Below are 52,892 nucleotides of genomic sequence, written 5' to 3'. Positions count from 1 at the left end.
GAACTGGTCGTACTTCTGTTCCCAATCGATGTAGGCCTGCATCCAGGTGATGGCCTGATCGGGATTGCGGATGTTCATCAATGCCCTGGTCAGGGCGAGGATCTCGCGGCCGGCATCCAGGCGTGGCCGGTAGGTGTGGTGGCGGCGGACGGTCTGGAAGATGTGGAAGTAGCAGCGTTGAATCCGGGTGGTGGGCCAGTGCTCGGTGATTGCTGCGTGCAGGCCGCGGCCGCCGTCGATGACGGCGACGTGCGGGGCGGGGTGGCGTTGCAGGATCTGCTGCCAGGCGACCTTCTTCTCCTGATCGCACCATTGCCAGTCCAGAACGTGACGGCCGTCGAAGGCGATCAGCAGGCACCAGGATTGGAAGTAGGTGCCATCGAGCATCACCACCTGAGCCGGCGTCGTGGGCGGGGCCGGCGGTGGGACCTGGATGTTCCAGCACCACGACCGAGCGCGGCGGAAGGTGCGTGCGCTGACCCCTGCAGGGTGTCGGCCGTGCAGGAGCCAGGTGTGAAAGGCCTCCACCTCGGCTTTGCGGGTGATATCCGGGCGGCTTTGGGTGTTGGAGGCACCGCAGTTCTTGCAGCGCCAGCGGGTGCGGCCAGCGCTGGTGGTTCCGTTCTTGACGAGCTTGCGACCACATACACCGCACCGTGGCGAATTCCGAGGACCTGACACCGAACATGCTCTCAAAGCATGTTCACTCCGCGATCACTCCAGGTCAGAGGGTAGAAATCGGCGATTCTGTACACACATTTTGGCCTTTAACCCTTTTTGTGATTCAGCGCTGTGATTCGAGGAGGAGCGCAGCGACGGAGTCCCGTCGGGGCTACAAAACTAGTAAGGCCTCCGATCGCATAAGCGGTCGGAGGCCTTTCTCGTTATGTGTGTAGATCGTTACCCGGAGCGGGTAACGATCTACACGCGTGTGATGTCAGGTGTAGAACTCGGCGGTGGATCCGGTGAGCGGCATGTCGGGGAGCCCGAGCTTGCCATGGTCCCATGAGCGGATTCGGGTCGGGATGAGGCGGACTGCCACGCGCTTGTTCATCATGGCGTCGACGGCGGGCTTGAGGTCGTCGGTGTAGGGCCCGTTGTAGCGCTCCCAGATGCTGATCCCGACGGCGAGGCAGGTGTCCGGATCGTCGTGGATCTCCGTCGTGCCTTCGATGCTGACGCCGCGCAGCGCGTTGTAGGTGAGTCCGTCCTCGATCAGGATGGTGGCGCGCGGGTCGCGTCGAAGGTTGACGACCTTCTGCGACTTCGCCTTGGTCTCGATCCAGATCTCGCCGTCGATCACGGCGTACCACATGGCAATGAGGTGGATTCCGTCCTTGCCCTGGGTGGCCCAGGTGCCGGTGCGGTGCTGATTGATGAATTCAGTGATCTCGTCGTCGGACATCACGATCTGCGAGCGTTGCTTCGTTCCCATGATCGAACGTTAGCGAAGTCACTGCAGGCGTGCACCGATGGCGTCGGCCGCACGGATGAGTTCGGCGGCGAAACGTTCACCCGGTCGACGTCCCAGTCGACCGATGGGGCCGGAGATGGAGACGGCTGCGACGACGGAGCCGGAGGCGTCGCGCACGGGCGCCGAGGCGCTGGCGACGCCGTCGATCCGCTCGGCGGCGCTCTGTGCCCACCCGCGGCGTCGGATGTCGGCGAGTGAGCGTTCGGTGTACACCGAATCGGGGATCAGTGCGTCGCGGATGTCCGGGGCGGCCCATGCGGCGAGTACTTTCGCCGCAGACCCTGCGGCCATGGTGAACCGGGTGCCGACGGGCACCGTGTCCCGAAGCCCGGTCGGCGGCTCGGACGCCGCGATGCAGACCCGCTCGGAACCCTCCCTGCGGTACAACTGGACCGACTCGCCGGTGGACTCCTGCAGCCGAGGCAGGACGAGCAACGCCGCCTCGCGGACGTCGTCACGGGCCGTCGCGGCGAGGCGAGCCAGCGCTGGTCCCGGCGTCCAACGGCCCGTGTCGTCTCGGGTCAGCAGCTCGTGGACCTCGAGTCCGACGGCGAGGCGGTGCGCGGTGGCGCGAGGCAGTCCGGTGGCTTCGCAGAGTTCGTTGAGGTTGCGTGGCGCGGCTGCGACGGTCGTCAGGACCGCAACAGATTTGTCCAGCACGCCGATTCCGCTATCCTTTCCCATAGGACGATACTAGCTGTCCAAATACTGAGATCAAATGCTGACGGCAGCCCCCGGAGGCGTTTGGAGAGGCAAGTGGCGCATGAATGACACGACCGCCAAGCCGCGGACCCTGGCCGAGAAGGTGTGGGACGACCACGTCGTCGTTCCGGGCGAGGTCGACGCGAGTGGCAACACGAATCCGGATCTGATCTACATCGATCTGCACCTGGTGCACGAGGTCACGAGTCCGCAGGCCTTCGACGGCCTGCGTGTGGCAGGGCGCAAGCTCCGTCGCCCCGACCTCACCATCGCGACCGAGGACCACAACGTCCCCACCGTCGACATCTTCAGCCCGATCGCCGACCAGGTGTCCGCGCTGCAGGTCGAGACACTGCGCCGCAACTGCGAGGAGTTCGGCGTCCGCCTGCACCCGATGGGCGACGCGGAGCAGGGCATCGTGCACGTCGTCGGCCCGCAGCTGGGACTCACCCAGCCCGGCATGACCGTGGTGTGCGGCGACAGCCACACCTCGACCCATGGAGCGTTCGGCGCGCTCGCGATGGGCATCGGCACCTCCGAGGTGGAGCACGTCATGGCCACCCAGACCCTGTCGCTGCGCCCGTTCAAGACGATGGCCATCACGGTCGACGGCGAACTGCCCGACGGCGTCACCAGCAAGGACCTGATCCTGGCCGTCATCGCCGAGATCGGCACCGGCGGCGGACAGGGCCACGTCCTGGAATACCGCGGCCCGGCCGTCGAGAAGTTGTCGATGGAAGCGCGCATGACCATGTGCAACATGTCCATCGAGGCCGGCGCCCGCGCCGGCATGATCGCCCCCGACGACATCACCTTCGAGTACCTCAAGGGCCGCCCGCACGCCCCGCAGGGAGACGACTGGGACGCCGCAGTCGAGTACTGGCGCAGCCTGCGCACCGACGACGACGCCGTGTTCGATCGCGAGGTCCACATCAACGCCTCCGAGCTCACCCCGTTCGTCACCTGGGGGACCAATCCCGGGCAGGGTCTGCCGCTTGGCGCCAGCATCCCGGACCCCGCCGACATCGTCGACGAGACCGAGTCGCTGGCCGCGTCGCGCGCCATCGAGTACATGGGCCTGACGCCCGGCACCCCGCTGCGCGAGGTCAAGGTCGACACCGTCTTCGTCGGTTCGTGCACCAACGGCCGCATCGAGGACCTGCGGGCCGTGGCCGAGGTCCTGAACGGCCGGACGATCGCCGACGGCATGCGAATGCTGGTGGTCCCCGGGTCGATGAAGGTGCGAGCTCAGGCCGATGAAGAAGGCCTCGGCGAGATCTTCACGGCGGCGGGCGCCGAATGGCGCATGGCGGGCTGTTCGATGTGTCTCGGAATGAACCCCGACCAGATCTCGGCGGGCGAGCGGTGCGCGTCGACGTCGAACCGCAACTTCGAGGGCCGTCAGGGCAAGGGCGGTCGGACGCACCTCGTGTCGCCGGCCGTCGCCGCCGCAACCGCCGTGCGCGGATACCTGGCCGCACCGGCCGATCTGGTCTGAGCAGGAGGAACTGACATGGAACCGTTCATCACCCACACCGGCGTCGGCGTCCCGCTGCAGCGCAGCAACGTCGACACCGACCAGATCATCCCGGCCGTCTACCTCAAGCGGGTCACCCGCACCGGCTTCGAGGACGGCCTGTTCGCCGGCTGGCGAGCCGACCCGGACTTCATCCTGAACAACGAACCGTGGTCGAACGGGTCGGTGCTCGTCGCCGGTCCGGACTTCGGCACCGGATCGTCCCGTGAGCACGCCGTCTGGGCACTCATGGACTTCGGCTTCCGCGTTGTCATCTCGTCCCGCTTCGCGGACATCTTCCGTGGCAACTCCGGCAAGGCCGGACTCGTCGCCGCGCAGGTGGAACAGGCCGACGTCGAACTGCTGTGGAAGAGACTCGACGCCGAACCCGGGCTGGAGATCACCGTCAGCCTCGAGGACATGACCGCCACCGCGGGCGACCTCGTGGTTCCGATCCAGGTGGACGACTACACCCGCTGGCGCCTGATGGAGGGCCTCGACGACATCGGCCTGACTCTGCGTCAGACCGACGCGATCGACTCGTACGAAGCGGAGCGACCGTCGTTCAAACCGGTCACCCTGTAGTAGCCGAACTCCCGCTGAACACCCGTCTCGACGTCCGTCAACGCGTCGCGGCGGGTGTTCTGCTGTGAACAGAGCAAACGAAATTTCCTTAAAGTCGCTGTGAGGCAACAGATGACCTCCTACGGTGTGACGTAGCTAATACCAACGGGCTGACACGACCGGTCGGCGTGATCCGCGGAGGTTTGGATGAACAAAGCAGAGCTCGTCGAGGAACTCACCAAGCGCCTCGACGCCGATCGAAAGACTGCGACAGCCGCTGTCGAGCAGCTGATCGACACCATCGTGCGTGCAGTCCACAAGGGGGAGAGCGTCACGATCACCGGCTTCGGCGTCTTCGAGAAGCGCGCCCGAGCGGCGCGAGTAGCACGTAATCCGCGAACCGGGGAGACGGTCAGAGTCGAGGCGACGCAGGTCCCGTCGTTCCGGCCGGGTGCCCAGTTCAAGGCGATCGTCGCAGGCGAGCAGCCCATCACAGACGACCAGCCCGCAGTGAAACGCGCCGCCCCCGAAGCCGAGCCGAAGTCTCCCGCCAAGAAGACCGCTGCGAAGAAGACCGCGGCCAAGAAGACTCCCGCGAAGAAGACCGCTGCGAAGAAGACCGCGGCCAAGAAGACTCCCGCGAAGAAGGCTGCCGCGAAGAAGAGCTGAACTGACTGCAGCGCCCGAGCTCAGGCGATGGGGCTCGGGATGTGGTCGATGGACACGAGAGCGTCGCCACGCAACGTCAGAACCCACACACTGCCCTTGCGGTTGCGCGACGCCGGGACCTCGACCCCGTCGAGTTCGGCCCACCGCTCCAGGACGGGTGGGATCACACCGCCCTGACTGCACACCGCGTGCACCGCGCCGCCGTGCGACGCGATCTTGCGAAGTCGGCCGAATGAGGCGTCCGGGTCGGCGAGGTATGCCTCCTCCGACAACAACGGCTCGCTCACGATGTCGGTGCGCAACGCGTCGGCCAACGGTTCGAACGTCTGGATGCAGCGCAGTCGGTCGGCGGCGTGCAGGCGATGCGCGCCGAACAATCCCAACAGGTCGACCAGAGCCGCCGCCTGGCGGCGTCCCTCCGGTTCAAGTGGACGCTGCCGGTCGTCACCGTGGAAGCGGGACCGCCTGCCGGCCTTGGCGTGTCGGACCACGACGAACGTCCGGAGGTCGACGACGTCCTGTGACCCGAACTCGTGGAGCACCCGACGATCCGCCGAGTAGCTGACGAGGGCGGTCGCCTGCTCCACCCCGACCCACCGCAGTTCGTCGCACTCGTGATTCGGCACGAACTCGCCTCCGGTCGCCGCGACCGCCCAGTAACCGACCTTCTTCTGCGCACCGGAGTGCAGTCGGTACTCCACGGTGCACAGTTGTCGACCCATGCGGATCTCGTAGCCGGTCTCCTCGACGATCTCGCGAGCCGCGGTCGTCACCAGGAGCTCACCCGACTCGGCTTTGCCTTTCGGCAGAGACCAATCGTCGTACCGGGGACGATGCACGATCGCCACCTCGACACCGACCTCGGCGTGCCGCCAGAGAACACCTCCGGCGGCCCAGACGACTCTCCGCGGAGAACTCATCCCGCTGAGTTCTGCTCCATGTGGTGACGCGTGCGCTGGGCCATTCGACGCTGATGGTCGCGGACCTCTTCGCCTGCCGCGGGAAGTGCCTCCCATGCACCTTCGGCGCGGAGCTCCCAACAGCGTGTGCGCGGGTCCATCGCCGAGTCGAAGATGTCCTGCAGATCGGCCACCAGACGCTGATCACGCACCTGCACCATCACCTCGACACGCCGGTCGAGGTTCCGGTGCATCATGTCGGCGCTGCCGATCCAGTACTCGTCCTGTGCACCGAAGTGCAGGATTCGCGAATGCTCCAGGAACTGGCCGAGCACCGAGCGGACGACGATGTTGTCGCTGATCCCCGGCACCCCCGGCTTGAGAGCACAGATGCCGCGAACCATGACGTCGACCGGCACACCCGCCTGCGATGCGCGGTACAGCGCATCGATGACCTTCTCGTCGACGAGCGCGTTCGCCTTGAGCTGCACCCGTGCGCGAGTGTCACCCGCCTGCAGCGCGGCGATCTCGCCGTGGATCCGCTCGACGATGCCTTTGCGGATGCCGGCAGGCGCCACCAGCAGATTGCGGTAGTCCTGCTTGCGCGAGTACCCGGTCAACGTGTTGAACAGGTCCGTGAGGTCCGCTCCGACCTCGGGCGCGGCGGTGAACAGGCCTACGTCTTCGTAGAGGCGCGCAGTCTTGGGGTTGTAGTTGCCGGTGCCGATGTGGCAGTAGCGACGCAGAGTCGAGCCTTCACGGCGGACCACTAGGCAGGTCTTGCAGTGCGTCTTCAGGCCGACCAGGCCGTAGACCACGTGGACGCCCGCCTGCTCCAGCTTGCGGGCCCACTTGATGTTGGCCTGCTCGTCGAAACGCGCCTTGAGCTCAACGAGCGCCACGACCTGCTTGCCCGCGGCGGCGGCGTCGATCAGGGCGTTCACGATCGGGGAGTCGCCCGACGTCCGGTACAGCGTCTGCTTGATGGCCAGGACCTGGGGGTCCGCGGCGGCCTGCTCGATGAACCGCTGAACGCTCGTCGAGAACGAGTCGTACGGGTGGTGCACCAGCACGTCGCCGTCACGCAGCGTGGAGAAGATGCTCTTGGGAGTCTCCCGCTCACCGAACGCAGGATGCGTCTTCGGGACGAACGGACGCTCTTTGAGGTTCGGGCGGTCGATGCCGTAGATCTGCCAGAGGCACGTCAGGTCGAGCAGGCCGGGCAGCGTCATGACGTCGGCCGGATCCACATCGAGTTCACGGAGCAGCATCTCGAGCATGTGCTCGCTCATGTCCTCGCCCACCTCGAGGCGGACGGGCGACCCGAACCGTCGGCGCGCGAGTTCACGCTCCAGGGCTTGGAGGAGATCCTCGTCGCGGTCCTCGTCGACCTCGAAGTCCGCGTTGCGAGTGACGCGGAAGACGTGGTGGTCGACGATCTGCATGCCGGGGAACAGCTCCGACAGGTTCGCGGCGATCAGCTTCTCGAGCGGAAGGAACAGCGCGGGTGCGGGAACGGATTCGTCGGCGGCGCGGTCGGCGTCGGCGGTCAACGGATCGACGCGGATGAAGCGACTCACGTTGTCCGGCACCTTGACACGAGCGAAGTGCTCGCCGCCCTCGGAACCCTCCCGGACGCTGACCGCCAAGTTGAGGCTCAGGCCCGAGATGTACGGGAACGGGTGCGCGGGGTCGACGGCGAGGGGCGTCAGGACCGGGAACAGCTCGTTGTGGAAGTGCTCACGGAGCCTCTTGTGCTGCGCTTCGCTGAGATCGGCCCACTCGACGATGCGGATGTTCTCCGCCGTCAGGGCGGGGATCACCGAGTTCAGGAACACACCCGCGTGGCGAGCGGCGATCTTCTGCGCGCGCGCAGCGATCATCTGCAGCTGCTCGCGCGGCGACCGGCCGTCCGCGGACCGGACCGACAGGCCGGTCTCGTCGCGGCGCTTGAGTCCCGCGACACGGACCATGAAGAACTCGTCGAGGTTCGAGGCGAAGATCGCGAGGAACTTGGCCCGCTCCAGAAGCGGCATCGACACGTCTTCGGCCAGCGCCAGGACGCGTGAATTGAAGTCGAGCCAGCTCAGTTCGCGGTTCAGGTAGCGGTTCTCCGGAAGATCCGCGTCCAGGTCGGGGATCACCGTTTCAGCGGGCAGGGCGGCGGGAAGGTCGTCGGCGAGTGACTTCTCGTCGATGTCGTCGGCAGGGCTCACCGGTTCATTGTGCAGCATGTGTTCGCAGGTTGTCCTGCTGACGGGCATCAGCCCAGGAGCAGCTGCGACGTGGTGCCGCCGAGACCGAGGACTCGTGCGGCGGCGAGGTCGTCCGGGGTGTCGATGTCGGTCCGCAGATCCGGCCAGCGTGAGTGGTCCGGATCGAGCTCCACCGCCGCCGCGGCCCGGTGAGCGGCCGCCGAGCCGACGCCGAACAGTGGTCGGAACGACGGTCCGGCGACCAGCAGGGCGGTTCCCGTTCCCGCCCGGTCGGAGACGAACGCGGCAGGCGCGTCGACCAGCTCGTCCGCCGCCTCGTCGAGAGCTTCCTGCAGCGACCTCGCCCGCATCGCGGGGAGATCGGCCTGCAGATACGCGATCGGCCCGTCGAAGGCGGCGGCGCCGTGTGCGAGCGCCGCGTTCAACGCAGTCCAGCCTGCGGGCCTGCTGGTCGGTTCGTCGACGGTGACCGCACCGAAGTCGGAGGCGATCGTGTGCACGCGGACGTCTGGGCTCACGACGACGATCCGCCGCGGCCCTGCGGCGACGACAGCCGTCAACGTGTCGGTGAGCATTGCGACGACGAGGGCCGGGCGGTCGTCGTGCGCTGGGGGGAGCGGACGGAGGCGGCTCTTCGCGTCGTCGAGAGCTTTGACCGCGAGTACAACAGTGGTCTCGGGTGCTGCGGACGGCCGGACTCCCATGTCGACCATGGTGCTCCATTCGTCTGTTGGCACCACCGGGTGCCCCCGCCGACGCGGTTTCGCCGAAGCCGGTAGCTGCATGGCACTAGTCTGGACGCACTTGCGTCGAGGATCGGATGAGGAGTTCGTGTGCGTGCTGTGGTGATGGGTTCCGGATCGTGGGGAACAGCGGTGGCGAAGGTCCTTGCGGACGCGGGGAACGACGTGGTCATGTGGGCGCGCCGACCTGAACTCGCCGAGCAGATCACCACCGGGCATGAGAACGGCGACTATCTGCCGGGAATCACCCTGCCGGACAATCTGACCGCGGTCAGCTCTCCCGCCGAGGCACTGGCCGGTCGCGAGCTCGTCGTTTGCGCTGTTCCGTCGCAGTCACTGCGCGACAATCTCGCCCAGTGGCTCGATCACATCTCGCCCGACGCGATTCTGCTGTCGTTGGCCAAGGGCGTCGAGGTCAGCTCGGGGAAGCGCATGAGCGAGGTGATCGCGGAGGTCAGCGGCTTCCCGGCCCGTCAGATCGCGGTGCTGTCGGGTCCGAATCTGGCGAAAGAGGTCGCGCTGGAACAGCCGGCGGCGACGGTGATCGCTTGTGTCGACGAGGCGCAGGCGAAGCGCGTGCAGGCGGCATTCGGCACCGGCTACTTCCGCCCCTACACGAACACCGACGTCGTCGGCTGCGAGATCGGCGGAGCGGCGAAGAACGTCATCGCCCTCGCCTGCGGCATCGCGGCGGGCATGGGGTACGGCCAGAACACGATCGCGACGATCATCACCCGCGGCCTCGCCGAGACCATCCGACTCGGCGCGGCCCTCGGAGCGGACATCACCACGCTCGCCGGACTGGCCGGCATCGGCGACCTCGTGGCGACCTGCTCGTCGCCGCTGTCCCGCAACCGCACCTTCGGGGCGCGTCTCGGTGAGGGCGCGACGCTCGACGAGGCGCAGGCGGCCACCAACGGCCAGGTGGCGGAGGGCGTCAAGTCATGCCGATCGGTCCGTGCACTCGGGCAGCAGCACGGCGTCGACATGCCGCTCACCGAAGCCGTGTACGCCGTCTGCAACGAGGGCATGACAGTCCAGGAGATGGCCGTCGCGCTCCTCGGTCGCAGCCCCAAGCCCGAGGTGTACGGCAGTCACGCCTGACCGCTCGACGGCAACCGTCTACCGGTCGATGATTCCGGCAGCCCCGGCGGCACGCAGCCAGTCGGGGAACTCGCCGAGCAGGCGGTCGTAGAGGTCGGCGTCGCTGATGCGATCGAGGTCGTCGATCTGGAAGAACCCTGCGTTGTCCACGACACGGCCGGCGAGGGTGTCGAGTTCGGTCAGTACACCGAAGTTGTTCTTTCCGAGTCCGATGAACTGCCAGAACACCGGCCGGGTGGCCGCGCCGCCGATGAGGTTCCGGATCTGCGGGACCTTCGAATAGAAGCCGCCGTCGGTGAAGAAGAGGACCAACACGGGCTGGCGGTCGGGGAGATCGTCGAGGATCGCCTGCATGATCGGCAGTTCCTCGTTGACTGCGCCGATCCGCTTGTAGTCGATCGGCGTGGTGATCGGTGCGCCGTGGGTGCCGCTGAGGTGGACAAAAGTGTCGATCCACAGATCGGCCGTCGCCACGGTCACGTTCGGCAGCTTCACATACGACTTCGCGTACAGGTAGGCCTCGAGGTCGCCGTCGCTGTCGAGCTGAGTCGCCACCGGAACCATGCGCTCGACCGCACGGTGAACCGTGCCTCGCCGATAGAGCGACGACATCGAGCCCGTCTTGTCGATCACCATGATCACGCGGGCGGTCGCCCCAGCCGCGCCCTTGGTGAGCAGCACCTTGTGTACGGCCTCCTTGCGGAGGTTCAGTTTCTGCCGCTTCTCAAGCGACAGTTTCTCCTCGCCCTTGACCATGCGAATCGTCGGTGCGGGCGCTGTCGCAGGCTCCTCATCGACGGTCACTCCGAGTTCCCGGACGAGAGCTGCGAAACCGGAGGTCCACCCTGCGGATTCGCTGCGGACCTTCCACGCGCCGTCGCGCCGATAGACCTCGACGAGGATCGCGGCCTGCTCGGTGGTCAGTCCTTCGGCGGGCGCGGTCACGACGGCGCCGTCATCGCTCCTGATCGTGGTGCTCAAGCCGGTGGACGACAACGCGGTGTCCGCGGCGACGGCGATCGCGATGCGGGAGACGTCTGCGGGAACCGACGGCAGGTGGACAGACAGCCGCGTGGGCCCGTCGAGTGTGACGGCGCCCTCGGGTGAGCGAGGCTGATTGAAGAACACGAAGTCGGCGTCGGACCGGACCCTGCGATTCGTGTCGAGCTGGAAGGCGAGGATGTCTGCGGACGCGCCGCTGACCTCGATCGTCAAGCGGGTCGCGCCGGACGGGAGGGAGGCGTTCTGTCCGCGCGTGAGCGACTGGGTCATACCGGAGACTCTCTACTTGCCGAAGTCGAGGGGAGCACGGGTGAGAGTCCGCGCGATCAGGTTCGACACATCCGTCAACGGTGCGTTGCCTGCGCCCACGGGGATCCACATCGCGATGTACGGACGGTGGTCGACGCACACGTACACCTGCCCACGATCCTCGATCGTGTCGGTCATGAACCACTGGACCGGGTCGATTACCTGAAGGGAACTGGTCGGTGCCAACTCGGCCGGGCGGGTCACGCCGCAGCGCAGCACGATCGGCTCGGAGTCGGCCTGCGTCCACCGGACTGTCGAGCCGTCGACGGACTTGTCGGTGAAGTCGCCGAGGGTGTCGGGGAGCGCTTTGATGAACGCCGGGCACTGATCAGCGCCTTCGCCCTGCGCGAGGGAGTAGCTCTCGACCGGGATCGGATCGGCGTCCGGACGGTTGGAGGACTTGATGGCGGCGAAGGTGATGAACAGTGCGATCACCGCGACGGGTACGGCGACCAGCGTCGCGATCAACGCGGGGCTCAGTCGTGCGTCCTCGCGGCCGGTCTCGTCGTCAGGGTTAGTCGCCATGAGTCAAGGGTAGGTCCCCGACGATGCGGGGCCGCCCGTCGGGACCCGTAGGATTCACGCCGTGACGACTGTGGGTGAGATCGGGGAGCGTGAACTGATCGCGCGGTTCACCGAGGCGGCGGTCGGACGGACCTCCGGAACTCTGCCGGGCGACGTGGTCATCGGCTCCGGTGACGATGCTGCGGTCTTCCTCTCCCACGGGCCGGTCGTGGTGAGCACCGACACCGCCGTCGTCGGCAGGCACTTCCGGTTCGACTGGTCGACACCGGAGCAGATCGGCGCCCGCGCCGTGGTGCAGAGTGCAGCCGACATCGCTGCGATGGGCGGACGGCTGACCGGGGTGACGGTGTCCATCGCGTGCCCCCCGGAGACCGTTGTCGAGCGTCTGCTCGCGCTCAATGCGGGCATCGTCGAGCAGGCCCATGCCTACGGCGCTCGAGTCCTCGGCGGTGATCTCGTATCGTCTCCGACCGTTGTCATCACGGTCACCTCGATCGGCGTCCTCGACGACGTCGCGCCTGCGACGCTGTCGGGCGCGCGTGCCGGTGATCTGCTGGCGGTGAGCGGGCCCCTCGGGGGAGCGGCGGGTGGGCTCGCCGTGTTGTCCGCCGTGGAACACGGCGCCGATCCTGCCCTCGTCGACACGCACGCCGAGGCAGTGGCCGCCTACCGGTTGCCTCAGCCGGATCTGAGGGCTGGACCTGCGGCGGCACGAGCCGGAGCGACGGCCATGACCGATGTCTCCGACGGCCTCGTCGAGGAACTCGTCACCGTCGCCGCATCGTCCGGTGTGCGGCTCGACGTCGACTCCGACCTGGTCCCGCGGGCCGCGTGGCTCGACGCCGTCAGTGCAGCGCTCGGAGTGGACCCGGTGCGCTGGGCCCTCGGAGGCGGCGAGGACCACGTACTGCTCGCAGCGTTCCCCGCAGGCGACGTCCCGCCGGGCTGGACGCGCATCGGACGAGTCTCCGACGGCGACGGCGCGTACATCGACGGCGAGGTCGTCGGCGCAGTTCGCGGTTGGCAGTCGTTCACCGAGAACTGATCGGATGCTTAGATCGACGCATGGCTGTGTACGCACTCGGCGATCGTGAGCCGACCCTCGGAAAAGACGTCTTCATCCACCCCGACGCGACCGTGATCGGCGCCGTCACGCTCGGCGACGGAGTATCGGTGTGGCCCGGAGCCGTCCTTCGCGGCGACTACGGGACCATCACCATCGGGGCACGCACAAACATTCAGGACGGCACCGTCATCCACTGCACGTTCGTCGACGCCACCGTGATCGGAGCCGGCTGCGTCGTCGGACACAACGCCCACATCGAGGGCGCGGACATCGGCGACAACTGCCTGATCGCGTCGGGGTCGGTCGTCCTCAACGGCTCGACGATCGGGGCGGGCAGCGTCGTCGGCGCCGGTGCGGTGGTGCCCTACGGTTTCACCATGCCGGAGCGGTCGATGGCGCTCGGTGTGCCCGCGAAGATCCGCGAAGGCCACGTGGTCCCGGAGGGGCACGTCGAGGGCAACACCGAACTCTACTTCCAGAACGCGCAGTTCTACCGCGACAACCTCCGGAGGATCGACGGATGACCCGGACACCGCTGATCGAACTGCTCGATCCCGGATGGGCGCACGCACTGGCGCCGGTGGAGGAACAGATCGCCGCGATGGGCGACTTCCTACGCGCCGAGAACGCGGAAGGCCGCCGCTATCTGCCCGCGGGCAAGAACGTGCTGCGCGCCTTCATGCAACCGTTCGACGACGTCCGGGTCCTGATCGTCGGACAGGACCCGTACCCGACGCCTGGCCACGCCGTCGGACTCAGCTTCTCAGTCGCACCGGACGTCCGTCCGATCCCGCGGTCTCTGCAGAACATCTACGCCGAATACTGCGACGACCTGGGCTACCCGCAGCCGTCGAACGGCGATCTCACCCCGTGGGTGGAGGCGGGTGTCCTCCTGTTGAACAGAGTGTTGACCGTCGCCCCCGGCGACGCGGGTTCGCACCGCAAGAAGGGATGGGAGGCCGTCACCGAGTGCGCGATCAAAGCACTCGCTTCTCGTGACGAGCCGCTCGTCGCGATCCTGTGGGGCAACGATGCGCGGAATCTCGCCGAATGGCTTCCCGACGTCCCGACAATCGAATCGGTGCACCCGTCGCCGCTGTCGGCCTCGCGAGGGTTCTTCGGCTCCAAACCGTTCAGTCGGGCGAACGAGGAACTCCTCGACCTCGGCGCGGAACCCGTCGACTGGCGCCTTCCGTGACCTCTCGACTGCGCTCGAGGAGCTGATGGACCGCGCAGGCGGTTCCGATCGTCGAGCGCAGTCGAGACGCGGTCAGCGCGCCGCGCGGAAGTCGGGCGCGCGTTTGGCGAGAAACGCGTCGACACCTTCGACGCCCTCGCCGGTGGTCGACAGTGACGAGATAGAGGCCGCCTCTGCGTCCATCTGATCGGTCAGCGTGCGTGAGGCGGACGCGTGCACAAGGTCACGGATGGCGGCGAAGGACCCGCGGGGTCCCGCAGCGAGCTTCGCGGCGGTCGCGCGGGCGGTGTCGGCCACAGCGTCGTCTTCGACGACTTCGGCGAGGATGCCGAGATCCAATGCGCGCGCAGCGTCGATGATCTGGTCGGTCATGATGATGTGCCGTGCGCGGGCCGCGCCGACGGTGCGGGGAAGGGCCCACGACATGCCGCCGTCCGGTGACAGGCCGATGCCGGGGTAAGCGGGACGGAGGCGGGTGCGTGTCCCGCCGACAGCGACGTCGGCGTGGAGCACCAGACTCATCCCCGCACCGGCGGCCCAGCCGCTCACTGCCGCGACGACAGGCAGTCGGGTCTGGTAGAGGACCTTGATGAACCGGTGCAGGTCGTCCGCGAGGCCGCGGAGGTACTCGGCGCGATCGTCGGCTTCGGCGAACTTCGCGACGTTGCCGCCCGCGCAGAAGTTCTTGCCCGCGCCGGTCAGGAGAATCGCGCCGGCGTCGCGCACGCCGCGTGTCACGTCGAGCAGTGCCTCGGTCCCCGCGAGGACGAGGTCGTGGTCGAGTGCGGTGCCGTTGTCGGCAGTCGAGATCGGCAGTGTCAGAACACCATCGGCGTCGAGGGTGATCATCTCAGAGGAGGGGGAGGTCATCCCCGGAGTCTACGATGCTCGTCGGACACCTCTGCTCGAGGGCGTCCAGACGACAGAATCGCCGCCCGGCGAACCGGACGGCGATCAGGTCTAGCGTGAAGGCGCTGCGACTCAGGCAGTTGCCTTGCCGGCCTTCAGGCACGAGGTGCAGACGTTCTTGCGCACCTTGTTGCCCGAGGCTCCGGCGACACGGATCGACTGGATGTTCGGGTTCCAGCGACGGTTGGTGCGGCGGTGCGAGTGCGAAACCGACTTGCCGAAGCCGGGGCTCTTGGCGCAAACGTCACAAACGGCAGCCATGGCGAACTCCCTTGGTAGAAACAATGGTCGTGGTGATCGGCCCGTCGGGTGCAGCGGGCATAGAGTCCACGCGGTCGACAGGCAACCCGACAACAATAACCGCATCGAGAGGCCATGGCCAAATCGGGCCGTGCCGAATCCCTGTTCGCCCTGCGATCGAGAGGAGTGTCAGGGGTCGACGGTAACGTCAGACACAACTCACGTCGGCCGCGAGTGCCGATGGCGGACATGTCGGGTGTGCGAGAGAGTGCGGGTGGACGAATGACGAAGAGTGGGAACGCGGTCAATCCGCAGTTGATCCGCGACTGGGCGCACGCGTGCGCCGACGGTCTCGCGTCCCTCCGTGGAGAGATCAACGACCTCAACGTGTTCCCGATTCCGGATTCGGACACCGGTAGCAATATGGCGAACACGATGGCGGGCGCCGTCGCGGCACTCGATGAGGCGCCTGCCGATGCCGACCTGTCGACGGTCACCAGGGTGCTCGCCGACGGATGCGTCGCGAATGCGCGCGGCAATTCGGGAGTGATCCTCGCGCAACTCTTCGTCGGACTCGCGGATGCGGCGGACTTGGGGATCGCCGAGGACGACATCGGCTTCAACAAACTGTGCACCAACGGACTGCGTCTGGCGTCACTCTCGGCGCGTCGTGCGGTCAGCGAACCGCGTGAGGGCACCGTCCTCACCCTGCTCAAAGTCGCTGCTGCGACGGCGTCTGCGCATGTGAGTGATTCGCCCGCCGACCTCGTGCGTGCTGTCGCCGAGGACTCGGCCGAAGCTCTGGACCTCACCACCGAGCAGATGCCGGAACTGGCGGAGGCCGGCGTCGTCGACGCCGGCGCCCGCGGGTTCCTGGTGATCGCCGACGCGATGGTCGCGGTGGTGACAGGAGTCGCGAACAAACGTCGCGCGTACCGCGGCTCCACCGCCGGGCCGGGCGGTCTGGTCGATCACGCATGTTCCGCAGACGGCGACACTGATTTCGAGGTGATGTACCTCTTGGAGGGCGCCGACGCGAAGCAGATCGCAGGCCTGCGTGACCGGCTCGGTGAGCTGGGCGACTCGATCGTCATCGTCGGCGACAGCTCCGACGTCGCGGAGCGGTTCTCGGTGCACGTGCACACCGACGAGCCCGGTGCGGCCGTCGAGGCGGGGTTGGCGCTCGGCGAGATTCGCGACATCCGGATCAGCTGTTTCATGCTCGACGCGCTGAACGCGGCGCCGGGTGCGAACGAGCCTCCGCCCCGTTTCCGGCGCGCAGTCGTCGCCCTGGTGAGCGGAGACGGTGCGGAGGAGTTGTTCGCCGCAGCCGGAGCGTCCGTGGTCCGCGCAGACGACGGCGTGCACGCGGCGACCCTCGCCGAAGCGATTCGGTCCACGGACAGCGCACACGTCGTGGTGATGGGCAACGGGATGATGTCGTCGCAAGACCTGGTGACCGTCGGTGCCGAAGCACGGTCCACCCAGCGTTCGGTGGTGTTCCTACCGACGCTGTCGATGGTGCAGTGCCTCTCGGCGTTGGCCGTCCACGATCCGGGTGAGGAACCCGATGTGGACGCCTTCGCGATGGCCGAGGCGGCGGCCGGGACGCGGTGGGGATCGCTGATGATCTCGTCCGGGAAGCTGACCACACTCGCCGGGACATGCGAGGTCGGCGACACGCTCGGGCTCATCGGGTCGGACGTCCTCGTGATCGGCAAACAGCCCGCGGACGCCGCCACCGCCCTTCTTGATCTGATGCTCGCCACCGGTGGCGAGATGGTCAGCGTGTTGGCAGGTGAAGGACTCGACGAAGAGACGCTCGAGGCGATCAACGAGCACGTGCGCAAGCACTACAGCGGCATCGAGCTGGAACTGCATCAGACGGGGCAGACGTCCACTCTTCTGCAGGTCGGCGTCGAATGATGCTGACCCACACGTCGCTGCTGTCCGAGACGACCCTCGAGAAGAAGCTCGTCGGCAAGCTCGAAGGTCTGGAACTGACGACTGTCGGAGAACTGCTGCGGTACGTGCCGCGGCGATACATCCGGCAGGGGCAGGTCTCGACCACCGAGCTGCCCGAACCAGACGAGTGGATCACCGTCATCGGTCGCGTCGAACGCGCGCAGATGATCACGATGAAGCGGAGATACGGCAAGTTCCTCAAGGTCGTCGTCGACGACGGGAACCGTCGGTACGAGGCGAGCTTCTTCAACGCTCGGTACATCCAGCGAGTGCTGCGGGCCGGAGTTCGCGTCGCGCTCGCAGGCAAGGTCAAGTACTTCAACAATCAGATCCAGCTGTCGCATCCGGACTGGCTCGTGCTGCCAGACGACGGAGTCGACGTCCGCGGGACCGGAATGATGGAGGAACTGCTCGACGCCGCCCGACCGTCGGACACCGACTCGGCCGACGACGCGGAGATCTCCACCGGAACCGCCGACGACGTGGAGAACTTCGGCCGCTCGATCATTCCCATGTATCCGGCGACCCGCGAGATCCAGACGTGGGAGATCTGGCGGGCCGTCCGCCAGGTGCTCGCCGACACGGTGCCGTCGGCGGACCCGCTCTCCGAGCAGCAACGCACCGAACGCGGTCTCATCACCAGCGACGAAGCCCTCCGTCACGTCCACCTACCGGAGACGATGGAGTCGATCGAAGCGGCGCGTGAACGCCTCAAGTTCGACGAGGCCCTGGCAGTCCAGACCGCTCTCGCGCAGAAGCGCGCCGACCTCGGCGCCGAACGTTCGATGGCGGCGGTCCATGTGCCCGGGGGGCTCGAAGACCAGCTGTTGGCTCGACTGCCGTTCGAACTGACCGACGGCCAGAAGACCGTGCTCGGGGAGATCGGCGACGACCTCTCCGTGGAGCACCCGATGAACCGTCTCCTGCAGGGTGAAGTCGGCTCCGGCAAGACGCTCGTATCGCTTCTCGCTATGCTGCGAGTGGTCGACAACGGTCACCAGTGCGCGATCCTCGCGCCCACGGAAGTCCTTGCCGCCCAGCACTACCGGACGGTCATGACAATGCTCGGCGACCTCGCACGGGGCGGGGAACTCGGCGCGGCCGACGGCGCGACCCGTGTTGGTCTGCTGACCGGATCGTTGACCACCGCGGCCAAGCGTCGGACCCTGCTCGACGCCGTCACCGGCGACGCGGGCATCGTCATCGGCACTCACGCGCTGTTGGAGGAGAACGTCGAGTTCTTCGACCTCGGTCTGGTGGTCGTCGACGAGCAGCACCGCTTCGGAGTTGAGCAGCGTGACATCCTGCGTTCGAAGGGCAGGGAGGACAAGCGTCCGCACTTCTTGGTGATGACCGCGACGCCGATTCCGCGGACGGTCGCGATGACCACGTTCGGCGACCTCGAGACCTCGGTGATGACGGAGCTTCCGCGCGGCAGGCAGCCGATCACTACAAGCGTCGTTCCGATGACGAACGCCAAATGGGTCGACCGTGCGTGGGCCAGGGCGGGCGAGGAGATCGACGCGGGTCGGCAGGTGTACGTGGTGTGCACCCGGATCGGCGACGAGGAGTCGAAGCCGAAGAAGAAGTCGTCCAGATCCGGTAAGGCGGCCGAGAAGGAGGACGACACCGTCTCGGTGCTCCAGCAGGCGGAGATGCTCGAGACGCGGTGGCTTCCGGGGAGGCGGATCGCCGTCCTGCACGGGCGGATGCACGCCGACGACAAGAACGACGTGATGGACGCCTTCACCCGCGGTGAGATCGATGTTCTCGTCGCGACGACCGTCATCGAAGTGGGCGTCGACGTCCCCAACGCGACCATGATGGCGATCGTCAACGCCGAACGCTTCGGCGTCAGCCAGTTGCACCAGCTGCGCGGACGAGTCGGGCGTGGCGGGCACGCGGGACTGTGCCTGCTGCTGACGGCCGCCCACGAGGTGTCTGCGTCGATGGAGCGACTGCGGGCGGTGGAGAAGTCGAACGACGGATTTGAACTCGCACTCGTCGACCTGCGGCAACGCCGGGAAGGCGATGTTCTCGGGTCCCTGCAGTCCGGCGGCAAGTCGTCGCTCAGCTTCCTCTCGCTGATCGACGACGTGGAAGTGATCGCGGACGCCCGCGCGCTGTCGGAGGCGATCGTCGCCGCCGACCGCGCGCTGGCCGATCACCCTGCGCTCGCCGACCTCGTCGATGCTGTGCTTCTCCCGTCCCGTGCGCAGTATCTGGAGAAGTCCTGACGTTTCTCCGCGTGTCGTGGAACCGCCGCGAGATGCTGTGCGTCTGACCTTGTGAGGGGCGGATCTCGGCGGGGGAGGCACGATGCGATGGGCGGATCGGCATGTTCGTAGTCGCTCGGGCCGGGTCCGCCTCTCGACTCGGCAGTGGATCGGGTTGGCAGTGTTCGCACTGACGTCGGTGACCGTGGCGGTGGGTGTCGGACCTGTTCAGGAGCGACGACCGGTGCCCGCGGCTCAGGTCGCGGCCGCTCGGAAGGCATTCGGAGACCTGACGGTGATCGGCGCGAGGCCGCCCCACGACGCCGGCTACCAGCGGGAGGCGTTCGGGTCGTCGTGGACTGACGATTCCGATGCACCGGGATCTCAGAACGGATGCGACACCCGCAACGACATCCTCACCCGGGACGTCGCGGTGTCCGGCACGGCCACGACCAGCTCCTGCCCGAAGGCGGTTTCGGCGGGTGTGCTGACCAGCCCGTACACCGGGCGGCCGGTGGTGTTCGAGCGTGGCAGAACATCGAGCGCGGTGCAGATAGATCACATCGTCCCGCTGGCGTACGCGTGGGACATGGGCGCAGTGAAGTGGCAGCCGGAACGCCGGACGGCGTTCGCCAACGACCCGTCGAATCTCGTCGCGGTCGACGGCGGCAGCAACCAGGAGAAGTCCGATGCCGAACCAGGTCGCTGGATGCCGCCGCTTCGCTCATTCCACTGCCAGTACGCGGTCCAGTTCGTGCTGGTCCTCGCGAGGTACAGCCTGCCCGTCGACGCGCCGTCGCGCGACGTGCTCTCTCGTGCGCTCGACTCGTGTTGAGACGGGCCTGGGTCAGCTCCCGAGCATGCCCTTCATCTGTTCGATCTCGGCGTTCTGAGACTCGACGATGCTGCGGGCCATTGCGACGGCGTCGGGATTCTGGCCGTCGTCGATCTGCGTCTCCGCCATCGCGACGGCGCCTTCGTGGTGCGCGATCATCTGCGTCAGGTAGAGCTTTGCGGCCTCCGGCCCCGGCGCGTTCTTGAGCTTGGTGATGTCCTCGGGCGAGACCATGCCGTCCATGGAGTGTCCCGACATGTCGGCGGTCTTCGGTGCGCCCCACGCGGTGAGCCATGAGTTCAGCTGAGTGATCTCCGGTCCCTGCGCGGCCTTGATGGTGGTCGCGAGTTCACGGACGTCGGCGGGCACACCGTCCTTGGCGAGCAGGATGTCGCTCATCTCCAGCGCCTGCTCGTGGTGAGGAAGCATCATCTGCGCGAACATGACGTCAGCTGCGTTGTTCGAGCCCTTCGCGGACGCCGACGTGGACTGGGACGTCGCCGACATGTCGTGACCCTCGTGTCCGGACGTCGAGTCGTCCGACGACGAGCAGGCGCCGAGGACTGCGACGGCGGCGACAGCGGCGATGGAAGCGGCGATCAGACGGGGGTTCATGCATGGACCTTTCACTCAGGCTTACGGGGTACTCGTGTCGAGTGTGGCCGTCGCACACCCTGATTCGGCTGTAGGTCGCCTCAAGATCTCCTCAAGGAGTGGGTGCTCGTGACGGGTACGGCCATGATGGACGTCATGAGTGAACCCGCGCGGACCGCGCTGAGGGCGATGGTCGTCGACGACGAGCCGGACCTCGCCGACCTCGTCGCGTCGTATCTGAAACGGGACGGATTCGACGTCACCGTAGTGGGCGACGGCGCCGAGGCAGTCGAGACCGCTCGTGCCGTCGACCCCGATGTCCTCGTCCTCGACCTCGGGCTGCCCGGGCTCGACGGCGTGGAGGTGTGCCGGCGGGTGCGGGAGTTCTCCGACGCCTACGTTGTGATGCTCACCGCGCGGAGCGACGAGGTCGACACCCTCATCGGCCTCTCGGTCGGAGCCGACGACTACATGACCAAACCGTTCAGCCCACGTGAGCTGTCCGCGCGCATTCAAGCGCGGATTCGCAGGCCACGAGCGGGGCTCGGCGGCCCTGCGACCCGCACCGTGCCGCGCGAGGTGAGAGTGTTCGGCGATCTCACGATCGACGTCGCGGCCCGCGAGGTGAGCGTCGCTGATGAGGTGGTGCATCTCACCCGCACCGAGTTCGACGTGCTGGCGGTGCTGTCGGCCGATCCCGGGGTGGTCGTCACCCGCAGTGCGTTGATCGACGCGGTCTGGCGGACCGGATGGAATGGCGCCGATCATCTCGTCGACGTCCACATCGGCCACCTGCGCCGCAAACTGGGCGACGACGCCTCCGACCCCCGGTTCGTGATCACCGTGCGCGGCGTCGGCTACCGCATGGGCGACGGCGCATGAACCGCGCTGGTTTCGGGACACGGCTGTTCCTCGCATCGTCGCTGGTGGTGATCGGATGTGTCGCAACGGCCGCGGTCGTATCGGTGCTCATCGCGCCGGGCCTGTTCCACGAGCACCTCCAACAGGCGGGCATCGAAGAGGACTCCGGACTCGCCGCCCACATCGAGATGGCGTTTCGCGGCACCCTCGTGCCGGCGTGGGGGATCGCCGCGCTGGTCGCGGTGCTCATCGCGCTCGCAGTGAGCTGGTGGCTCGCCCGCCGGGTGGACCGCTCGGTCGGTGCGCTCGCCGAATCCGCCGGTGACATCGCCCGCGGACGATACGACACCAGGGTCGACGACGACGCCGGCCTCGGAAGGGAATTCGCCGATCTCGCGGACGCGGTGAACGAACTCGCCCGCCGTCTCGGCGAGACCGAGTCGACTCGCCGTCGGATGCTTGCCGACCTCGGTCACGAGATGCGCACGCCGATCGCGACGATCAACTCTCACCTCGAGGCGCTCGAAGACGGGGTCCGGACGGCAGATGTCGACACGATCCGGGTGTTGCGTGCCGGTTCACAGCGTCTGGCACGTCTGGCGGAGGACATCAACGCGGTGTCGCGGGTTCAGGAGGGACTCGATCCGATTCGCCCGGAACGCACCACGACGGGCGCACTCGTCACCGCGGCGGTGACCGCGGCGTCGGCGGCGTACCGGGACGCAGGCCTCGACCTGCAGGTCGACACCGATCCCGACATCGTGCTGACAGTGGACCCGGCACGCATCGGTCAAGTCCTCGGCAATCTCCTCGACAATGCGCGTCGGCACACGCCCAGGGGCGGTTCTGTCACTCTCCGCACAGTCCGCGCAGGCGACGGTGTCGTCGTCACCGTCTCCGACAGCGGGGAGGGGATCGATCCCGAGCATCTCCCACACGTCTTCGATCGCTTCTACAGAGCCGACACCGCTCGCTCCAGCCGAGACGGGGGCAGCGGAATCGGCCTGACCATCGTCGCGGCGCTGGTTCAGGCCCACGGTGGCACGGTGTCGGCGGCGAGCGCGGGGCGGGGAACGGGAGCTGTGTTCACAGTGACACTGCCCACGGCGGGACCGTCGGAGGGCAGCGCTAACCTGGACGCATGAGTGCACCCACCATCGAGGACGTGACGGCTGTCGTCACCGACCTCGCGACCGCTGCGAAGCAGGCGTCGCGGAGCCTCGCCACCCTGACCACCGCCCAGAAGGACGCAGTGCTCCTGGCCGCCGCCGATGCGATCGACGCGGCCGCCGAGACCGTCCTGGAGGCCAACGCCTCCGACGTCGCACGTGCCGAAGCAGCAGGCACCGAGGCGTCACTCGTCGATCGCCTGCGGCTCACGCAGGAGCGGATCGCGGGCATCACCGGCGGCCTTCGCCAGGTTGCGGCACTGCCGGACCCGATCGGCCAGGTGACCGCGGGCAAGACTCTTCCGAACGGCCTCGAACTCCGTCAGGTCCGAGTTCCGCTCGGTGTGGTCGGCTTCGTCTACGAAGCGCGCCCCAATGTGACCGTCGACGGTTTCGGCATCTCGTTCAAGGCGGGCAATGCAGTGCTGCTGCGCGGATCGTCGTCGGCCGCCGACTCGAACGCCGCACTCGTCGCGATCCTGCGCGACGTGCTCGCCGAGCACAAGGTGAGTCCGGACGCCGTTGCGCTGCTGCCCAGTGAGACCAGGGACAGCGTGACCGCGCTCATTCGCGCACGTGGCCTGGTCGACGTCGTGATCCCCCGTGGCGGTGCAGGTCTGATCTCGGCGGTCGTCCGCGACGCGACCGTGCCGACCATCGAGACCGGGACCGGCAACTGCCACATCTACGTGCATGCCGACGCCGACGTCGACATCGCCACCCGAATCATCCTGAACGCGAAGACGCGTCGCCCCAGCGTGTGCAACACCGTGGAGACGGTGCTCATCGACGCGGGAGTCGCCGACACGGCGCTCACCCCGATCGTGACCGCACTTCAGGCGCAGGGTGTGGTGATCCACAGCGACGAGCCGGGGTTCGAACCCGCGACCGAGGACGACTGGCATCGCGAGTACCTGTCGCTGGACATCGCGCTCAAGGTGATCGACGGCCTCGACGCCGCGATCGACCACATCGCCGCCTACGGCACCGGGCACACCGAAGCGATCATCACGAGTTCGCTCTCGGCCGCCAACGAGTTCACGGCACGGGTCGACGCCGCAGCGGTGATGGTGAACGCGTCCACCGCGTTCACCGACGGCGAGCAGTTCGGGTTCGGCGCCGAGATCGGCATCTCCACGCAGAAGCTGCACGCCCGCGGCCCGATGGGACTCACCGAACTCACCTCCACCAAGTGGCTTGTGTGGGGCGACGGACAGGTGCGTCCGGCATGACCGCCGACAACGTGACGCCGGTGTTCGCCGACACCGCGGACGTCACCGCACGCTTGCGGGAGACCGGATATCTGGCCGACGCCGCGACGTCGACGACAACCTTCCTCGCCGATCGCCTCGGCAAGCCTCTGCTCGTGGAAGGCCCGGCGGGTGTCGGCAAGACCGAACTCGCGCGCGCCATCGCGCAGGCCACCGGCGCGGACCTGATCCGCCTGCAGTGCTACGAGGGCATCGATGAGGCTCGAGCCCTGTACGAGTGGAATCACGCCAAGCAGATCCTGGCGATCCAGGCGGCGGGCAGCCGGGACTGGGACGCCACCAAGAACGACATCTTCTCCGAAGAGTTCCTGTTGGCCAGGCCGCTGTTGACCGCGATCAGCCGAACTGAGCCGACGGTCCTGCTGATCGACGAGATCGACAAGGCCGACGTCGACATCGAAGGCCTGCTGCTCGAGGTCCTCAGTGACTTCGCGATCACCATCCCCGAGATGGGCACGGTCGCGGCGCAGCGTCGACCGATCGTCCTGCTCACGTCCAATGCGAACCGCGAACTGTCCGAGGCGCTCAAGCGTCGTTGCCTGTACCTGTACATCGACTTCCCCGACGCAGCGCTCGAACGCGAGATCCTCTCGTCTCGTGTCCCTGAGCTCCCGACGAAGGTCGCGACCGAACTCGTCCGGGTGGTCGGAGTGCTTCGTGGGCTCGACATCAAGAAGAAGCCGTCGGTCGCCGAGACCATCGACTGGGGCAACACGCTGCTCGCGATGACAACCGGCGACGAGGCGATCAAGGGTGGCCGACTCGACGAGTCGCTGATCGCGAAGACTCTCGGCGTGGTCCTCAAGCACCGTCCCGACGTGACGACGGCGATTCGCGAACTGAAGCTCGGCTGACATGGTCTCGACCGGGGCTCCGAGCTCCTCGAGCGAGGCTTCCAGCTCCTCGAGCGGAGTCGAGAGGATCGTCGACACCCTCACCGGTTTCGTCGAGGATCTGCGTGGCCGGGGGATCACTGTCGGGCCGTCGAACCTGATCGATGCGGGCCAGGCGATGACTGTCCTCGACCTGCTCGATCGCGAGTCGCTCCGGGAGGGGCTCGCAGCGACGATCCTGTCTGATCCGCTGCACCGGGACACCTTCGACCGATGCTTCGAGTTGTGGTTCCCGCTGGGAAACGCTGCACGCATCGCCAGCACAGTGGTGAAGCGCGATGCGGACGGAAAGGTCGACGTCGATGCGGTCCGCGAACTCGTCACGCAGACCCTCGCCGACCCGGAAGCGATGGCGGACGGCAGGTTCGACCAGCTGGTGGCGCTGATCGTCGCCGAGATGGGGCAATACGAGTCGGCGCAGGGGGAGTCGTACTCGGTGTACCAGGCGATGTCGGTGATCTCGCCGCAGACCCTGATCGCGAGGATCGCCGCGGCGATGGCCGGCGGGCAGGGACGCGACGGCGAGCGGGCGGGCACCGATCCGCTCAACAGGCAGGCCGCCCGCGACGCCACGACCCGCCTCCGTCAGGCCGTGGAGACCGAGACGCAGCGGCGGATGGCCGAGGTCCGCGGACGTGACGCCGTCTCGCAGTACGCGGTGCCCAAGCTGCCCGAGAACATCGACTTCTTCTCCGCGAACCCGCAGGACATGATCAAGATGCGTCGGACGATCGACCCGATCGCTCGGCTGCTCGCTTCGAAGCTGGAGTTCCGTCGTCGGCGCAACAAGCACGCCGCCGTCGACGTGCGGGCGACCCTGCGTGCGTCGATGTCCACCGGCGGTGTGCCGATCGACCTGCGACGCCGCAAGCCGCGCCCCGGCAAACCAGAGCTGATCGTCATCTGCGACGTGTCCGGGTCGGTGTCCGGGTTCAGTCAGTTCACCCTGCAACTCGTGTACGCGCTGCGGCAGCAGTTCTCCAACGTGAGGATCTTCGCGTTCGTCGACACCGTCGACGAGGTCACGGAGTTCTTCGATCGCGGCAACGACGACTCGCAGTTCGGCGAACGGATGACGACGATGCTGACGCAGGCGCAGATCAGCCTGCGTGACGGACACTCCGACTACGGCCACATGCTCAAAGGCTTCGCCGACCACTACCTCGACACTCTGACGCACCGCAGTGCGCTGCTGATCCTCGGCGACGCGCGCAACAACTTCCGGCCGACACACGTCGACTCCCTGGCGAAGATCCGCGACAAGGTCCGCAACGCCTACTGGCTGAACCCGGAACGCAAGGAGCACTGGGATTCGGGGGATTCGGCCGCGTCGACCTACGGCGACGCGATCGACATGTTCGAGTGCCGCAACGTCGATCAGCTCGGCCGTGTGATCGCCGACCTACTACCCGTGTGAGACGCCGGTCGTCACCGCGTAATGTCACAACACATGTCACCGGACTGCGCAGCGCCGCGCCGCATCGGCGTGATGGGCGGAACCTTCGATCCCATCCACAACGGGCACCTCGTGGCGGCGAGCGAAGTGGCTCACCGCTTCAAGCTCGACGAAGTGGTCTTCGTCCCGACTGGCCGCCCGTGGCAGAAGGAAGGCGCCCACGCCGCGGACCCGTCCCGGCATGTCAGCCCTGCCGAACACCGCTACCTGATGACCGTCATCGCGACGGCGTCGAACCCGCAGTTCACGGTGAGTCGGGTCGACATCGAGCGCGACGGCGTGACGTACACGGTCGACACCCTGCGTGACCTGCGGCGTGCGTTCCCCGGCGACGAGCTCTACTTCATCACCGGTGCCGATGCCCTCGAAACGATCCTGAACTGGCATGATTGGGAGGACTTGTTCGAGCTCGCCCACTTCATCGGGGTGTCGCGGCCCGGATACGAACTGAATGCCACCCATCTGACCGAGCACCTGGCGTCCAAGCCCGCGAACGCACTCCAATTGATCGAGATCCCCGCCCTGGCGATCTCGTCGACGGACTGCCGGGCGCGGGCCGTCGCTGATCGCCCCGTCTGGTACCTCGTGCCCGACGGTGTGGTCCAGTACATCAACAAGCACGGTCTGTACCGAAAGGAACCCACGTGAGTGTGTCCGCCGAATCCCTCGAGATGACCACGATCGCCGCGCATGCAGCGGTCGAGCGGCTCGCGACCAACGTCGCCGCGATCGACGTGTCCGAGCACCTCGTGATCACCGACGTGTTCCTGATCTGCTCCGCAGACAACGAACGCCAGGTCAACTCGATCGTCGAAGAGATCGAGGACAAGCTGCGCGAGGCAGGGCATCAGCCGCTGCGTCGGGAGGGCACTCGTGAAGGACGTTGGGCGCTGCTCGACTACGGCGACATCGTCGTGCACGTCCAGCACGACGACGAGCGCGACTTCTACGGCCTCGAGCGTCTGTGGAAGGACTGCCCGCTTCTCGAACTCGAGGGCGTGGAGCCCGCGACGCGTCCGGAGCCGGGCGAGGACGACGACGCCGTCTTGCCCGCGGAATGAGGGGCGAACCGGATCCTGGGGATTCCAGCGTCGAACGGTTGACGCCGGTCGTTCGGCGGCTGATCCTGCTCCGGCACGGTGAGACTCTCTACAACGCGTCCCAGCGCATGCAGGGCCAGCTCGACACCGACCTCTCGGACGTCGGGGTGGGACAGGCACGTGTGGCAGGTCGCGCGATCGCGACACGGTCACCACTGGTGATCCTGTCGTCCGATCTGCGTCGTGCACACGAGACGGCGCAGGCCATCGGCGCGGTGACCGGTCAGGACGTCACCACCGATTCCCGACTCCGCGAGACGCATCTGGGCGACTGGCAGGGCATGACCCACCACGAGGTCGACGAGGCGATGCCCGGCGCGCGCCGGGTGTGGCGTGACGACTCGACGTGGACTCCGCCGAACGGCGAGAGCCGAGTGCAGGTGGCCGAGCGCATGCTGCCGGTGGTCGACGAACTGGTCGCGGGCTTGGATAACTGGGGCACGGGCCAGACTCCGGACGCACCGGTCGTCCTGGTCGCGCACGGCGGCTGCATCGCCGCGCTGACCGCCGGACTGCTGGCACTCCCGGTCGCCAATTGGCCGGTGTTCGGCGGACTCGCCAACACCAGCTGGGTACAACTGTCTGGTCACAGCACCACCGCAGACGACGCGCCCGTGTGGCGTCTCGACGTATGGAACGCGACAGCCGAGTCGGCTGATCTCGGCGTTCAGTAGGAAGGGTCTCATCCGTGGGTTCGATCATGGTTCTGGGCGACTCGCTGTCGTACTACGACGAGACGGGCGGTTTGCCGTCCGACGACCGGAGGATCTGGCCGAACCTGGTCGGAGCCCAGTTGGATCGTCCGGTCGAGCTCTTCGCACGCATCGGCTGGACCAGCCGTGACGTGTGGTGGGCCATCACCCAGGATCCGCGGATCTGGGCCGCGCTGCCGAAAGCCGACGTACTCGTCCTCGCGTTCGGTGGAATGGACTCGCTGCCGTCGCCGATGCCGACGGCCTTGCGCGAGCAGATCCGCTATCTGCGGCCTGCTCGCCTCCGTCAGGTGGTCCGCGACGGCTACTCGTGGTTGCAGCCGCGGCTCTCACCGCTCGGGTGGCCGATGGCGCTGCCTCCGCGCGTCACCGTCGAGTACTTCGAGAAGATCCGCGGGGCCGTCGCACACCTCCGCCCCGACCTCCCGATCGTGGTCTGCCTGCCGTCCACCCACGACAGTCCGTACTACGGTCACGCCCACCCCGGGCGCGTGCCGTTGACGGTCGCCATCACACGGTGGGCGGACGAGCACTCGATCCCCACGGTCACCGGTTTCTACGACGTCACGTCCGCGGCGTACGACGATCCGGACTTCGTCATGAATCCCGACGGGATCCACTGGAGCATCGAAGCGCACGCTCAGATCGCCGACGCCGTCGCGCCGGTTGTCGGGAGCGTCCTTCACGCGAGCGAGTAGTCCGGCAGGTCGATGCCGTCCGCCTTCGCGAACTGTGAGGCGAGGATGTTGCGCATCGGCCACCGGTTCATCGACCAGTAGGTCCAGCGGCTGAGAATCACGGCGATCCGGCTCGACGGCGCATAGCCCGACGCCCCGCCCGGGGGCAGCTGTTGTGCGCGAGCGATGAACGGGCGCATCACTTGCTGATATGCGTCGAGCGCCGCGTCGACGTCGTCGGATCGGGAGATCTCGCCGGCCAACACATACGCCCCGACGAGTGCGAGTGTGGTGCCGAGGCCGGTCAGCGGGGTGGGACAGTATCCGGCGTCGCCGACGAGCACCACCCGGTCGCGGGCGAACGACTCCATCTTGACCTGGGCGAGGTCGGCGTACGCCCAGTCGTCCGCGTCACGCATCTGATTGAGGAGTTGTGGCGCCACCCAGCCGACGTCGGTGAAAGCGGCGTCGAGCATGTCCCATTGCGCGACACGGTCACGAAGCGGAACGGGATCGACGCCGCGGACCGCCAGAGAGGCCTTCACCGTGCCGTCGACGCGCGACGGGCGGCACGAGACCACGCGTCCGCCGACCTCGTTGTGCATGAGGTACCAGCCGTCGAGCGACTGATCGATCGTCGCGGTGAACCACGCGTACCGCAGCCCGATCGGTTCCAGGAACTCCTCATCGGGGCCGAATGCGGCGCGGCGGACGGCCGAGTTGAGGCCATCGGCGCCGACCACAAGATCGAAGCGGCGATCCGAGGCCTTCTCGAACGACACGACGGTGTGATCGCCGTCCGGGGTGATCGCGGTGACGGTGTCGTCCCAGATCCATTCGACGGTGGAGGGGACCGCGTCGGCGATGCTCTCGGCGAGGTCGCCGCGGAGGATCTCGTGAGTCGAGACGATGCCGTTGCCGTCGAACGCCTCGACCGGAAGCTCGCTGACATGCCTGCCGTCGGTGTCGACGGTCGCGATCCCACGTTGATCGAGGAGTTTGGCGTCGGTGACGGCGGTGAGTCCCATTCGATCGATGACGGTCCGACCCGCTCCGCGGAGATCGACAGTCTGTCCACCGGGGCGAAGCGAGGGCGCACGTTCGACGACGGTGACTGTGTGCCCCTGGCGGGCGAGGAGTACTGCCGCGGTGGGGCCGGCGATCGATGCGCCGCTGATGAGGACGTTCAAAGTTCTGTTCATAGTGCGAACGTACGCCGTATGCAGCGCTCTGCGATACGGTGTTTACGTGGCATTTTGATAAAAGTGCACTAGTGCGTTCGTGTGGAGGTGAGGTCGGATGAGCCGTGCTGAGGAGATCGCCGATGTTCTGCGGGAGCGCATCGTCACCGGGCAGTTGGCGCCTGGAGATCCGATTCCGTCGACTCGGGCGATCATGCGCGACCACAACGTGGCGATGGCGACGGCGAGCCGCGTCCTCGCGCTGCTTCAGAACGACGGACTGATCACGTCGACTCCGGGCAGAGGCAGTGAGGTCCGCGCACCGGACAGTTCGGCCCAGTCGATTCTCACCCGAGACGGTGTCGTGGCCGTGGCCGTCTCGATAGCCGATGCGGAAGGCCTCGCAGCGGTGTCGATGAGGCGATTGGCCGCGGCGCTCGAGATTCCGACGATGTCGGTGTACCGGTATGTGCCGAGCCGCGACGATCTCGAGTTCGTGATGCTCGATCGGGTGATGGGCGCGATGGAGCTGCCGCCGGTGACCGGCGACTGGCGGGCCGACCTGCAGGGCGCATGTCGGACGATGTGGCAGACGATGACTCGGCATCCGTGGTTCGCGGGGGCTCTGTCGATGACAAGACCTGCGTCGATGCCCAACGCGATGCCGCTCGCCGAACGAATGCTCGGCAGTCTGTGCGGTGCCGGACTCGACCCGGTTCAGGCGTTCACCGACTACCTGTGCCTCCTCAACCTGATCCGTGGGCTCGGATCGACCCTCGAACCCGAACTGTCCGATCGCGCCGAGACGGGCGTCACCAACGACGAGTGGATGGACACCAGAGTCGCGGACCTGCGACGAATCGCTCCGCCGGATCGGTTTCCGAGAATGGCGGCGATCATGGACGTCGGATACCCGTACGACGTCGAGGTCCTCGTCGAGTCGGGGATCGAACGGTTTCTCGACGGGATCAGCGCGCGCCTCGTGTGATCGCGCTCTGCCGGCACCCGCTAACCTATGGGGGTGCCTGTCGTCATCGTCACCGATTCATCATCGCGGTTGCCCGCGTCACTGATGAGCAAGTATGGGATCTTGCAGGTTCCGCTGCACGTGGCCCTCGACGACGGTACCGAGTACCTGGAGGGAGTCGACGACATCCCCACCGATGTCGTGTCGACGCCGAATGTGACCACCTCCGGTGCGAGTCTCGCAGACTTGCGGAGCGCGTACGAGCGGGCGTTGGAGATCAGTGACGGCGACGGTGTGGTGGCCGTTCACATGTCACGCCGACTGTCGGGCACCTGGAGCGCGGCCCGTCTCGCGTCCGACGCTCTCGACGGTGAAGTCCGCGTGGTCGACTCCCGGTCCGTCGGAGTCTCCCTCGGACTGACGACGATGGCCGCGGTACAGGCGGCACAGGCGGGCGGTGAGCGCGACGACGTGTACGAGGCCGCTGTCCGTGCGGGGGCGACCGCCGAATCGCTCCTCTGTGTCCAGAACCTCGACAATCTGCGTCACAGCGGTCGTCTCAGCGCGACCGGCCACATCCTGGGGTCCGCGTTGTCGATCAAGCCGATCCTCCACATGGCAGACGGTGTCCTCGCGCTTCGGGAGCGTCACCGCACCATGACCAAAGCCATCAGCAAGATGGTCGACACCATCGTCGAATTGGCGGACGGCGAGCCTGTCACGGTCGGTGTGCAGCACTGCCAGAACCCGGCATTGGCATCGGAGGTCCTCGACTCCGTCGTCAGCCGGCTCGACGACGTTCCGTCGACGCTCACCGTCGACCTCGGGCAGGTCCTCGGGACCCACGTGGGCCCCGGCGCCGTGGGCGTCGCACTTGCTCACGGCTTGGACCCCATCACCTTCTGACGAAGCGCCGGTCGAGGCGTTGTGCACAACGCGCGAATCCCGGTGAATCCGTCCACAGGTCGGTCCGAGGACTGTCGCAGGCTGATTCCGCGCCTACGGTGCGTCCATGGGGATGGATCTGCGGGCGGGCAAGAACCGCGAGCCGGGGCCGGATCGGCTGTCACGTCTGATGCGTGCGCCCGAAAGGACGAGGCCGCCAGACGGGGAAGACGAGACACCGGACGCCGACCCCGCGGTGGAACGTTGGGGTGCGACGGCGATGCCCGACTGGCTCGACTCAGGTGCGGGTCGACGCCGGTGGTCGGAGCGACAGTCGGCGTCGTTCGAGATCCTCGACGACGACCTCGACCATGTCGACGAGTCACCACGGAGCCTCAATGACGACGACGATGACGACTGGGACGAGCGGAAGCACCGGTGGACGATGCTTCCTCGGGCCGCGATCGGTCTGGTCGCGGTCGGCCTGATCGGGTGTGCGTTCGCCGGGTACACCCTGCTGCGGGAGAACGAACCCGTCGCGCCGCTCGTCGCGTTCGAGCAGTCGGTCGAACCGAAGGGGTCGCCGTCTGCAGGGCAGGCGTCGACACCGCCGCCTACCGAGATGGTGATCAGCGTGGTCGGAATGGTGTCCAGGCCTGGGTTGGTTCGACTGCGTCCAGGGTCGCGAGTGGCCGACGCCCTCGATCGAGCAGGCGGGGCCAGGGAGGGCGCCGACCTGTTGTCGTTGAACCTCGCGCAGGTCGTGCACGACGGAGACCAGATCCTCGTCGGGCGCAGCGGCGGTGATCAGGTGCGGAGCGCTGTCGTCACATCGGGCGACGAGACGACGACGGCGCCGGGCGGGTCGCTGCCGACGGGTGACGGCCGGCAGGTGGACCTGAACACGGCGACGGAAGCGCAGTTGGACGAGCTGCCGGGGGTCGGACCGGTGACGGCTCAAGCGATCATCGCGTGGCGCTCCACGCACGGCCGGTTCACGTCGGTTGATCAACTCGCCGAGGTCGACGGCATCGGGCCGAGCAGGCTGGCCAAGTTGCGGCCGCTGGTGACTGTCGGCTGATGGCAGATCTGCGGCTCGTCGCACCGGCGGCGGGCTCCTGGGCGACAACTGCCGCAGCCCTCGTCGCACCGGTGCCGGCGTCGGTGGCAGCGGTGCTGATTCTGGTCGCGGCCGCTGTGGCGGTGTGCCGAGTTCGGCGGTGGTCGGGTATCGCGCCGACGGTGGCCGCAGCGTGCGCGGTGTCGGCGGCGGCGGGTGTGATCGTGATCCTGCGCGTCGTCGCGGTCGACTCGTCTCCGATCCTCTCCGCGGTGGGCAAACCCGTGGTGGAGGTGACCGTGGCGGGGGATCCGACAGTCCAGGCAGGGGGCAGGCGAGTCACCGTCCCGGTGCGGATAGAGCGACTGTCCGGACGTTCCATGAGACCTGTTGCTGCGCGGCTGCACGTCGACGCAAGTGCCGCCGACTTGCTGCCGGGTGAGCGGATCGAAGTCCGGGTGCGTGCCAGACCCGCAGCGGTGTCGGGCCGTGACCTGCTCATTGCGGCCGAGCTGAGTGCTGCGGGGGAGATCCGGCGGATCAGGGACGCGCCGTGGTGGCAGCGTGCGGCGGGCGATGTCCGAGTCCGCTTGCGTGAACTCGCTGCGAGAGCTCTCGGCGGTCGTGCGGGCGGCTTGCTGCCGGGCCTGGTTCTCGGCGACACCGGAGGTCTCGATCAGCAGACTCGCGACACGTTCAAAGCCGCTGGGCTGTCGCACCTTCTCGCCGTCTCCGGGTCGAATCTTGTGCTCACGGTCGGTGCGGTGGTGCTGTGCGTTCGCGCGTGCGGGGCGTCGACCCGGACGGTGTTCGCCGTCGGCGCGATCGCGGTGATCGGTTTTGTGGTCCTGGTCCGGCCGACCGACAGCGTCTTGCGTGCCGCGATCATGGGAACAGTCGGGTTGGTGGCCGGCCTGACGTCTCGGCGGTCACAGGCGTTGCCGGCGTTGGGCGCCGCAGTGATCTTGGTGGTGCTGTGGTGGCCGGAGATGGCGCTGGCACCCGGGTTCGCGCTGTCGGTGGCGGCGACCGTCGGTCTCGTGGTGTGGTCCGCGCCGATCCGCTTCGCTCTACTCGACCGTGGCGTCCCGGATTGGTTGGCATCGTTGATCGCGATGACGCTCGCCGCTCAGATTCTGACCACGCCGATCGTCATCGCACTGACCGGGAGGGTCAGCGTGTTCGCTGTGCTCGCGAACGTCCTCGCGGCTCCGGCGGTTCCGCTGATAGGCATCGCGGGCACGGCGGCCGCGGCGATCGGCGCGACGGGACCGCGGTTCGGTCCGGCACAGGTGCCCGCTGAAATGCTGGTCCGGGCCACAGGACCGCCGGTCCGTTGGCTGCTGGCCGTGGGCGATCGTCTCGGCGGGCCGGGCTGGGTGTGTCCGGAGGTTCCCGGGCTGTTGGCGGCGTCGATCCTGGTGGCGGGCGGCGGAGGAGCGTGGGTCTGGTCGGAGGTGCGGAAGGCTCGGACGCGTCGCCCGTTCGACGGCTGAGACGCCGAAGACGACGGTCGCGACCCAGCTGTGCTGGGCCGCGACCGTCGTGTCTCTACTTGTGTGCGAGCAGGTTGTCGCGTCCGTTGTCGGCGACTGTCTCGGCCGGCGTGGTGCTGCAGCAGCTGGAGGCCGCGGGTGCGGACTGAGTTGCGGGGGTGGAGCTGCAGCAGCTGGCAGCGGGGTGTTCTGGTCGGTCATGGTGGTGCCCTTTCGTGAGTGTTCAGTGGGGTGGGAGATCAGCTGTCGGTGACGCTGGTGAAGCCGCGGAGACGGAGGCTGTTGCCGACGACGAAGACGCTGGAGAACGCCATCGCCGCTCCTGCGAGCATTGGGTTGAGCATGCCGAGCGCCGCCACCGGGATGGCCGCGACGTTGTAGGCGAAGGCCCAGAACAGGTTGCTCTTGATGGTTCGGAGAGTCTTGCGAGACAGTCGAATCGCATCGACAGCGTTCCGAAGGTCGCCGCGGACCAGCGTGATGTCGGACGCTTCGATGGCGACGTCAGTGCCCGTTCCCATCGCGAGTCCGAGGTCGGCCTGGGCGAGCGCCGGTGCGTCGTTCACACCGTCGCCGACCATCGCCACGACCTTGCCTTCACGCTGTAGACGCGTGACGACGTCGACCTTGTCCGTCGGGAGCACCTCGGCGATGACCTCGTCGATCCCGACCTCGGCGGCGATTCGCTCGGCGACGGCCTTGTTGTCACCGGTGAGGAGGACGGGAGTCAGTCCGAGAGCCCTCAACCCGGCGACGGCTTCGGCGCTCGTCTCCTTGACAGTGTCCGCGACGACGAGGATCGCTCGAGCCTGCCCGTCCCACCCGACGGCGACGACAGTTTTGCCCTCACCCTCGGCCGCAGCTTTCGCGGCTGCGACTTCGGCGGAGAGATGCTGTGACCAGTCGGCAAGCAACGACTCTCGGCCGACGATCACGGCCCTGCCGTCGACCACTCCTTGCACACCCTTGCCCTCGACGTTGGCGAAGTCCTCGGGGACGTCGAGCATGCCGACTTCGCCTGCTGCGCCTGCCGCGATGGCCTGCGCGATCGGATGCTCCGATGCGTTCTCCACGGCGCCGGCCAGACGCAGGACGTCGGTGCGGGACACACCGGACTCCACGACGACGTCGACGAGCTCCATCTTTCCCGTCGTGACGGTACCGGTCTTGTCCAGGACCACCGTGTCGACGGAGCGGGTGGATTCGAGCACCTCGGGGCCCTTGATGAGGACACCCATTTGGGCGCCGCGGCCGGTCCCGACGAGCAGTGCCGTCGGAGTCGCGAGCCCGAGTGCACACGGGCAGGCGATCACCAGGACCGCAACCGCGGCGGTGAAAGCGGCGGAGATCGGGAACCCGGCGCCGAGCCACGCTCCGAGCGCGACGACAGCGATGACGATCACGATCGGGACGAACACTCCGGAGATCCGGTCCGCCAGGCGTTGGACCTCTGCTTTCCCGGTCTGTGCGTCCTCGACGAGACGCGCCATCTGGGCGAGTTGGGTGTCCGAACCGATTCGCGTGGCACGGACGACGAGACGTCCGCCCGCATTGACAGTCGCGCCGGTGACGGCGTCACCGGTCGTGACCTCGACGGGCACCGACTCTCCGGTGAGCATCGACGCGTCCACCGCGGACGAACCCGACACCACAACACCGTCGGTGGCGATCTTCTCGCCCGGTCGGACGACGAACTCGTCACCCACACGGAGGTCGTCGACGGCGATCTTCACCTCGACACCGTCGCGGAGCACCGCGACCTCTTTCGCACCGAGTTCGAGGAGCGCGCGCAGTGCCGCGCCCGCCTGCCGCTTCGAGCGCTTCTCGAAGTAGCGGCCGGCGAGGATGAACATCGTCACGCCCGCAGCCGCTTCGAGGTAGATGTTCGCCGCTCCGTCCGACGGGGCGACTGTCAACTCGAACGGGTGGGTCATGCCCGGAGTGCCCGCGGTCCCGAAGAACAGGGCGTACAACGACCACAGGAAGGCCGCGGACGTTCCCATCGAGATGAGGGTGTCCATCGTTGCGGTTCCGTGCTTGAGGTTGGCCCACGCAGCCTTGTGGAACGGCCACGCCGCCCACACGATCACCGGCGCCGCCAACGTGAGCGACGCCCACTGCCAGTACTCGAACTGGAACGCCGGAACCATCGCCATCGCGATCACCGGCACGGTCAGCACGATGGACCCGATCAACCGCTGGCGCAGAGAGGTCAGTTCCGGGTCTGCGTCGTCGTCCGCGGACGCCGGAGCGGCCGAGGACTGCGGCGGCTTCGGCAGTGCTGCCGAGTATCCGGTCTTCTCCACTTCAGCGACGAGCAGTGCAGGGTCGTACCCCTCGGGCACGGTGACCTTGGCCTTCTCGGTGGCGTAGTTGACCGTCGCCGACACGCCGTCCAGTTTGTTCAGTTTCCGCTCGATGCGATTCGCACAGGACGCACACGTCATGCCGCCGATCTCGAGTTCGATGTCGGGGCCGATCACGGTTGTCGATTGACTGCTCATCGTGTTTCCTTTCTGCCCTGATCAGCGGGTTGCGTCGAGGACGAACTCTGCGGTGTGGACTGTGCCGTCCACTTGGAAGTCCAGGTAGAGGAGATAGCGTCCGGCGGTGGGTGTTTCGGCGGCGAATCGGATCTCGGGCCCTCCGCGCGCGCCCGGACCGGGTTCGGGGCCGTCGGGATGGACGTGAAGGAACGCCAGGTCACCGTCGCGGAGCGCGACGAGGTGACCGAACGCTCCGAGATACGGTTCGAGGTCCGTGACCGGCCTCCCGCCGCGGGAGACGGTGAGCCGAAGATCGCTCGACGAACCGGCGACCAGTCCGCCGTTGAGGACGACGGTGAACCCGTCGACCTGCGCGGTGGTGCGGACCACGGGGGTGATCGGAGTGAAATCGCCTGCGACCTGCACCGTGCGCGTCAGGGTGACGCCTTCGGCATCGTCTCCGGTCGGTGTGAAGTCCGCGTAGACCCGATAGGAGCCCGCCGCGTTCGGAGTCCACGGCACCGACCATGTTCCCGTCGACGGGTCGAGGACCGGATGCAGGTGTGCGTAGTTCGCGCCGTCGCTTCGCACCACGATCAGGTGCAGATCCTTGTCATGTGTCCTGGTGTACCTGGTCACCGGTGCTCCGTGGTCGTCGAGGATCGCGAAGCGAAGGGTTCCGGCGGCTCCGACGGTCGACGGGGCCTCGACGGGGGAGAGGGTCAGGCCTGCGGCACTCGCTGACACCCCGGCGGGCTGGTGTGTGCCGGGCTGCTCCCCGCCGTGCTCGCCGCCGTGGGAATCGCTGGTCGACCGGTCAGTCCATGCCGTCACGACGCTGTCCGGGACGACGACGCCGGAGATGCCGAAAGCCGCTCCGAACGCCACTGCCAAGCCTGCTGTGTACAACGCGAGCCGGGTGCCCGCCTTCATCGGGCCGGCACCGCTGAGTAGCCGGCCTCCTCGACTGCGGCGAGGACGGCTGCGTCGTCGATGTCGCCCGACGCGGTGACCACGAGGAGTCCGGTCTGTGCGCTCACCTGGATGTCGGTGACACCCGAGATCTCTCCGACCTCTTCGCGGACGGACATCTCGCAGTGTCCGCAGGTCATTCCGGTCACCTGGTACTCATGTGCGGCCATCGTCTTCGCCCTTCACTCGTTGATACCCCCTGTAGGTATCTCCAACACTCATGAACCTATACCCCTTAAGGGTATGGCGCAAGGGGGCTGGCCGGTGTTGTCGGACGTCTGGAAGGATGGACCCGTGAGCGACCGCCTGTTCCTCCTCCTCGGAGACGACGACTTCCTGACCGGTCGCGTGATCTCGCGCATCACCGCTGAACGCCGCCGTGAAGCCGGAGTCGACGTGCCAGTGACTCGAGTTCGGGCGGGCGAGGTGACGGCGCCGGAACTGGCTGAACTCCTCAGCCCCTCCCTGTTCGCGGATGAGCGCGTCGTGGTCGTCGAGGCGGCCGACGCCGCCGGTAAGGAGCCCGCGGGACTGATCGCGGCGACCGCGACCTCGGTGCCCGAAGGGATCACCATGGTGATCGTCCACTCCGGCGGTGGTCGGCAGAAGTCGATGGTCGGGCTGCTGCAGAAGGCCGGTGCCCAGGAGTTCGCGTGCGTCGCGCCGAAATGGCCGAACGAGCGGGCGGACTTCGTCCGATCCGAGTTCCGGGAGATCGGTGTTCGGGCGAGCCCCGAAGTGGTCGAGCTCGTGACCGACATGGTGGGCTCAGATCTCCGTGAACTGTCCGCGGCCTGTCACCAGTTGGCGGCCGACACGGGCGGCAAGGTGGACGCGAACGCCGTCCGCACCTATTACACCGGCCGCGCCGAGGTGACCGGGTTCGAAGTCGCCGACAAGGCCGTCACCGGCGACCTGGCAGGCGCCATGGAATCGCTCGCCTGGGCGCAGCACCGGGGGACCGCTCGGGTGCTGCTCGCCGACGCGCTCGCTGAAGCCGTGTTCGGCATCGCCCGTGTTCGATCGATGGGCGGCGCCGACAAGTTCTCAGTCGCGTCAGAACTGGGCATGCCGCCGGGGCGCGTCGGCAAGCTGCAGGGGCAGGCCCGCGCGTGGGACTCGGAGTCGATCGGAAAGGCGATGCTCGTCGTCGCGCAGCTCAACGGCGATGTCAAAGGCCAAGCTGCGGACATGGACTACGCCCTCGAGCATGCGGTCTCCACGGTCGCTCAGCTTCGTCCTCGCCGACGCTGACACGCGAAAACCCCGGTGGTCGCGTGGACACCACCGGGGTTCTTACACAGCTGTTCAGATATGGCGCGGACGGTGTCCGCGAGGCGGGCGTGAGCCCGCGGCGCGTCAGATCTTGTTGACAGCGAGAGCCATGGCCGACTTCTTGTTGGCGGCCTGGTTCTTGTGGATGACACCCTTGGTGACAGCCTTGTCGAGCTGCTGGCTGGTGCTGACGAGCAGCTCGGCCGACTTGTCCTTGTCGCCCGAGGCGACGGTCTCGCGGAAGTTGCGGAGGGCGGTGCGCAGAGCCGACTTGATCGACTGGTTGCGCTGACGGCGCGCCTCGTTGGTCTTGTTCCGCTTGATCTGCGACTTGATGTTTGCCACGCGATTATCCTTCTCGTCGTAACTCCGCGACCGGGGTCGGTCGTGCGTTTGCTAGTTTCGGGCAGCGCTCAGCGACCGCAGGGCGATCGGCTTCAAGCGCAACAGCAGACGACTTTACCAGCGCGGCGGGACGCGCCCAAATCGTGAGTGCACGCGGGCGTGACCAGTACGGTCGTGGTCATCATGTCTACAGTCTTCATTCACGTCGGACTGCCGAAGACCGGCACAACGTACCTCCAAGGTCGCCTATGGCGTAACCGCGACCACGCGATGACCCAGGGACTTCTCTATCCGGGGAAGTGGATCGACGATCACTTCCACGCTGCGACTCACCTCCAGCCGGAGCGGTACCTCGACTGGGCCGCCCCCGAGCACGCGGACAAATGGCCCGCGATGATCGCGCAGATGCGGTCGTGGAGCGGACGCAGCGTCGTCTCCCATGAACTGTTCGCGAACGCCGGACCCGCACACATCAGGCGTCTCGTCGACGATCTGTCGTTCGCCGACGTGCACGTGATCCTCACCGTGCGCGACCTCGGTCGGCAGGTTCCGTCCGTCTGGCAGGAGAACGTCAAGAACCAGCGGCGCGCGACGCTGGACGAGTTCGTCGAGTCGATCGGCCGAGCCGGCGGCGACGAGCCCTTCTGGGAGTTTCAGGATCACGTGCGGATCGCGGCCGACTGGGCGGCGGAAGTGGGGCCGGAGCGGGTTCACATAGTCACGGTTCCCGCGAAAGGGGCGTCCGTTCCGGGCGACGGATTGTGGGAACGCTTCCTGGCGGTGCTGTCGGTCGACCCGGCGTCGCTGCCTGCGAAGGCCGCGAGTGACAACAGTTCACTCTCTGCGGCGCAGACGGAGTTCCTGCGGAACCTCAACACGCGCCTGCAGCCGGAGGACGTCGAATGGCACAGGTACGAACGCCTGGTCAAGAACGTTCTGATCGGTGAAGTGATGTTCGCGGTAGACGGTGGCGCACCCATCGGTCTCACGTCTGATCAGCAGGAGTGGGCTGCTGCGAAATCGGACGAGATGGTGCAACAGATACTCGACGCGGGCTACCCGGTGTACGGCGCCGTCGACGATCTTCGTGTGGCGGTCGGCGGCGACGCGGCAGCGTCGGTGAGTCGGGACGAGGCATTCGACGCTGCTCTCGACGCGATCGCCCAGTGGGTGAAGGCCTCGACGATCGTCGAGCCGCCCGTCCGCCTCAAGACGCGGGTGGGGAACGTGGTGCGGGCCGCCCGTCGCCGAGCGCACGCGCTGCGGCGTTAGGGGAGCGCCGGGCCGTGCTACGTCCAGCCGAACCGTTCGCGGAGGACGTCGGCGACCGCGTCGAATCGGTTCGATTCACAGACCGCGCCCTCCCGGCGAATCCCGTTCTCCTCGACCGTGAGCACCCGGTCGAGGCGAACGAAGCTCTCACGCCGGTCGGCGTCCCACGACCCGGTGCCGATCGACTGCCAGTCGGAGTCGCCCCGGTGATAGTCCTTGCTCGACAGCATGAGGCCCAGCAGGTGGTCGCCGTCCCTCCCGACCACTAGGACCGGGCGGTCCTTGCCCTGTTGCGGGTCCTCCTCGAACGGCACCCACGTCCACACGATCTCTCCCGGATCCGCGGCGCCGTCGAGGTCCGGTGCGTATGCGATAGTCCGTGCGAACTCCGCGGTCGGGCGGCCGTGGCCGCTCATCGCCCGGCTCCGAACGTGATCGCGGCAGGCAGCAGCCATTCGTCGGCGGCCGCTGCCGTCGCCGGACCCACGCCGCTCCGATCCGGTTTGAGGCTGTGGTCGGCCTTCTCGATCTCCAGAAGGCGGACGGGGCCGCCGAACAAGGTGATCGCGTCCGCGAACTCGTCCGACGTCCCGAACGCGTCGCTGCGTCCATGGACGATCAGGGTCGGCGCGACGATCTGGGGAAGATGCTCGGTGCGAGCCTTCTCCGGCTTGCCCGGCGGATGCAGCGGGTATGAGGTGAGCAGGAGACCGTCGCAGATCCGCGGGTCCTCGGCGGCCACCATCGATGCCTGCCGACCCCCGTACGACTGCCCGCCGATGATCAGCGGGCCTGCGGATGATTCGCGCAGCACGTCGACGGCAGCGCGGATCCCCTCGCGGTCCGCTCCCGACCGGGCCGGAGACGGCGGGCCCTTGGGGCGCTGCTGCCGATACGGGAGATCGATCCGCGCTACCACCAAGCCGCGGGCCACCAGCGCCTCACTGAGCACCCGGAGCAGTGCCGACGACCGGTTGCTGCCCGCTCCGTGCGCGAGAATCACCGTCCCGCGGGGCCTCTCCGGTGCGATGATGTCTGCGCGGACGCCGTTCGCGTCGATGTGCGACGCACTGTGCTCCATGCCGCAGAGCCTATCGCCGTCATAGAGGGGGTGCCGTGACTTCTCCGTCCGACGACTTCGATCGGGCCGCCGCCGTCCGGCAGGCGCGTCGCCTCGGCCCGCAGGGCGTCATCGGGATCGTGTTCACCCTGGTGGGTGTTCCCCTGTTGGTTGCCGGAGCCGTGTGGGCGAGTCTCGTCGCGCCGACGTATCTGTCGTCGGCGAGCACTCGCGGAATTGTCGTCGACAGCGTCGCCTATGGCACCGGCGGTGACCGCAGTCATCGGATCACCGTCGCCTACACGGTCGACGGTCGCGAGTATCGGTATACCCCGACCGGCTCGCAGGACCCGGCTCCGTCGGTGGGCGACACCGTGACCGTGCACTATGAGCCCGATGACCCGGGCAAGGCGAGGTTGGGCGGCGCCGCCGGTGTCGTCGAGTGGGTCGGCCCGGGCGTCCTGCTGCTCCTCGGAGTGGTCTTCGGAGGCCTCGGGATCGGCTTCAGCGTATGGAAGTGGCGTCGGCGCAAGCGTGACCTGGCGATCGTCGACACGGGAGACCGCCTCGCGGCCGCGGTCGAGTCGGTGCACACCGAACGCGTCAGCGACAGCGAGGGCGGTTCGAAGACCGTGTGGAGTCTGGTCGCGCGATACGACGACCCGCTCACCGGCGCCACCTACCGCTTCACCCACCGGTATTCGGGGGTGCCCGGGGTGACGCCTCCGCCGGGCACGCCGGTGACTGTCTTCGCAGACCGAGTCGACCGCGGGAAGTATGTGATCGCGATCTGGTGACGGCACGGCGAATCGCGGCTCGGGCCGCTGTCGTGGGAGACTGGAGCGAACCCCTGTCGTCGGCCGCCTCTGGCAGGCCCGAGTCCGGCCGACGATCACGCCAAGGAGCAGTAGAGATTTCCACGTTCGCTGATACGACGTTCACCGATCCCGCGAAGATCCGCAACTTCTGCATCATCGCGCACATCGACCACGGCAAGTCGACGCTCGCCGACCGGATGCTGCAGCTCACGGGCGTCGTCGAGGAGCGCGCCATGCGCGCCCAGTACCTCGACCGCATGGACATCGAGCGCGAGCGCGGCATCACCATCAAGGCGCAGAACGTGCGCCTTCCGTGGCAGGTGGACGGCGAGGACTACGTCATCCACCTCATCGACACGCCGGGTCACGTCGACTTCACCTACGAGGTGTCGCGTGCGCTGGAGGCGTGTGAGGGCGCGATCCTGTTGGTCGACGCCGCGCAGGGCATCGAGGCGCAGACCCTCGCAAATCTGTACTTGGCGATGGACAACGACCTGACGATCATCCCGGTCCTCAACAAGATCGATCTGCCCGCAGCCGACCCGGACAAGTACGCGGCGGAGATCGCGCACATCATCGGCTGCGAACCGGAGGACGTGTTGCGGGTGTCGGGCAAGACCGGCGAAGGTGTGCCCGCGCTCCTCGACGAAGCGGTCCGCCAGATTCCGGCCCCGGTCGGCGACGCGGACGCTCCCGCTCGCGCGATGATCTTCGACTCCGTCTACGACACCTACCGCGGCGTCGTCACCTACGTTCGTGTGGTCGACGGCAGGATCGTCCCGCGCGAGAAGATCGCCATGATGTCGACGGGCGCGCAGCACGAACTGCTCGAGGTCGGCATCGTCTCACCAGAGCCCAAGGCCACCAAGGGACTCGGCGTCGGTGAGGTCGGTTATCTGATCACCGGTGTGAAGGACGTTCGACAGTCGAAGGTCGGCGACACCGTCACCAGCGCGCGCAACGGTGCCACCGAAGCGCTCACCGGCTACCGCGAACCCCGCCCGATGGTCTACTCGGGCCTGTACCCGGTGGACGGCTCGGACTACCCGGTGCTCCGCGAAGCGCTCGAGAAGCTGCAGCTCAACGATGCTGCACTCACCTTCGAGCCGGAGACGTCCGTAGCCCTCGGCTTCGGTTTCCGCTGCGGCTTCCTCGGGCTCCTGCACATGGAGATCACCCGGGAGCGGCTCGAGCGCGAGTTCGGCCTCAACCTGATCTCGACGGCCCCCAACGTGGTCTACCGCGTGGTGATGGACGACGGCAGCGAGCAGATCGTCACCAACCCGTCCGACTGGCCGCAGGGGAAGACCCGCAGCATCTTCGAGCCAGTGGTCAAGACGACGGTGATCGCGCCGAGCGAGTTCATCGGCTCGATCATGGAACTGTGCCAGTCGCGACGCGGTGAGCTCGGCGGCATGGACTACCTGTCCGAGACCCGTGTCGAGATGCGCTACACCCTCCCGATGGCGGAGATCATCTTCGACTTCTTCGACGCCCTCAAGTCACGCACTCGCGGCTATGCCAGCCTCGACTACGAAGAGGCGGGCGAGCAGGAGGCGGACCTGGTCAAGGTCGACATCCTGCTGCAGGGTGAGGCCGTGGACGCGTTCAGTGCGATCGTCCACAAGGACTCGGCGTACGCCTACGGCAACAAGATGACCAACAAGCTGAAGGAACTGATCCCGAGGCAGCAGTTCGAGGTGCCGATCCAGGCCGCAATCGGCTCGAAGGTCATCGCCCGCGAGAACATCCGCGCGATCCGCAAGGACGTCCTCGCCAAGTGCTACGGCGGCGACATCAGTCGTAAGCGCAAGCTCCTCGAGAAGCAGAAGGAGGGCAAGAAGCGCATGAAGACGATCGGCCGCGTGGAAGTGCCCCAGGAGGCGTTCGTCGCCGCGCTCTCGACCGACGAGGCCGGCGACAAGGCGAAGGGCAAGTAGCTCGCACCCACGCAACCATTGGGATTTTCCCAATGGCTGCGTAGTATGGCGGCATGGACCCCAAAGTTGCCGCAGTAGGGGACCGCATCAGGTCGCGAATTCCCGCAGGGCTCACGCAAGCGACGCTTGCTGACCGAGTCGACATGACGCCCGACGCGCTGTCGCGCGCGATGAATGGCAGGCGAGGGTTCTCGACAATCGAGTTGACCGATATCGCTCACATACTCGACGTCGAAGTCCATTGGCTGATCACGGGGGAGCCGGATCCCCATCGGGTGAGCGTCGTTGCCCGTCACGCCTGGGACGCAGAGTCGAGGCGACGGGTCAATCCGGGCAAGTTCAGCGATGATGCGATCGTGAAGCGGGTCGAAGCACTGTACCTCGACGCTTTTCCTGAAGGCTTGCCGCCCAGCCGAGCGACCTTCACGTCGGCCCGTCAGGTGCGTGATCAGCTTGGCGAAGGCTTCGTTCGCCGATTCGGTGAGCTTGCGGAATCGGAACTCGGGATCGACGTAGTGCGTGTCAGTGGTTTGTCGACTGATTACTCGATTCAGATAGGCGACCGGCTGGTCATCGTTCTGTCGGGTGGGACTCATTGGTACAAGAGCAACTGGTCTTTGGCGCATGAGCTCGGACATATAGCGAATGGTCACCACGGCGAGTCCACGTGCTCAGTGGACGAGCAGGAAGGCGCTGCGAACGCATTCGCTGCTGATCTCCTACTTCCGGCCGAACAGATTCGGGCTGTTGACTGGGCGGCCGAGTCTGAGGGTGGAGTTGCCGAGTTCCTGTGGAAATCGGGGGTCTCCCGACAGGCACTGAAGGTACGCCTAGACAATCTCCGGTTAGGGGTGTCGTCTGATGTTTCTCGAGCGCTCAATAGGAGCACGCCACAGCTCGTAGGAAGGTGGCTCTTCGAGACTGGGCGTCGGACTGAGCTTGCGGACCGTCAGCAGGATTCAGCACGGAGACGGTTCCCACTCGATCTGCTCGGTGCGTTGACGGAGCGAGTCGAAACTGGGCAAGCTGACCCGGAAGGGCTGGCATGGGCATTGGATGTTCCAGTGGATGACATCGATTTTCCTGAACCTGAGTCGGACGAAGTGCTGGCTGCGCGATATTCAGCTCGGCATTCCAAGCCTCCATCTGAGGTGGTGGCCCGATTGATTGAATCAACAAGCGAGACGGCCGACGGGTGACCGATCGATCTCCGGTCTGGCGCAGCACACGTGACCCGCGGCGTGAACAGTGGCTTCAGACATTCACGTGCACGACGGAGTACCCGAGGACCTCAAGTGGTAGAAGGCTGCCGCACCCGAAACCTTGGGAGGTGGAAGTCCAATCTCATTTCCGCGGATGCAGATCAAGGTTGGCCGCTGATGAAATACTCCTGATCGGGGAAGTGGTCGGAGTGCCCGCCGCAGTGTGCCACCTGCATTTCGAGATCGTCGGCGGGCGCCTCGAAGTCTTCGTCAAGTCCATTGCGGTTGCTGTAGCCCATCGTGGAGTCGGTGGTGAGATCGCAGGTCGTCTGCTGTCAGAACTGCATCGCGAAGCTGGGAGTTTTGCCGGCGAGAACTCGGTTTCTGTGGTTGTACTGATGGCGAAGACCAATACGTCTAATCTTCCGATCCAGAGATTGCTGAAGAGATTTGGCTGGGAACCGTTCGGGCCGCCCGAGCATGATCTCCAGATGTGGATGCGCACCATCTCCGTGTAGTGCGGGAAGGCGGTTCACCTCGACCACTGTGGCACCCTGGTCGCATGGCTCTCGACTCGACCAATCCGGTGCTCGCGGCGTCTGACCTTCCGTACGGGCTTCCCGACTTCGCCGCCATCTCGGACGACGACTTCCTGCCCGCCTACGACATCGCGCTCGCCGAACACCTCGCCGAGGTCGACGCCATCGCGTCGAACTCCGAACCGGCGACCTTCGCGAACACGATCGAGGCGCTGGAGAACTCGGGGCGTGCACTGGCACGGGCCAATGGGATCTTCTTCAACCTCGAAGGCCCGGACAGCAACCCGCAGCGAGCGCAGATCGCTCAGACTCTCGCGGTACGGCTCACCGAGCACAGCAACACGATCGCGATGAACTCGGCGTTGTTCGCGCGGATCGACGAGGTCCACGCCGCGCGCGAGACGTCCGGGCTCACCGGACCGCAGCGCAGACTGACCGAGCAGCGGTACCGCGCGGTCGTTCGGGCAGGTGCCGCGCTCGACGACGACGGGCAGGCGCAGATGCGCGAGTGGTCGTCGCGGCTGGCGGCCCTGACCACCGACTTCGGTCAGCGTCTCCTCGACGACACGAACGCTTCCGCAGTGCTGTTCGACGACGTCGCCGACCTCGACGGGCTGTCGACCGGGGAGATCGCCGCGGCGCGGCGGGCCGCAGCGGACGCCGGACACGACGACGGCTGGCTCGTGACCCTGGAACTGCCGACAAGCCAGGGCAGTGTGGCGAAGCTGACCGCACCGAAGTCTCGTCGACGTGTGTTCGAGGCCTCGGTCAACCGCTGCTCACACGGCGGCGATCACGACACCCGCGCCATGGTCCTCGAGATCGTCGACCTGCGTGCGCGTCGCGCCCGACTGCTCGGTTACGCGACCCACGCCGACTTCGTGATCGCCGAGGAGACCGCACCCGACTCGCAGACCGTCGCCGACCTGCTCTCGAATCTTGGCGCCGCAGCCATGGCAGCGGCGGAGAGCGAACTGGCCGGCCTCCGACGACGGTTCGACGGATCATTCGGCCCCGCCGACGTCACGTTCGCCCTCGCCCAGAACACCGGAACCGGCGACGCGCCGAGCGTCGACGAGTTCGAGCAGTACTGCGAACTCGAGGCGGTGCTCGTCGACGGGGTGTTCGCGGCGGCGCACGCGTTGTACGGGCTGACCCTCACCGAACGTCCGGACCTGCGCGGATACCATCCCGACGTCCGGGTGTGGGAGGTCTCGCGCGACGGCGACGGGGTCGGTCTGTTCCTCGGGGACTTCTTCGCACGCCCGTCCAAACGAGGAGGCGCGTGGATGAACAACATCGTCGATCAGTCACGAACCCTCGGGACGTCGCCGATCATCGTCAACGTCTCCAATCTGACCAAGCCGGAGACAGGCGAGAAGTGCCTGCTGACGTTCGACCAACTGATCACCGTGTTCCACGAATTCGGTCATGCGATTCACGGACTGCTCTCCGACGTCGACTACGTCTCGCAGTCGGGGACCTCGGTGCCGCGCGACTTCGTCGAGTTCCCGTCGCAGGTCAACGAGATGTGGGCGTTGCACCCCGACGTCGTCGCCGGATACGCCAGGCATCACAGCACCGGCGAGCCCGCACCCGCGGCACTGCTCGACGCGGTCCGTGCCTCGACGGCCACCGAGACGGCGCACTCGACCGTCGAATACCTGGCGGCCGCCGCACTCGACCTCGCCTGGCACCGGCTCGGGCCTGACGACGTGCCCACCGACGTCCTCGCGTTCGAAGCGCGGGCCCTCGCCGAGGTCGGTCTTGCGTCGGACCTGATCCCGCCGCGCTACCGGACCGCATACTTCAACCACGTGTTCGGCGGAGGTTACTCGTCCGCGTACTACTCGTACATCTGGTCGGAGGTGCTCGACGCCGAGACCGAGCAGTGGTTCCTCGCCGGTGGGGGACTGCAACGCGAACTCGGCCGGCGGTTCGCCGACGCAGTGTTGTCGAAGGGCGACAGCGAGGACCCCGTCCGTGCGCACGCCTCGATGCTCGGACGTGCAGCGCAGATCACACCGCTCCTGGCACGCCGTGGGCTGGTCGGAGTCGGCGAGTAGAGTTCATGAGTGGAGCGTTCGACGCTCCGAGGCGTCGCTGCTCGCGTGCGGTGACGGGACGATTCAGCAGTGGTGAGACGAGGTGACCGGCCGGCGTGGACAGTGTTCTGTCGTGGTGGGACTCGGTGGAGGAGTGGCTCACCGGTCTGCCGTTCGTTCCCCAACTGCTGGTGACTCTTGTCGTCGTCATCCCGCTCGCGACGGTCATCGCTCTCGCAGTCAACTTCCTCGTCAGACGCCTCGTCGCACTGGTCAGCAGGCGCGATGTCGGTGACGATCACGGATTGGGTATTTGAGTCATGTTCCGTTCCAAAGTGACGCTCGCACTGGTCGCGCTCATTCTTCTCGTGATCCTGGCCTGGTTCCTCACGCGTTGAGTACTCGTCGGCGGCGACACCACGACTTTCAATCAGCGTGAATCAAAAACCATGAACGCTCCGCAGCGCGGCGCGGCTCCGCGATAACCGCAGTTCACGTCGAACCGGGGCGGTAAGCACACCGATCGGTGCTGGTCACGATCTTCGACGCGCGTCGATGGTAGGCGTTGAGCACAACACCGATACCTCGTTATCGTCATCGCGTGAACTCGGAGAAGACCTATCGGCGCGTGCGGCGCCCGCGCCGGATCATCGGCTGCCTCATGATGACCGCAGCACTCGTCGCATCGGCAGCCGCGTGCGGCGGCGGATCCACCGACACGCCGGGCGGGGTCGACATCTCGTCTGGCTCGCGGCACATCAATCTGGTCGCGTACGCGACGCCGAAGACCGGGTTCGACAAGGTGATCCCGGCCTTCCGCGCCACCACCGTCGGGAGTGACATCGGCTTCTCGCAGTCGTACGGAGCGTCGGGCGATCAGTCGCGAAAGGTCGCACGTGGACTCCCGACGGACGTCGTCAACTTCTCCGTCGCGCCGGACGTGACCCGCCTGGTCAAGGCCGGGCTCGTCGCCGAGGACTGGGAGAAGCAGGCGCCGAACAAGTCGGTGCCCTTCGGCTCGGTCGTCGCGCTCGTCGTCCGCGAGGGGAACCCCAAGAACATCCGGTCGTGGGACGACCTGCTCCGGCCCGGCATCGACGTCGTGACGCCCAACCCCGGAAGCTCCGGTTCGGCCAAGTGGAATCTCCTCGCGCCGTATGCGGCGAAGAGCTCCGGCGGCAAGGATCCGGAAGCGGGGCTGGCGTACGTTCGGGAGCTTGTCCGCGACCACGTCAACGTGTTGCCCAAGTCGGGCCGCGAGGCGACCACGGCGTTCGAGAAGGGGCAGGGCGATGTCCTGATCAGCTACGAGAACGAAGCGATCATGCTCAAGCGGAAGAACCCCGAGGTGTCGCAGTCCGAGCGGATCGACTACGTCGTTCCGTCGGAGACCTTCCGCATCGACAATCCGGTCGCGGTGGTCGACACAAGCGACGACATCGCCGCCGCGCGCGACTTCGTGGCGTATCTGTTCACGCCGGAAGCCCAGCGACTCTGGGCCTCCGCGGGATTCCGCCCCGTCGACGCCGCAGTGAAGGAGGAGACCGCTCAGTTGTTCCCCGGAGACATCTCCCAGCTGTGGACGATCGACGACCTCGGCGGCTGGAAGGCCACCGACAAGAAGCTGTTCGGATCCGACGGTGAGATCACCGCGATCTACAAGAAGGAGGCGGGCAGTTGAGCACCGACACCTCTACCGAGCCGCAGGCGGTGACAGCGGGCGTGGGACGCAGGTCGACGACGGGCCTCACCGTCGGCGTCGCAGGCCTGTGGTTGAGCATCATCGTTCTGCTGCCGCTCGCCGCGATCGCCGCGCAGTCGTTCGACGACGGAGCAAGCGGATTCTGGGACGGCGTCACCGATCCGGCGGCGCTCGACACGCTCGGTATCACCGTGGTGGTGTCGCTGGTCGTCGCACTGGTGAACGTGGTCTTCGGCACGATCATCGCGTGGGTCCTGGTCCGCGACGTCTTCCCCGGCAAGGCGTTCGTCAATGCGATCATCGACCTGCCGTTTGCACTGCCGACCATCGTCGCCAGCCTGGTCCTGCTGTCGCTGTACGGGCCGAACAGCCCGATCGGCGTGCACCTGTCGGCCACCCAGCCCGCGGTGATCATCGCGCTGACGTTCGTGACTCTGCCGTTCGTGGTCCGACAGGTGCAGCCTGTGCTGATGGAACTCGACACGAGTGTCGAGGAGGCGGCAGCGGTCCTCGGCGCCAGCAACCGGACCATCTGGGTCAAGATCGTGTTGCCTGCGCTCCTGCCGTCGATCCTCACCGGGGCCGGACTGGCGTTCACCCGCGCGATCGGCGAGTTCGGCTCGGTCGTCCTCATCGGCGGCAACATCCCCGGTGAGACGCAGGTCGCCTCGCAGTACATCCAGCAGCAGATCGAGGTCGACGAGCCGGTCAACGCGGCGGCCGTCTCGGTGGCGCTGCTCGTCATCGCATTCGTTGTGCTGCTGATCCTTCGTGTGGTCTCGCGCATCCAGACGTCTCGGGAGGGCTCGGAAGCATGATCGTGTCGAAATGGACGCGCCTCGGCTTGCGCAGCGTCGCCCTCGTCTACCTGTTCGTCCTGCTCCTGGTGCCGGTCGGCCTGATCTTCTGGCGGTCGTTCGAGCACGGCTTCGGCCAGTTCTGGGAGTGGATCACCACTCCAGCCGCCATCTCCGCTCTGCAACTGTCGTTGCTGATCGTGGTGATCGTCGTTCCGCTGAACGTCGTGTTCGGCATCGTGATGGCGATCGCGCTCGCTCGTGGACGTTTCCGCGGCAAGGGCGTCCTCCAGGCGATCGTCGACCTGCCGTTCGCAGTGTCGCCCGTTGTCGTCGGTGTCGCGCTGATCGCACTGTGGGGCGTCGACGGCTGGTTCGGCGGAATCGAGTCACTCGGCTTCCGCATCATCTTCGGACTGCCCGGCATGGTGCTGGCGACGATCTTCGTGACGCTGCCCTTCGTGGTCCGCGAGGTCGAGCCGGTGCTCCGTGAGATCGGCACCGAGCAGGAGGAGGCTGCATCCACGCTCGGCGCCACCGGTTGGCAGACGTTCTGGCGGATCACCCTCCCGGCCATCCGGTGGGGCCTGACCTACGGCGTGGTCCTGACCGTCGCTCGCGCACTCGGCGAGTACGGCGCGGTCACCATGGTGTCGTCGAACTTTCCAGGGGTGTCGCAGACGCTGACCCTCCTCGTGCATTCGCGCTACACCGACGACTACAACGAGTACGGGGCCTATGCGGCCGCGACTCTGCTGATGCTCGTCGCGATCGTCGTCCTCGTCTTCATGACCGTGATCGAGCGACGTGTCCAAGGACGTGTCGCCGACGCCAGCGCGTCGGTCGTCGATTCCCCCACCAGCGGTACCACCCCCTCCACACCAGCGCAGGAGAAGATCTGACATGTCCATCTCGGTGATCGGCGCCAACAAGCGCTACGGCGAATTCGCTGCCCTCGACGACGTGTCGATCGACATCCCGGAGGGTTCGCTCACGTCCCTTCTCGGGCCGTCGGGTTCGGGCAAGTCGACTCTGCTCCGCGCCATCGCGGGACTCGACCGCCTCGACTCGGGCACGGTCAAGATCAACGGAAGAGACGTGTCCTCGGCGTCGCCGCAACAACGTGACATCGGGTTCGTCTTCCAGCACTACGCGGCGTTCAAGCACCTCACCGTGCGCGAGAACATCGCGTTCGGCCTCAAGATCCGGAAGCGCCCGAAGGACGAGATCAAGAAGAAGGTCGACGAGCTGCTCGACATCGTCGGACTCACGGTCTTCCAGAAGCGCTACCCCGCACAGTTGTCGGGCGGTCAGCGTCAGCGCATGGCGCTGGCTCGCGCGCTCGCGGTGGACCCGCAGGTGCTGCTGCTCGACGAGCCATTCGGCGCGCTCGACGCGAAGGTCCGCGAAGACCTCCGGAAATGGCTCCGCAAGCTTCATGACGAGGTCAATGTCACGACCGTTCTGGTGACGCACGATCAGCAGGAGGCCCTCGACGTCTCCGACCGTATCGCGGTGCTCAACAAGGGGCGGATCGAGCAGGTCGGGGCGCCGGACGATCTGTACGACCGCCCGGACAACGTGTTCGTCGCGTCGTTCCTCGGTTCGGTGTCGCGCCTCAACGGCGAGCTTGTCCGTCCGCACGACATCCGTCTCGGCCGCACCCCGGAGATGGTGTTCCCCGGACCCGATTCGACGCTGGACACCGGCGTGGTGAAGGCGTCGGTCGAACGTGTGGTCAACCTCGGATTCGAGACGCGGGTGGAGCTCAAGGCTGCGACCACAGGCGAGGAGTTCGTCGCTCAGATCACGCGTGGTGACCAGAACGCGCTGAATCTCCAGGCGGGCGAGTCGATCTTCGCGCGTGCCACGAAGGTTCCGCAGCTCTCGAACGACTGACAAGACAAACCTGGCGTTTGGTGTCACCAGATGACACCAAACGCCAGGTTCGTGAGGTCGAGTGG

53 protein-coding genes are annotated in these 52,892 nt (G+C 66.8%); 35 read left to right on the top strand and 18 right to left on the bottom strand.

Annotated features, from left to right (window positions below; genetic code table 11):
* The 3 genes from GM1_RS22045 to GM1_RS17765 form a co-directional block, all read right to left on the bottom strand.
* Positions 1-681: transposase-like zinc-binding domain-containing protein (locus GM1_RS22045; protein WP_008381140.1), on the bottom strand; the 681-nt coding region annotated here is incomplete at its 3' end.
* A gap of 256 nt (positions 682-937) precedes the next feature.
* Positions 938-1,435 carry a PPOX class F420-dependent oxidoreductase gene (locus GM1_RS17770; RefSeq protein WP_008381138.1) on the bottom strand — a complete coding sequence of 166 codons (498 nt, stop codon included), beginning with the start codon at positions 1,433-1,435 and terminating at the stop codon, positions 938-940.
* Positions 1,436-1,453: 18 nt separating this feature from the next.
* Positions 1,454-2,158, bottom strand: a complete 705-nt coding sequence (locus GM1_RS17765; RefSeq protein ID WP_008381136.1) for an IclR family transcriptional regulator — start codon at positions 2,156-2,158, stop codon at positions 1,454-1,456.
* 79 nt (positions 2,159-2,237) lie between these two features.
* Between GM1_RS17765 and leuC the strand changes: the two genes are divergently transcribed.
* From leuC to GM1_RS17750, 3 genes are all read left to right on the top strand, one after another.
* A complete protein-coding gene (leuC, locus tag GM1_RS17760) occupies positions 2,238-3,674 on the top strand; it encodes a 3-isopropylmalate dehydratase large subunit (protein ID WP_008381135.1) in 1,437 nt (478 codons plus the stop codon).
* A 15-nt stretch (positions 3,675-3,689) separates the two neighbouring features.
* Entirely contained in the window at positions 3,690-4,277 is a 588-nt protein-coding gene (gene leuD / locus GM1_RS17755) for a 3-isopropylmalate dehydratase small subunit (protein WP_008381133.1), read from the top strand.
* Between the two features lie 186 nt (positions 4,278-4,463).
* On the top strand, positions 4,464-4,925 hold the full coding sequence (locus tag GM1_RS17750; RefSeq protein ID WP_008381131.1) for an HU family DNA-binding protein: 462 nt from the start codon (positions 4,464-4,466) through the stop codon (positions 4,923-4,925).
* A gap of 20 nt (positions 4,926-4,945) precedes the next feature.
* Here GM1_RS17750 and GM1_RS17745 read toward each other — a convergent pair whose 3' ends face one another.
* Genes GM1_RS17745 through cofC form a run of 3 tightly spaced genes read right to left on the bottom strand, consistent with a single transcriptional unit; the run spans position 4,946 to position 8,753 of the window.
* Positions 4,946-5,845: an NUDIX hydrolase gene (locus GM1_RS17745; protein ID WP_008381129.1), complete on the bottom strand. Its 900-nt coding sequence runs from the start codon at positions 5,843-5,845 to the stop codon at positions 4,946-4,948.
* Positions 5,842-8,058 (bottom strand): RNA degradosome polyphosphate kinase, encoded by a 2,217-nt coding sequence (locus GM1_RS17740; RefSeq protein ID WP_008381127.1) that lies wholly within the window; start codon positions 8,056-8,058, stop codon positions 5,842-5,844. The genes GM1_RS17745 and GM1_RS17740 overlap by 4 nt, the downstream gene beginning before the upstream one ends.
* Before the next feature lie 29 nt (positions 8,059-8,087).
* The gene (gene cofC / locus GM1_RS17735) at positions 8,088-8,753 is read right to left on the bottom strand and encodes a 2-phospho-L-lactate guanylyltransferase (RefSeq protein ID WP_008381125.1); all 666 of its coding nucleotides are present in this window, start codon (positions 8,751-8,753) and stop codon (positions 8,088-8,090) included.
* Between the two features lie 120 nt (positions 8,754-8,873).
* Here cofC and GM1_RS17730 point away from each other — a divergent pair, with 120 nt between their 5' ends.
* On the top strand, positions 8,874-9,887 hold the full coding sequence (locus GM1_RS17730) for an NAD(P)H-dependent glycerol-3-phosphate dehydrogenase (RefSeq protein ID WP_008381123.1): 1,014 nt from the start codon (positions 8,874-8,876) through the stop codon (positions 9,885-9,887).
* 18 nt (positions 9,888-9,905) lie between these two features.
* On the opposite strand, the gene GM1_RS17725 is transcribed toward GM1_RS17730, so the two are convergent.
* Both GM1_RS17725 and GM1_RS17720 read right to left on the bottom strand, forming a co-directional pair.
* On the bottom strand, positions 9,906-11,159 hold the full coding sequence (locus GM1_RS17725) for a vWA domain-containing protein (protein ID WP_008381121.1): 1,254 nt from the start codon (positions 11,157-11,159) through the stop codon (positions 9,906-9,908).
* 12 nt (positions 11,160-11,171) lie between these two features.
* On the bottom strand, positions 11,172-11,723 hold the full coding sequence (locus GM1_RS17720) for a DUF3515 domain-containing protein (protein WP_008381119.1): 552 nt from the start codon (positions 11,721-11,723) through the stop codon (positions 11,172-11,174).
* 61 nt (positions 11,724-11,784) lie between these two features.
* Between GM1_RS17720 and thiL the strand changes: the two genes are divergently transcribed.
* The 3 genes from thiL to GM1_RS17705 are packed head-to-tail and all read left to right on the top strand — an operon-like array spanning position 11,785 to position 13,987.
* The gene (gene thiL / locus GM1_RS17715) at positions 11,785-12,768 is read left to right on the top strand and encodes a thiamine-phosphate kinase (RefSeq protein ID WP_008381118.1); all 984 of its coding nucleotides are present in this window, start codon (positions 11,785-11,787) and stop codon (positions 12,766-12,768) included.
* Between the two features lie 20 nt (positions 12,769-12,788).
* Positions 12,789-13,313, top strand: coding sequence for a gamma carbonic anhydrase family protein (locus tag GM1_RS17710; protein ID WP_008381116.1), 525 nt, complete (start codon positions 12,789-12,791; stop codon positions 13,311-13,313).
* Positions 13,310-13,987: a uracil-DNA glycosylase gene (locus GM1_RS17705; RefSeq protein WP_008381114.1), complete on the top strand. Its 678-nt coding sequence runs from the start codon at positions 13,310-13,312 to the stop codon at positions 13,985-13,987. Before GM1_RS17710 ends, GM1_RS17705 begins: the two co-directional genes overlap by 4 nt.
* Positions 13,988-14,059: 72 nt before the next feature.
* On the opposite strand, the gene GM1_RS17700 is transcribed toward GM1_RS17705, so the two are convergent.
* Both GM1_RS17700 and rpmB read right to left on the bottom strand, forming a co-directional pair.
* The gene (locus GM1_RS17700) at positions 14,060-14,857 is read right to left on the bottom strand and encodes an enoyl-CoA hydratase/isomerase family protein (protein ID WP_008381113.1); all 798 of its coding nucleotides are present in this window, start codon (positions 14,855-14,857) and stop codon (positions 14,060-14,062) included.
* A 111-nt stretch (positions 14,858-14,968) separates the two neighbouring features.
* Entirely contained in the window at positions 14,969-15,157 is a 189-nt protein-coding gene (gene rpmB, locus GM1_RS17695) for a 50S ribosomal protein L28 (protein ID WP_008381111.1), read from the bottom strand.
* A 261-nt stretch (positions 15,158-15,418) separates the two neighbouring features.
* On the opposite strand from rpmB, the gene fakA reads away from it, so the two are divergent.
* The 3 genes from fakA to GM1_RS17680 all read left to right on the top strand — a co-directional run bounded on the left by fakA (position 15,419) and on the right by GM1_RS17680 (position 20,152).
* Positions 15,419-17,062: a DAK2 domain-containing protein gene (fakA, locus tag GM1_RS17690; protein ID WP_008381109.1), complete on the top strand. Its 1,644-nt coding sequence runs from the start codon at positions 15,419-15,421 to the stop codon at positions 17,060-17,062.
* The gene (recG, locus tag GM1_RS17685; RefSeq protein ID WP_040520591.1) at positions 17,062-19,338 is read left to right on the top strand and encodes an ATP-dependent DNA helicase RecG; all 2,277 of its coding nucleotides are present in this window, start codon (positions 17,062-17,064) and stop codon (positions 19,336-19,338) included. Before fakA ends, recG begins: the two co-directional genes overlap by 1 nt.
* A 160-nt stretch (positions 19,339-19,498) precedes the next feature.
* On the top strand, positions 19,499-20,152 hold the full coding sequence (locus GM1_RS17680) for an HNH endonuclease family protein (RefSeq protein ID WP_008381107.1): 654 nt from the start codon (positions 19,499-19,501) through the stop codon (positions 20,150-20,152).
* Positions 20,153-20,164: 12 nt separating this feature from the next.
* Here the strand turns inward: GM1_RS17680 and GM1_RS17675 are convergent, their stop codons facing one another.
* Complete coding sequence (locus tag GM1_RS17675; RefSeq protein WP_008381106.1) at positions 20,165-20,767, bottom strand: DUF305 domain-containing protein; 603 nt, start codon at positions 20,765-20,767, stop codon at positions 20,165-20,167.
* 168 nt (positions 20,768-20,935) lie between these two features.
* Between GM1_RS17675 and GM1_RS17670 the strand changes: the two genes are divergently transcribed.
* Genes GM1_RS17670 through octT form a run of 9 tightly spaced genes read left to right on the top strand, consistent with a single transcriptional unit; the run spans position 20,936 to position 28,907 of the window.
* The gene (locus GM1_RS17670; protein WP_040520607.1) at positions 20,936-21,628 is read left to right on the top strand and encodes a response regulator; all 693 of its coding nucleotides are present in this window, start codon (positions 20,936-20,938) and stop codon (positions 21,626-21,628) included.
* Positions 21,625-22,752: a sensor histidine kinase gene (locus GM1_RS17665; RefSeq protein ID WP_008381104.1), complete on the top strand. Its 1,128-nt coding sequence runs from the start codon at positions 21,625-21,627 to the stop codon at positions 22,750-22,752. The genes GM1_RS17670 and GM1_RS17665 overlap by 4 nt, the downstream gene beginning before the upstream one ends.
* On the top strand, positions 22,749-24,008 hold the full coding sequence (locus GM1_RS17660) for a glutamate-5-semialdehyde dehydrogenase (RefSeq protein WP_008381102.1): 1,260 nt from the start codon (positions 22,749-22,751) through the stop codon (positions 24,006-24,008). The genes GM1_RS17665 and GM1_RS17660 overlap by 4 nt, the downstream gene beginning before the upstream one ends.
* Entirely contained in the window at positions 24,005-24,901 is an 897-nt protein-coding gene (locus GM1_RS17655) for an AAA family ATPase (RefSeq protein WP_008381100.1), read from the top strand. Before GM1_RS17660 ends, GM1_RS17655 begins: the two co-directional genes overlap by 4 nt.
* Position 24,902: 1 nt before the next feature.
* Positions 24,903-26,357, top strand: coding sequence for a vWA domain-containing protein (locus GM1_RS17650; protein WP_008381098.1), 1,455 nt, complete (start codon positions 24,903-24,905; stop codon positions 26,355-26,357).
* A 33-nt stretch (positions 26,358-26,390) separates the two neighbouring features.
* Positions 26,391-27,044, top strand: a complete 654-nt coding sequence (nadD, locus tag GM1_RS17645) for a nicotinate-nucleotide adenylyltransferase (protein ID WP_040520588.1) — start codon at positions 26,391-26,393, stop codon at positions 27,042-27,044.
* Complete coding sequence (gene rsfS, locus GM1_RS17640; protein WP_008381094.1) at positions 27,041-27,457, top strand: ribosome silencing factor; 417 nt, start codon at positions 27,041-27,043, stop codon at positions 27,455-27,457. Before nadD ends, rsfS begins: the two co-directional genes overlap by 4 nt.
* Complete coding sequence (locus GM1_RS17635) at positions 27,454-28,170, top strand: histidine phosphatase family protein (protein WP_040520587.1); 717 nt, start codon at positions 27,454-27,456, stop codon at positions 28,168-28,170. Before rsfS ends, GM1_RS17635 begins: the two co-directional genes overlap by 4 nt.
* Positions 28,171-28,184: 14 nt before the next feature.
* Positions 28,185-28,907: a diglucosylglycerate octanoyltransferase gene (gene octT / locus GM1_RS17630; RefSeq protein WP_008381090.1), complete on the top strand. Its 723-nt coding sequence runs from the start codon at positions 28,185-28,187 to the stop codon at positions 28,905-28,907.
* Here octT and GM1_RS17625 read toward each other — a convergent pair.
* Complete coding sequence (locus GM1_RS17625) at positions 28,892-30,088, bottom strand: FAD-dependent monooxygenase (protein ID WP_040520585.1); 1,197 nt, start codon at positions 30,086-30,088, stop codon at positions 28,892-28,894. The two genes, octT and GM1_RS17625, sit on opposite strands and share 16 nt — an antisense overlap.
* Positions 30,089-30,185: 97 nt before the next feature.
* On the opposite strand from GM1_RS17625, the gene GM1_RS17620 reads away from it, so the two are divergent.
* The 4 genes from GM1_RS17620 to GM1_RS17605 all read left to right on the top strand — a co-directional run bounded on the left by GM1_RS17620 (position 30,186) and on the right by GM1_RS17605 (position 34,475).
* Complete coding sequence (locus GM1_RS17620) at positions 30,186-31,055, top strand: TetR/AcrR family transcriptional regulator C-terminal domain-containing protein (protein ID WP_008381087.1); 870 nt, start codon at positions 30,186-30,188, stop codon at positions 31,053-31,055.
* 33 nt (positions 31,056-31,088) lie between these two features.
* The gene (locus tag GM1_RS17615; RefSeq protein WP_040520604.1) at positions 31,089-31,940 is read left to right on the top strand and encodes a DegV family protein; all 852 of its coding nucleotides are present in this window, start codon (positions 31,089-31,091) and stop codon (positions 31,938-31,940) included.
* 106 nt (positions 31,941-32,046) lie between these two features.
* On the top strand, positions 32,047-33,000 hold the full coding sequence (locus GM1_RS17610; protein WP_008381083.1) for a helix-hairpin-helix domain-containing protein: 954 nt from the start codon (positions 32,047-32,049) through the stop codon (positions 32,998-33,000).
* Positions 33,000-34,475: a ComEC/Rec2 family competence protein gene (locus tag GM1_RS17605; protein ID WP_008381082.1), complete on the top strand. Its 1,476-nt coding sequence runs from the start codon at positions 33,000-33,002 to the stop codon at positions 34,473-34,475. Before GM1_RS17610 ends, GM1_RS17605 begins: the two co-directional genes overlap by 1 nt.
* A 239-nt stretch (positions 34,476-34,714) precedes the next feature.
* Here the strand turns inward: GM1_RS17605 and GM1_RS17600 are convergent, their stop codons facing one another.
* The 3 genes from GM1_RS17600 to GM1_RS17590 are packed head-to-tail and all read right to left on the bottom strand — an operon-like array spanning position 34,715 to position 38,103.
* Positions 34,715-36,979 carry a heavy metal translocating P-type ATPase gene (locus tag GM1_RS17600; RefSeq protein WP_008381080.1) on the bottom strand — a complete coding sequence of 755 codons (2,265 nt, stop codon included), beginning with the start codon at positions 36,977-36,979 and terminating at the stop codon, positions 34,715-34,717.
* A 21-nt stretch (positions 36,980-37,000) separates the two neighbouring features.
* Positions 37,001-37,894, bottom strand: coding sequence for a DUF8832 domain-containing protein (locus GM1_RS17595; RefSeq protein WP_008381078.1), 894 nt, complete (start codon positions 37,892-37,894; stop codon positions 37,001-37,003).
* Complete coding sequence (locus GM1_RS17590; protein WP_008381076.1) at positions 37,891-38,103, bottom strand: heavy-metal-associated domain-containing protein; 213 nt, start codon at positions 38,101-38,103, stop codon at positions 37,891-37,893. The genes GM1_RS17595 and GM1_RS17590 overlap by 4 nt, the downstream gene beginning before the upstream one ends.
* 124 nt (positions 38,104-38,227) lie before the next feature.
* Between GM1_RS17590 and holA the strand changes: the two genes are divergently transcribed.
* Positions 38,228-39,187: a DNA polymerase III subunit delta gene (gene holA / locus GM1_RS17585; RefSeq protein WP_008381074.1), complete on the top strand. Its 960-nt coding sequence runs from the start codon at positions 38,228-38,230 to the stop codon at positions 39,185-39,187.
* A gap of 105 nt (positions 39,188-39,292) precedes the next feature.
* On the opposite strand, the gene rpsT is transcribed toward holA, so the two are convergent.
* Entirely contained in the window at positions 39,293-39,553 is a 261-nt protein-coding gene (gene rpsT, locus GM1_RS17580; RefSeq protein ID WP_008381072.1) for a 30S ribosomal protein S20, read from the bottom strand.
* 183 nt (positions 39,554-39,736) lie between these two features.
* Between rpsT and GM1_RS17575 the strand changes: the two genes are divergently transcribed.
* Entirely contained in the window at positions 39,737-40,825 is a 1,089-nt protein-coding gene (locus GM1_RS17575) for a hypothetical protein (protein ID WP_040520600.1), read from the top strand.
* Between the two features lie 17 nt (positions 40,826-40,842).
* Here GM1_RS17575 and GM1_RS17570 read toward each other — a convergent pair whose 3' ends face one another.
* Together GM1_RS17570 and GM1_RS17565 are read right to left on the bottom strand one after the other, a co-directional pair.
* Complete coding sequence (locus GM1_RS17570) at positions 40,843-41,241, bottom strand: type II toxin-antitoxin system PemK/MazF family toxin (protein ID WP_008381070.1); 399 nt, start codon at positions 41,239-41,241, stop codon at positions 40,843-40,845.
* Positions 41,238-41,906, bottom strand: coding sequence for an alpha/beta hydrolase family protein (locus GM1_RS17565; RefSeq protein WP_008381068.1), 669 nt, complete (start codon positions 41,904-41,906; stop codon positions 41,238-41,240). The genes GM1_RS17570 and GM1_RS17565 overlap by 4 nt, the downstream gene beginning before the upstream one ends.
* 35 nt (positions 41,907-41,941) lie before the next feature.
* Here GM1_RS17565 and GM1_RS17560 point away from each other — a divergent pair, with 35 nt between their 5' ends.
* The 10 genes from GM1_RS17560 (at position 41,942) to GM1_RS17520 (ending at position 52,827) form a co-directional block, all read left to right on the top strand.
* On the top strand, positions 41,942-42,682 hold the full coding sequence (locus tag GM1_RS17560; RefSeq protein WP_008381066.1) for a DUF3592 domain-containing protein: 741 nt from the start codon (positions 41,942-41,944) through the stop codon (positions 42,680-42,682).
* Between the two features lie 53 nt (positions 42,683-42,735).
* Positions 42,736-44,643 (top strand): translation elongation factor 4, encoded by a 1,908-nt coding sequence (gene lepA / locus GM1_RS17555; protein ID WP_052005466.1) that lies wholly within the window; start codon positions 42,736-42,738, stop codon positions 44,641-44,643.
* Positions 44,644-44,696: 53 nt separating this feature from the next.
* Positions 44,697-45,842: a helix-turn-helix domain-containing protein gene (locus tag GM1_RS17550; protein WP_008381064.1), complete on the top strand. Its 1,146-nt coding sequence runs from the start codon at positions 44,697-44,699 to the stop codon at positions 45,840-45,842.
* A 170-nt stretch (positions 45,843-46,012) separates the two neighbouring features.
* Positions 46,013-46,363: an N-acetyltransferase gene (locus tag GM1_RS22465; RefSeq protein WP_157436164.1), complete on the top strand. Its 351-nt coding sequence runs from the start codon at positions 46,013-46,015 to the stop codon at positions 46,361-46,363.
* A 44-nt stretch (positions 46,364-46,407) separates the two neighbouring features.
* Positions 46,408-48,450 carry a M3 family metallopeptidase gene (locus GM1_RS17545; protein ID WP_008381060.1) on the top strand — a complete coding sequence of 681 codons (2,043 nt, stop codon included), beginning with the start codon at positions 46,408-46,410 and terminating at the stop codon, positions 48,448-48,450.
* Between the two features lie 95 nt (positions 48,451-48,545).
* A complete protein-coding gene (locus tag GM1_RS17540) occupies positions 48,546-48,746 on the top strand; it encodes a hypothetical protein (RefSeq protein WP_008381058.1) in 201 nt (66 codons plus the stop codon).
* 344 nt (positions 48,747-49,090) lie between these two features.
* On the top strand, positions 49,091-50,110 hold the full coding sequence (locus GM1_RS17535) for a sulfate ABC transporter substrate-binding protein (protein WP_052005465.1): 1,020 nt from the start codon (positions 49,091-49,093) through the stop codon (positions 50,108-50,110).
* A gap of 29 nt (positions 50,111-50,139) precedes the next feature.
* Positions 50,140-50,949, top strand: a complete 810-nt coding sequence (gene cysT / locus GM1_RS17530) for a sulfate ABC transporter permease subunit CysT (RefSeq protein WP_373278355.1) — start codon at positions 50,140-50,142, stop codon at positions 50,947-50,949.
* On the top strand, positions 50,946-51,830 hold the full coding sequence (gene cysW / locus GM1_RS17525) for a sulfate ABC transporter permease subunit CysW (protein ID WP_008381053.1): 885 nt from the start codon (positions 50,946-50,948) through the stop codon (positions 51,828-51,830). The genes cysT and cysW overlap by 4 nt, the downstream gene beginning before the upstream one ends.
* Position 51,831: 1 nt before the next feature.
* Complete coding sequence (locus GM1_RS17520; RefSeq protein ID WP_008381052.1) at positions 51,832-52,827, top strand: sulfate/molybdate ABC transporter ATP-binding protein; 996 nt, start codon at positions 51,832-51,834, stop codon at positions 52,825-52,827.
* The last annotated feature ends 65 nt before the right edge of the window (positions 52,828-52,892 follow it).

It is taken from the genome of Gordonia malaquae NBRC 108250, from assembly GCF_000344135.1.
Lineage (GTDB): Bacteria > Actinomycetota > Actinomycetes > Mycobacteriales > Mycobacteriaceae > Gordonia > Gordonia malaquae.
Note: the sequence above shows the minus strand (reverse complement) of the source record. Positions and strands in the feature narration are given on the sequence as shown.

Coding starts and splice junctions, on each gene's coding strand:
- GM1_RS17770 (WP_008381138.1), bottom strand. CDS start 1,435: ATGGGAACGAAGCAACGCTCGCAGATCGTGATGTCCGACGACGAGATC.
- cofC (WP_008381125.1), bottom strand. CDS start 8,753: ATGGTCGACATGGGAGTCCGGCCGTCCGCAGCACCCGAGACCACTGTT.
- GM1_RS17705 (WP_008381114.1), top strand. CDS start 13,310: ATGACCCGGACACCGCTGATCGAACTGCTCGATCCCGGATGGGCGCAC.
- GM1_RS17740 (WP_008381127.1), bottom strand. CDS start 8,058: ATGCTGCACAATGAACCGGTGAGCCCTGCCGACGACATCGACGAGAAG.
- leuD (WP_008381133.1), top strand. CDS start 3,690: ATGGAACCGTTCATCACCCACACCGGCGTCGGCGTCCCGCTGCAGCGC.
- nadD (WP_040520588.1), top strand. CDS start 26,391: ATGTCACCGGACTGCGCAGCGCCGCGCCGCATCGGCGTGATGGGCGGA.
- rpmB (WP_008381111.1), bottom strand. CDS start 15,157: ATGGCTGCCGTTTGTGACGTTTGCGCCAAGAGCCCCGGCTTCGGCAAG.
- GM1_RS17725 (WP_008381121.1), bottom strand. CDS start 11,159: ATGACCCAGTCGCTCACGCGCGGACAGAACGCCTCCCTCCCGTCCGGC.
- GM1_RS17710 (WP_008381116.1), top strand. CDS start 12,789: ATGGCTGTGTACGCACTCGGCGATCGTGAGCCGACCCTCGGAAAAGAC.
- GM1_RS17550 (WP_008381064.1), top strand. CDS start 44,697: ATGGACCCCAAAGTTGCCGCAGTAGGGGACCGCATCAGGTCGCGAATT.
- GM1_RS17665 (WP_008381104.1), top strand. CDS start 21,625: ATGAACCGCGCTGGTTTCGGGACACGGCTGTTCCTCGCATCGTCGCTG.
- GM1_RS17570 (WP_008381070.1), bottom strand. CDS start 41,241: ATGAGCGGCCACGGCCGCCCGACCGCGGAGTTCGCACGGACTATCGCA.
- GM1_RS17595 (WP_008381078.1), bottom strand. CDS start 37,894: ATGAAGGCGGGCACCCGGCTCGCGTTGTACACAGCAGGCTTGGCAGTG.
- GM1_RS17535 (WP_052005465.1), top strand. CDS start 49,091: ATGATGACCGCAGCACTCGTCGCATCGGCAGCCGCGTGCGGCGGCGGA.
- GM1_RS17600 (WP_008381080.1), bottom strand. CDS start 36,979: ATGAGCAGTCAATCGACAACCGTGATCGGCCCCGACATCGAACTCGAG.
- GM1_RS17675 (WP_008381106.1), bottom strand. CDS start 20,767: ATGAACCCCCGTCTGATCGCCGCTTCCATCGCCGCTGTCGCCGCCGTC.
- GM1_RS17670 (WP_040520607.1), top strand. CDS start 20,936: ATGGTCGTCGACGACGAGCCGGACCTCGCCGACCTCGTCGCGTCGTAT.
- GM1_RS17625 (WP_040520585.1), bottom strand. CDS start 30,088: ATGAACAGAACTTTGAACGTCCTCATCAGCGGCGCATCGATCGCCGGC.
- GM1_RS17765 (WP_008381136.1), bottom strand. CDS start 2,158: ATGGGAAAGGATAGCGGAATCGGCGTGCTGGACAAATCTGTTGCGGTC.
- GM1_RS17605 (WP_008381082.1), top strand. CDS start 33,000: ATGGCAGATCTGCGGCTCGTCGCACCGGCGGCGGGCTCCTGGGCGACA.
- GM1_RS17520 (WP_008381052.1), top strand. CDS start 51,832: ATGTCCATCTCGGTGATCGGCGCCAACAAGCGCTACGGCGAATTCGCT.
- GM1_RS17750 (WP_008381131.1), top strand. CDS start 4,464: ATGAACAAAGCAGAGCTCGTCGAGGAACTCACCAAGCGCCTCGACGCC.
- GM1_RS17700 (WP_008381113.1), bottom strand. CDS start 14,857: ATGACCTCCCCCTCCTCTGAGATGATCACCCTCGACGCCGATGGTGTT.
- GM1_RS17720 (WP_008381119.1), bottom strand. CDS start 11,723: ATGGCGACTAACCCTGACGACGAGACCGGCCGCGAGGACGCACGACTG.
- GM1_RS17545 (WP_008381060.1), top strand. CDS start 46,408: ATGGCTCTCGACTCGACCAATCCGGTGCTCGCGGCGTCTGACCTTCCG.
- GM1_RS17660 (WP_008381102.1), top strand. CDS start 22,749: ATGAGTGCACCCACCATCGAGGACGTGACGGCTGTCGTCACCGACCTC.
- GM1_RS17575 (WP_040520600.1), top strand. CDS start 39,737: ATGTCTACAGTCTTCATTCACGTCGGACTGCCGAAGACCGGCACAACG.
- recG (WP_040520591.1), top strand. CDS start 17,062: ATGCTGACCCACACGTCGCTGCTGTCCGAGACGACCCTCGAGAAGAAG.
- GM1_RS17620 (WP_008381087.1), top strand. CDS start 30,186: ATGAGCCGTGCTGAGGAGATCGCCGATGTTCTGCGGGAGCGCATCGTC.
- GM1_RS17745 (WP_008381129.1), bottom strand. CDS start 5,845: ATGAGTTCTCCGCGGAGAGTCGTCTGGGCCGCCGGAGGTGTTCTCTGG.
- cysW (WP_008381053.1), top strand. CDS start 50,946: ATGATCGTGTCGAAATGGACGCGCCTCGGCTTGCGCAGCGTCGCCCTC.
- GM1_RS17655 (WP_008381100.1), top strand. CDS start 24,005: ATGACCGCCGACAACGTGACGCCGGTGTTCGCCGACACCGCGGACGTC.
- leuC (WP_008381135.1), top strand. CDS start 2,238: ATGAATGACACGACCGCCAAGCCGCGGACCCTGGCCGAGAAGGTGTGG.
- GM1_RS17610 (WP_008381083.1), top strand. CDS start 32,047: ATGGGGATGGATCTGCGGGCGGGCAAGAACCGCGAGCCGGGGCCGGAT.
- GM1_RS17590 (WP_008381076.1), bottom strand. CDS start 38,103: ATGGCCGCACATGAGTACCAGGTGACCGGAATGACCTGCGGACACTGC.
- GM1_RS17565 (WP_008381068.1), bottom strand. CDS start 41,906: ATGGAGCACAGTGCGTCGCACATCGACGCGAACGGCGTCCGCGCAGAC.
- fakA (WP_008381109.1), top strand. CDS start 15,419: ATGACGAAGAGTGGGAACGCGGTCAATCCGCAGTTGATCCGCGACTGG.
- GM1_RS17650 (WP_008381098.1), top strand. CDS start 24,903: ATGGTCTCGACCGGGGCTCCGAGCTCCTCGAGCGAGGCTTCCAGCTCC.
- GM1_RS17635 (WP_040520587.1), top strand. CDS start 27,454: ATGAGGGGCGAACCGGATCCTGGGGATTCCAGCGTCGAACGGTTGACG.